Origin of the sequence: Nonomuraea sp. NPDC049625, assembly GCF_040675285.1 — a bacterium.
In the GTDB taxonomy this organism is placed as follows: Bacteria; Actinomycetota; Actinomycetes; order Streptosporangiales; family Streptosporangiaceae; genus Nonomuraea; species Nonomuraea angiospora_A.
In genome coordinates this window covers 588520-645015 of record NZ_JBFAOQ010000001.1, presented here as the reverse complement: position 1 = coordinate 645015, position 56496 = coordinate 588520, and the positions used below count along the sequence as shown (strand labels likewise).

Genomic DNA, 56496 nt, shown 5'->3' with positions numbered 1-56496 from the left:
CCGGAATGCCCAGGACGGCCGCCCGGGCGGCCGGCTCGGCCTGCGCCCAGAACCTCATCGCGCCGTTCGTCCCCTGCCACCGGGTGCTGCCCAGCGGCGGAGGCTACGGCGGCTACTACTACGGCGTGCCGGTCAAGGAGTGGCTGATCGCCCACGAATCCCGCGCCGTCTAGGTGGCGGGCACCAGGCGGCGGGCCTGGAGGCCCGCCGCCCCCGCCACGGCCAGCCCCGCCAGGCCCAGCAGGGCCGCGGTCCAGGCCGGGGCGGTGTAGCCGAAGCCGGCGTCGATGGTGAGGCCGGCCGCGAAGGAGCCGATCGCGTTGCCCAGGTTGAAGGCCCCGATGTTGGCCGCCGAGGCCAGCGTGGGAGCGCCGGCGGCGGCGTCCAGGACGCGGGTCTGCAGGGGCGGGACCGTGGCGAAGGCGGCCACGCCGAACAGCGTGATGGTGATCACGAAGGCCACCTGGCTGCCCGACACCAGGGCCACCGCCACGGCCAGCAGGGTGAGCAGGGCGACCGAGCCGTAGATGCTGGGCATGACCGCGCGGTCGGCGAGCTTGCCGCCGATCAGGTTGCCCGCCACGAGGCCGACCCCGAACAGGGCCATGACCACGGGCACGGCGCCGGGCGAGAAGCCGCCCACGCCGGTCATGATGGGCGCGATGAACGTGATGACGGCGAAGACCGGGGCGAAGCCGAAGACGGTCATCCCGAGGGCCAGCCAGACGCCGGCCTTGCGGAACGTCGCCAGCTCCCGCACGACGCTCCCGGTCGGGCGCGGCTGCCGGGGGACGAGGGCGACGACGCCGGCGAGACCGGCCACGCCGATCGCGACCACGACCCAGAACGTGGCCCGCCAGCCGAACGCCTGACCGATCCAGGTGCCCAGGGGCACGCCCAGGACGTTGGCGAGCGTGAGGCCGGTGAACATCATGGCGATGGCGCTGGCCCGCTTCTTCGGCGCCACCAGGTCGGCGGCCACCACGGAGCCGACCCCGAAGTACGCTCCGTGCGCGAAGGCCGACAGGAAACGGCCGACCATCAGCACTCCGTACGAGGGCGCCAGCGCCGACAGCAGGTTCCCGGCGATGAACAGCACCATCAGCGACAACAGCATGGTCTTGCGCGACAGGCGCCCGCCGAGCATGGTCAGCGGCGGCCCGCCGACCGCCACACCCAGCGCGTAGCCGGACACGAGCAGGCCGGCGGCCGGGATGGTCACGTGGAAATCGGCCGCCACCTCAGGCAGCAGCCCGTTGATGATGAACTCCGTGGTCCCGATGCCGAAGGCGCTGATCGCGAGGGCGAACAGGGCGAGAGGCATAGACTACTCCTCAGACGACGTTAGTGAGCGTGGACATTATTTGCACACGCCGACTAACTGAACATACAAGGATGTCGAGGAGGCTGTCACATGCCCCTAGCCGATGACGCCGTGGAGGCGCGCGCCCAGGGCTGGCGCACCCTCGCGGCGCTGCACGCGAAAATCGAGGACAGGCTGGAGAAATCACTCCAGAAGGAGCACTCGCTCAGTGTGAGCGAATACACAGTGCTGGACGTGCTGGCCCGCCAGGACGGCTGGCACATGCGGATGCAGCAGCTCGCCAGGGCCGTCGTGCTCAGCCAGAGCGCCACGACCAGGCTGGTGACGCGCCTGGAGAACCGCGGCCTGCTCAAGCGCTACCTGTGCGAGGACGACAGGCGCGGGATCTACTCGGAGGTCACGCAGGCCGGGTTCGAGCTGCTGGAGCGGGCCCGTCCCACGCACGACGGCGTACTGAAGGAAGTGCTCGACGAGGCGGCGGAGCTGCCCGAGCTGGCCCCGCTGGTGGCGGTGGTCCGGGCCTGAGCGGCCCCTGAGCGGCCCGGCCGCCGCTCACGGCTTGACGTTGCTCTGGATCTCGCCGACCGGCACGTCCCGGCTGGCTCCGACCTGTACGGGCGCGAACTGGAACGGCACCACGTTGTCGGCCACCTGGACCGGCCAGACGGTGGTGACGGTCAGCGTGTACTTCTCGCGCGGCTGGTCGATCGCCGAGCGCAGGTAACGCACGCCGCAGGTGAACTGGGCGCCCTTCGCGTACGGCTTCCCGGACGGCCCGCAGCCCTCCTCGTGCACCTCGGCCCGGTCCTTGGACGTGCCCGGGTCGATCTTGATGTCCTGCAGCGTCGCCACCAGGGTCACGCTCATGACGCCGGGGATCGACGCCGTGACCGTGCGGCGCGGCTGACCGACGTTCTCCAGCCAGACGTAGGTCGGGAGGTTGACGAAGCTCTTGGCGTCGGGGTTCAGCTTGACCGTCGGCTCCGGGACGGTCAGCGCGGCCCTGGCGATCTGCGCCAGCTGCTCGATCGTGATCCCGGACGGCGGCGTGGTGTTCGGGGGCATGAAGATGAACTGTTCGAGGCCGCCCCAGCAGGCGGCGCCGTTCGGATCGGCCTTGTTGTACGCGGGCACCCACCACCGGCCCGGCTTGCCGAGCTTGTCCTTGAACTGCTGGACGAAGGCCCGGAAGCTGTCCTCGTCGATGCCCGCCCGCCTGGCCGGGCCCGCGCCTTCGGTGTGCAGCCGGAACATCTCCTCGGCGTCCAGGCTGGGCTCGTACCAGCAGGGGCGCGGGATGCGGTAGCCGTCGCCCGAGCCGCCCTTGCCGTCACCGGTGATCTTGATGGTGCTGGCCTCCAGGCTCAGGGTCGTCGTCCGCCCGCGCTGATTGCCCTTGACGTCCACATCGCCGGGTCCCGGGGTCGGACCGAGCGTCAGCGGCACCGCGAGCAGTACCGCGAGCAAAGGTTTCATCGGGTGCATCTCTCTGTGGAGGTGATGTAGGACCTGATGCGCCACACCCCGTCATCACCGCGATGGGCGACCACGCTTTGGCCGTAGGGGGTGCGCAGCCAACCGGGTTGGGGCGCGACGGCCTTCCCGGTGCGCGAGGAGATCATCCGCACGCCTGACTCGTCCACGCATGCGTTGATCTGAGCGCCTTTGCCCATGCGGGCGCTGACCCGCAGGTTGTAGAGCCGGCCCGTCCCGCGCATCGACTGCTCCTCGTCGATGAACTCGTTCACCCACTCCGTCGCCTGCTCCTCGGCCTGGATCTCGAGATTGCGCCGGTAGCCGCGGGTCCCTTCGACGACGGCCTGGCGGGTGCCCACGTACTGGTCGACGATGACCTTCAGCAGCGGGTCGGGGTCGGCCGGCCACTCCACCCGCACGCGCAGGCCGTCGCCGATGGCGATGCTCTGGGGGCCGGCTGGCAGCATCTCCTCCGGCTGCGCGGCTTTGGCGGAAGGTTTCGCCGGGGTGGGCTCCGCCGCGGGCGTGTACGGGCGCGCGGCCTGCCCGCAGCCCGCCAGGACCATCATCAGCAGCACCATGACTCGTCTCATGCCGACGACTCCCTCACCACATGGATGCGCCACGTGGGCAGCAGTTCCTCGATCAGTGCCTCGGTCTCCGGGGCCATCCCGCCGCCGTACGGGTGCGAGGCCGCCCTGCGGGTCAGCCCCTCGACGACGGCGCGCAGCCGTACGGTGTCCTCGGTGGCGTGCGTGGCCCGCAGCAGGTCGCGCCAGAGGCCCTCGTCGTCCACCGCCAGCAGCAGGGCCGCGCGCACGGCGGCCACCGCGGCGTCCGGCTGCCCGTGCGCGAGCCGCAGCTCGCAGAGCTGGTGCGCCGCGTCGGCCACCTCGGCGGCCACGTCGTACTCCAGGTCCTCGGCCGCCAGCCAGGCGTACCTGCCCGGCTGGCGGCCGCTCAGCAGCGGGCCTCTGACCAGGCCGAGCGCCTTCTCCAGCAGGACGGCCCGGGCCGTCGGGTCGCCGTGCGAGCGGCGTACGAGCTCGCGGAACAGCGCCCAGTCCGTACGCACCTCGGGCCCCAGGCTGATCCGGCCGGCCTCGTCGGTGTGCAGGTGCTCCCGCCCGAGCCATTCGGCGACCCTGGCGATCGTGGCGTCCCTGACCATGTCCTGCACGCCGCGCGGCCAGAGCACCCCGCCCAGCACCGAGGGATGCACGCCGCCGGGATGCGTGGCCAGGTAGACCAGCAGCTCCGCGGCCAGCGCCAGCCGGCCCTCCTCCAGGGGCCGCAGGCCGATGACCTCGATGGGGCCGAGCATCCTGATCTCGACGGCGGGCGGGTGCAGCCCCGCCAGCGGCTCGGCCTCGGAGACGGCCTCGCCGTCGACCTGGGAGGCCGTGCGGAACAGGTCGATCAATGCCTGGTAGTGGCGGCGGGGCAGGAGCTGGGCCTGCACGTCGAAGCCCAGCTCGGCCATCCTGGCCCGGCCGTCGTCGCCGATCTCCAGCGTCCAGGTGGCGTGCGGGACCTCGCCCGCCAGCACGTAACCGGCGGTGTCCCGGCGGGCCAGCAGCGCCAGACGCCGGGCCTCCTCGTGCGTGGGCGCGACCGCGGACAGCAGGTAGTGGGCGTCGCGCGGGCTGCCGGTGATGCGCCCGGTCAGCACCTCCCTGCGCGGCGCGGCGATCGCCTCCAGCTCGGGCAGCACCTCGGCCAGGCCGCCGACGGCCCTGATGCGGTCGGGCGCGATGGCGGTCAGCTCCTCGCCGAAGCCGACGAGCGTGATGCGCATGCGGTCGGACCAGCGGTTGGTGGCCAGCTCGACGGCGAGGGCGGCCAGCGCGGCCGTGGTCTGCGGGCCGCGCACGTTGATCAGGCCCTGCGCGGCTTCCAGGTCGATGAGCACGCGCCCGCTGGCGTCCGTGCCGATGGAGACCAGCCCGGGGTACGGCGCGCCGCCCGCCTGTTCCTCCAGCAGGCGGCCTTCGTGCGCGGGCAGCCGCCATACCTGGCCGCCGTCCTGGGCCATCCACGGCGCGGGCGCGTCCCCGTCCGGCGGGTGGATCCACAGGTCGAGCGTGCGGGGCGACAGGTGCGCCCCGTACACGGTGGGCGGCGTGCGGTTCTGGGCGGCCAGCTCGGCGCCGAGCAGCCGCAGGCCGATGTCGAGGATGCGGGCGCCCGGCGCGTCGCCGCCCAGCCTCAGCGCGACCTCGGCCTGGGCGGCGTCGTCGCGCGGGCGGGCGATCCGGCGGCCGAACACCCTGCGCCAGAGTTGCTCGCGGCGCCGCCTGGCCAGCACGACCAGCAGGCCCGCGGCGGCCAGCGAGGCCGTGGCGAGGTAGTCGGTCAGGTCGGTCGTCTGGCTCTGCCGGATGGTGGCCTGCGGCCGGTCGGGCTGCTGCTGCTGTTGATCCGGCTGGCGGTGCTTGGCCTCGACCTTCTTCTCGGCCTGGCCGGTCTTCGAGTCGGCGTGCCGGTCCGCGTGCTGCCCCACCGACGCCCTGCCGGGGTGCTCGCGCAGGGTCTGCTCGCGGGGCTGGTCGACGGGGACGACGTGGGCGTGCCTGGCGTCGTCCGGCATGTCGAGCACCCAGCCGGGCCTGATCAGGTCGGCCATGCGCAGGCGGGAGCCGTCCGGCTGCTCCTTCGCCTGATTAAGCCGGTAAATTTCGGGATATCGGCGGCCGTCGCCGAGGCACTTCTCGGCGATCTCCCACAGGCTCTCGTGGTGCCGGCCGTGCGGCGGCTGCACCACGTACACCTTCTTGGTCTTGTGCGTGTCGAGGGTCGTCTTCTCGACGATCGGCGCGGAGTACGCGACCGCCGTCACGGGCGTGGCGGCCGGCGTGGGCGCCAGCTTGGCCAGCGGCACGACCATCGCACCCGCCGTGAACAGCAGCAGCACCGCGCCGACGAGCTTGTTGGCCAGCGCCTGCGTGCCTCCGGAGAGCGGCACGCGGGCCGGCATGCCGACCCTGCGCACGCCCGCGTACACCTCGACCAGCACGCACACGAACAGCTGGAACCAGGCCAGCCACACCAGCAGCACCAGCACGGCCACGACGGTGCTCGGGCCGACGCGGCTGGTGAGCAGGTCGAGGTCGAGCAGCTCGGGCGCGATCGGCGGCCCCACGAACGTGAGCAGCGCGTACGGCACCCCGCCCACGAGCGCGACCAGCACGATCAGCGATCCGATGCCGGCGAGCACGTCTCCGGCGCTGCGCCTGGCCTTGACGCGCACGGGCGTGTGACGTCCGTGTGGGCGCGCGGGCTCTCGCGTCGGCATCGTCTCTCCCTTCCGCCGTCCAGGGTCGTGCTCGTACGCTCACCGATCCATCGACCGGTGAGTTTCGGTCTATCTCGCTTCGGGTGCGGCGACGGCCCGGCCGGTCATCTCGGTGCCGGGAAAGCCGATCGCGCTCAGGAAGAACGCCTTCCAGGACACCGACACGGTGACCGTCACCTGTGCCTGCCCCTGGCCGACGGTGCACTCGCCGCGGGTCACACCCTCGCCGCCCTGCGCGGCGACGATCTCGTCGGCCCTGGCGCACACCTGGTCCTCGCCGAGCAGCCGGGTCTGGCCGGTGGAGCGCAGGTGGTCGACGTCGATCTCGTCGGCGCCGGCCCGCGCGGCCTGCTCGGCCACGTCGGCCGCGCGCAGCCGGGCGTTGATCGCCGCGCCGCCGTCCACGAGGAGTCCGGCCAGCAGGAACACGACGACGGAGAACAGCACGGTGAACACCGACATCGACCCCCGCTCCCTCATTCGACCCTCCTGAACTGCTCGATCGGCACCACCGCCGTGCCGGTCATCCGCTTGACGCCGCCGAACCCCAGGAAGCCGAGGTCCAGCTCGCAGCTCACCTCGGCCTGGACCTGGCCGCCCTGCTCCCACGCGGAGCCGTCCAGCGAGACGGACGGGGACCCGCAGGGCCCGGTCAGCGTGCTGTCGGCGATGGCCTTGGCCGCGGCCTCCGCGTCGTCGAGCGTGCGCTGCACCGACGCGGCGCGGGCCGCGTCCCTGGCCGCCCCGTTGACCCGCCCCTGCGACTCCACCAGCACCCCCGCTCCCGCCAGGAACATGAGGAACAGCAGGAAGAGCGGGGCCAGCATCACGGTCTCCACGGCCATGGAGCCACGCTCCGCCCGCCTCACGAGCAGTCCCCGCCGCCGTTGTCCGGGCGGAAGCACTCGACCGGCCCGCCCGCGGTGGCGGTGATCGTGAACGACAGCTCGGGCAGCAGCGGGATGACCTGTACGGCGCTGCCGGTCACGGTGACGAAGCGCTCGTCCGGTTCCTTCTCGGACGTCGTGGCCTTGGCGCTCTGGAGCAGCTTCGGGCCGACGGCCTGGATGATGTCGGTGGCCTTGGCGGTGGCCTGGCCCGGCCAGTCACCGGAGTCGAACGGCGCCGCCCTGGCCACGCGCGCGCCCTCCTGGGCGGCGGCCTCCGCGACCTGGCGGGCGTGAAACCAGAGCGCCACCTGCACGATGAGCAGCGCGACCGCCAGGATGATCGGCATGAGGATGGCCAGCTCGATCACCGTCGCGCCCCGCTCGCCCCTCCTACGGATTACCACCGGTGTCACCGCCACCGCCGAAGGTGCCTTGGAGATCGTTCTGCCTTCCTTCGACCAGCGACTTGATCAAGGTGGCCAACCCGAGCGCGACACCGGCGATGATGGCGGTGATGATCACCCACTCGACGGCGGAGGCCCCGCGGGTGGGGGCGGTGCGGGCGCGCTGGATGCGGACACCCAGGTACGCGGTGAGGTAAACGATCCAGGGATGGTTCATCAGGACCCCAACATCTTCATAGCGGCGGGAAAACTGAGAAAGATCACGAAACCGGCGCAGAGCAGCAGCTGGGCCACGAGCATCGACTGCGACCGCTCGCCGGCCCTGCCCTCGATCTCCGCCAGCTCGCGGCGGCGCAACGTCGCGGCCCTCGCCGTCAGCGACGCGCGTACTTTGGCGCCGTCGTCGGCCACCAGGCCGAGCGCGGCGGACAGGTCGCGCAGCTCGTCGATGTTGATCTCCTCGCCGAGCTGGCCGAGCGCCTGCCACGGGGTGATGCCGACGATCCTGGCGCCGCTGAGCGCGTCGCGGATGCGGCCCATCGCCCAGTTGGGCTGCTCGCCGCTGACCGAGACGGCCATCATGAGGGCCTCAGGGACGCCGCGGCCGCCGGCCAGGTTCATGGAGACGAGGTCGAGGAACGCGCCGACCACATGGCGGAAGTCACGCCGCCTGGCCGCCGCGTCCTTGCGTATCTGGAGGTCGGGCAGGAAGAAGAACAGCAGCGCGACGAGCACGGCGGCCCAGAACGGGATGGCGAGCGAGGTGCCCCACTCCATGAGCACCAGCCAGCCGAGCAGCAGCGGGAAGGCCAGCAGGCCGCTGGCCGCCAGCAGCACCTTGCCGGCCAGGAACGCCTCGAACGAGCGGCCGAGCAGCGCCAGGTCCGCCTTGATCGACCTGACCTCCCAGCCACGGGCCGCGTACAGGCGGGCCAGGCGGGCGCCCAGGCCGCGGCGGAACGCGCTGACCTCCTCCTCGGGCAGCAGGAGCTGGATGCTCGGAGCGCCCGCGTCCTCGCGCACGGCGTCGAGCGCGAGCAGCCGCGCCACCAGCCCCGGGCGGGCCGGGAAGAGCGCCCGCAGCAGCACGAACAGGCCGAGCCCTAATACGGCCCCGCCCAGCGCGCCCTCAACCATCGCCGCCGCCTCCTCCCATGAGCAGCCGGGTCGGCTTGTCGAACCTGGCCAGCCGCCTCATCCAGGCGAACCCCGCTCCGAACAGCCCCGCGACCACCACGAGCACGGCCTGGCCCAGCAGGCCCTCGTACTCGGCCACGTAGGAGGGGTTGAACAGGATGAGGAGCCCGGCGAAGACGAGCGCGGTGATCACCACGATCTGGACGCTGCGCCTGGTCGAGCGGCGTTCGGCCTCGACGCGGCGGCGCATGTCGAGCTCCTCGCGGGCCGAGACGGCCAGCGCGCCCAGCACGTCGCGCAGGCCGGGGCCGCGCAGCCGGGAGTTGAGGATGAGCGCGGCCACCACGAGGTCGGCCGACGGGTCGTCGAGCTCGTCGGCGAACAGCGCCAGCGCCTCCGGCAGCGCCATCCTCGTGTGCAGCCGGTCGATCATGGCGCGCAGGTGGGGCCTGAGCATGGGCGCGGCGGCCCTGATGGACGACGGGATGGCCTGTTCGAGCCCGGCCGCGCCGGCGATCGTGTCACGCAGGGACTCGGTCCAGGCGGCGAGCCCTTCGAGCCGGCGCATGGCGGCGCGCTCCTCGGCGGCCCCGCCCGACAGGCCGCGCCAGGCGAACACGAGCAGCACCGTACCCACCGCCATGACCGGCCAGCCGGTGATGATCAGGACGAGTCCGGCCGCGACCGCGGCTATCGCGGTGCGGGTGGTCAGCATCTTGAGCAGGTGGCGCTTGGGCTGGGGCGGGCGGGGGCGCATGCCGTAGAGGGAGACGAAGAACAGGAACAGGCCGCCGCCTATGATCGCTCCGGTCAGCAGCGCGAACGGGTCGAAGATCACCTCGTCACCACCCTCCCGGCAGGTAGCCGTGGGCGGCGAGCTCGTCCAGGCAGGAGACCGGCGCGTGCGGGACGGCGGTGCCGTCGGGGCCCGGCACGAACACCTCGCTCGACAGGACGCGGCCGTCGCAGCCGTTGACCTCGCGGATGCTGGAGACGTAGCGGCGCAGGGTGCCGCCGACGTGGTAGTCGTTGCGCTTCGTGATGAAGACGACGAAGTCGATGGCGCCCGCGATGAGCATGTGGGTCGCGTCGATGGGCAGGCGCTCGCTGGCCTGCAGGGCATAGGTGGAGATGCGGTTGAAGACCTCCATGCTGGAGTTGGCGTGGATGGTCGACAGGGAGCCGTCGTTGCCCTGGGTCATCGCGTTGAGCATGGTGACGATCTCGTCGCCGAGGACCTCGCCGACGATGACGCGGCTGGGGTTCATGCGGAGGGAGCGTCTGACCAGCTCGGCCATGGAGATCTCGCCCTGGCCCTCGGAGTTGGGCAGGCGCTGCTCGAAGGCGACGACGTTGGGGTGGAGCTCGGGGAACTGGTCGAGGCCCAGCTCCAGGGCTCGTTCGACGGTGATGAGGCGCTCGGTGGGCTGGATCTCGTTGGCCAGGGCCCGCAGCAGGGTGGTCTTGCCGGCGTTGGTGGATCCGGCGATCATGATGTTCTTGCGGGCGGCGACGGCGGCCGTCAAGAACCTCGATATGTCCCGACTTATCGTGCCGTTGCCTGCCAAGTCGGACAGGAAGACCTTGCCGAGGCGGGCGCGGCGGATCGAGACCGCCGGCCTGACGGTGACGTCCATGACGGCGCTCAGCCTGGAGCCGTCGGGGAGGCGCAGGTCGAGCTGTGGGTTGGCGGTGTCGAAGGGCCTGCTCGACAGGCCCGAGTACGCCGCCAGGATCTGGATGAGCTCGATCAGCTCGTCGTCGGACTCGGCGACGGGGTCGTGCATGAGCTCCTGGCCGTCGGCGTAGCTGACGAACACCCTGTCGCAGCCGTTGATGTCGATGTTCTCGACCTGGGGGTCGTCGAGCAGCGGCTGCAGCCTGCCCACGCCGAACAGCGCGGCGTGGATGCCGGCCGCGAGCGCCTCTTCCTCCTCGACCGTGGGGGGCGTGCGGCCGAGGCCGATCTCGTTGCGGGCGTGCTCCTCCAGGACCTGGGAGATCAGCGCCCGGGCGAACTGGCGCTCGTCCTCCCCCGTCATCGGGGGCAGGCTGTTGGCCTGGTCGAGCCGGCGCTGGTGGGCCAGGCGGTCGCCGACCTCCTGGCGGAAGCGCTTGACCAGCGAGTGATCGATCATCGGTGGCTCACCAGCCTTCCCGCCAGGTCTCTCGCGGTGCGGATGAGCAGGGACCGGTCGAGCCGTCCGCCCCACTGGCCGCGCAGCAGCTCGGCGCCCTTGGGGTCGTGCGCGAGGCCGTACACGTACTGGACGGCCGGGCCGACGATCCTGCGTACGTCGTCGATGGAGGCGCGGTAGTTACGCGGGTCGGCGATCACGGCGACGCCGTGCGCCTTGGTGATCTGGAGGCGTTCGCGCAGGTGGGCGACGTGGTCGAGAGTGGCCCTGGTGAGCAGCACGACCTGCTCGGCCTCGGCGAGCAGGTCGCCGAGCTGCGCGTGCGCGCCGAGGCGGCCGCAGTCGGCGATCACGTCGGCGTTCGGGATGCCGGCGAGCGCTCTGCCCAGCGGGCCCCACAGCCAGGTGAGCCCGGCGGCCTGCTCGCCGTGCGTGAGCCCGACCAGCACGTCGAGACCACCGACGATCTTCTGCGTGTGCTGGTGGATCTGGGCGGGTTCGAGCCCGCGCCGCGCCGTGGCGCCGAGGGTGAGCAGGCCCTTGCCGGGGTTCAGGACGCCGCCGTCTGCGGCCGGGAGCCGGTAGGCGAGGTCACCGCCCGCCGGGTCGCATTCGGCCAGCAGCACGGGGCGCGGCCACACCGCCGCCAGGGCGGTCGCCGCGGTCGTCACACCCGGCGCGCCCTTGTCGGCGGCCAGTACGATCAGCGCCACGTCAGCGTGCCCCCGGTAGCTCGGCCACCGCGATCTCACCGCTGGAGGCGAACGCCACTATTTCCGGCGACGCTGATGAATCCACTATTACCGTGATCTGGCCGGAATTCGCCGTCCTCGACTTGTCGCCCACCGAGAACACGAGAGCGCTTTCCGCCAGTACCCGCGTTTGTCCCTGGGCCGAACGGCTGGGCACATATATCACCTGGACCCGGTCACCCGCTTCCACTCCGGCGGGCATTTGCCCTGGCTTGAGGGCCAATCCGACGGTCGCCTTTCCGGGGCCCAGCTCGCTGCTCTGCTTGACTCCCATCCGGCTCGTGAACAGCGTGCCGGGCAGGACCGTGACGGTCGCGAAGCTGTTTTCCACCTTGCCCCGCTCCGACCAGCTCACGTAGTCGATGCCGCTGTCGGCCGCGATCTGGACCTCTTCCAGCATCTGCTCGGTGAACTTCTGGCCCGCGCCGACCTGCTGCGTCACCCGGATCGCGGAGACGCGGTCGCCGCTGCGCAGCACGAGCAGGGTCGTGGCCAGCGCGCCGCCCAGGATCAGCAGAACGGCAAGGGCGGCGAGGGCCGGCTTGCGTTCGCGAGGGGGCACGGGGAGCTTGCGCGAGGCCGGGCCGGACAACCCCGCCGCCGCGTTGACGGCAGGCTTTTCACTGGTCCTCATGGGTGGGGGGCTCCCAATTGAATCGTGGAATTGCCGCCATTATGTGGGGCGGGGAGGGGGCGTGGGGGCGGAATGCGAGGACCCATGCTTGTTTCGCAGGTGACGGGACGCCAATGCCGAATAATCGATGCCGGTTCTTTCTACCGAGTTGACGAACAACCATTTCTCCGGCTAGCCGCCACCCCAATAACACCCACCACACCATTCACTCCCATTACCCCCCACCCCACCGCAACACCCAACCCAAGCCCCGACCCCACCCGCCCCCGGACGACCCGACGACCCGACCCGACCCGACGACCCCGACGACCCCGACGACCCCGACCCCGACGACCCCGACGACCACCAATCGCCCAACCACGCGCACAGCCGGACGCAACGCCCCGCGACCTAACCAAACGGACACCAATCCCATGCACCGCGCCCCCAACACCCACCACCCCGACCAAGCCACCCACCCCCGCCAAAGAGCGGAGACCGGTTATCCACAGCCATCAGGAGCCCCAACCCACGCTCATCCCCAGCACCAGCCGGCCATGCCATTGCCGTCAACCAACCCGCCTACCCTCGCTTCGGGCGCTACCTTTGGGCGCCCGAGGTCCGAGCGAGGGGACGGCATCATGCGGATCATGCTCACCGTGCTCGGCGGGCAGGGCGACCGTGACGTCGTGATCGACGGCGACGACGGCGCCACAGTGGCGAGGGTGAGCGAGGCGCTCAACGATCACGGGCCGCTGGCGAAGGTCGTCCGCCTGCCCAAAGCACGAGCCCCCTACGGCATGTCGCCCCCCGAGGACACCGGCGCCCACGTGCCACACCCCCGCCGGCCGGAGCGCACCGCGACACAGGCGGTCACGGCGCAGCCGAGCTCCGCAGGGGCGGGAGCGGCGCCGGCCCTGTGGCGTGACGGCCGCCCGCTCGATCCCCGCGCCCGGGCCGCCGCCGTGCTGCGCGACGGCGACAAGATCACGCTGGACCCCGCGCTCGCCCGCGAAACCCTCATCGAGGAGCCGGGCGGGGTGGCCGAGGTGCGCGTGGTGGGCGGCCCCGCGGCCGGCGCCGTACACCGGCTGGGCCTGGGCGTGCACGTCATCGGCTCCGACCCGATGTGCGCCATGACCACCGCCGACCCCGTCCTCGCCCCGGAAGCGGTGACCGTACGCGTGACGCCGGACGCGATCACCATCGAGCGCGCCGGGCGGCCGCCCGGCGAGGCGCCCAGGCTGAAGCTCAAGGGCAGGTGGGCCGAGGAGGTCGCCGAGCTCACGGCCCGGGTCGCGGAGCGGGAGGCGGCCGAGCTGGCCGCCGACTACGGCGAGGTGCCCGAGCTCGACGGCCGTCCGCTCACGGAGCGGACCGAATGGCCCGACCAGGCCGTGCTCACGTGTGGTTCGTCAGTGTTCGTGCTGACGTCGATCGAGCCCAAAGACGCGCATCTGGCGCCCAGGAGCGAGGGCGGCGTGTCCTACAACCGCCCGCCCAGGCTCCGGCGCTCCGAGCCCGAGCGCAAGTTCGTCAAACCCAAGGAGCCCTCCAGGAACGAAGGCCTGCGCCTGCAGTTGCTCGCCGCCCTCCTGCCCGCCGTGCTCGGCGTGACGCTCGCGTTCGCCCTGAAGCAGCCCTACTACCTGCTCGTCGCCCTCATGACTCCGGTCATCATGATCGGCCAGTGGTGGAGCGACCGCCGCCATGGCAAGAAACAGCACAAAAAGGCGCTCAAGGAGTACAACGAGCAGCTCCAGGCGTACGACGAGGCCGTCGAGCGGGCGAGGGTGGCGGACGAGGCCGCCCGCAGGTCGGACGCGCCCGACCCGGCGCAGGTGCTGCTCACCGCCACGGGGCCGCGCAGGAGGCTGTGGGAGCGCCGGATCCACGACGCCGACTCTCTCAGGCTCAGGGTCGGGCTCGCCGACCTGCCCGCCAACCTGGAGCTGTCGGAGGAGCAGGGCGGGCCCATCGATCCGCCGATGTGCCACTCCGTTCCGGTGGCGCTGCCCATGCGCAGGCTGGGCGTGGCGGGCGTCACGGGCCCGCGCGCCGCGGCGACCAGCCTCGCGAGCTGGCTGATCGCCCAGGCCGCGACCCTGCACAGCCCCCGTGACCTGGCCATCGTGATCGTGTCCGCGCACGCCGACGGCGAGCACCGCTGGGGCTGGATGCGCTGGCTCCCGCACTGCACGCCGCGCGCGGGCGAGGAGTGCGTGGCGCTGATCGGCACCGACCCCGAGTCGGCCGCCCGCCGCGTCTCCGAGCTCGCCGCCCTCATCGACGAACGCCAGAACACCGCGATCCCCGAGCTGGGCAAGATCCCCACCGGCTGGGACGACCTCGGGGGCCCGGAGAAGCCCACCTTCTCCTCGTACGACGTGCGCCCGTACGACGTCCTGGTGATCCTCGACGGCGCCCAGGTGCTGCGCGGCCTGCCCAACATGCCGCAGGTGCTGCGCCAGGGCCCGCGTTCAGGGGTGTTCACGCTCGCCATCGACGACGACCAGCGGCTGCTGCCCGAGGAGTGCCAGACCGTGGCCGCGTGCGGCACGGACGGTCTCGTACGCCTGCGCGGCGGCGGCCTCGACGTCATCGGCCCGATCCTGGGCGACCTCGTCTCCCCCACCTGGTCCGACCGGCTGGCCAGGGCCCTGTCCCCGATCCGCGACGTGAGCAGGGACGACCCGTCGGGCAACCTCCCCGGCGCCGTCCGCCTGCTCGACCTGATGAGCATGCCCAGCCCGTCCGGACAGGAGCTGGCCAGGCGATGGCGGGCCCAGGGCTCCACGAGCGCGCTGATCGGCATCGGCCCCGAGGGCCCGTTCTCGGTCGACCTCAGGCTCGACGGCCCCCACGGCCTGATCGCCGGCACCACGGGCGCGGGCAAGTCGGAGCTGCTGCAGACGCTGATCTGCTCGCTGGCGGTGGCCAACCGGCCCGACCAGCTCACGTTCGTGCTGATCGACTACAAGGGCGGCGCCGCCTTCAAGGAGTGTGTACGCCTGCCGCACACGGTCGGCATGGTCAGCGACCTCGACGGCCACCTGACCCAGCGGGCCCTCGACTCGCTGGCGGCCGAGATCCGCCGGAGAGAGCGCCTGCTGGCGGCTGCCGGGGCCAAGGACATCGAGGACTACACGGGCACGGGCATGCCGCGCCTGGTGTTGATCATCGACGAGTTCGCCGCCCTGGTGGCCGAGCTGCCCGATTTCGTCACGGGCCTGGTCGACATCGCCCGCCGTGGGCGCTCGCTGGGCATCCACCTCATCCTGGCCACGCAGCGCCCCGCGGGCGTGGTCACGGCCGACATCCAGGCGAACACGTCGTTGCGCATCGCCCTGCGCGTGACCGAGCCCGCGGAGTCCTCCGACGTCATCGACCTGCCGGACGCCGCCCACATCTCCAAGTCGACGCCCGGCCGTTGCTACGTCCGTTCCGGCGTGGGGGCCGCGACCGCCGTACAGACGGCCAGGGTGGGAGGCCGCAGCCCCGCGCCAGGTTCGACCGGCCCGCTCGCCGGGCCGGGCCCCGCCATCAGGGTGCTCGACGTGAGCTGGCGCTCGCTGGGCAAACCCCTGCCGCCCCCTCCGGAGCCGGAGGAGGACTCGACGGTCACCGACCTGACCCTGGTCGCCGACGCCCTGATCGAGGCCACCCACCTGACCGCGGTCCCCGTCCAGCCCAGTCCCTGGCTCGATCCCCTCCCCACCCACTTCGTCCTGGACCTCCCGGCCCTCACCACGCCACCCTCGGCGACCGCGCCCACCGCCTCCTCACCTTCCGGCGACGCCGGCTCCCCCGCACCACAGACGACGCCTCCCAACCCGACAAAGGGCGCTTCCAGGCACATTCCAGGGATCGCCGCCCATGACCACGTCCAGGTCTCCGTGAAGGGCTCGGCCCAACCTTCCCTCGGCCTCCCCGGGCACCCACCCATAGGTCGCCCCGCGCCCCTTCACCCAGCGGGCCCAGGCCATCTCCATCCATCGACCCCCCGCCCCTCCGGAGGCGCCAAAGGCCCTCTACCGGCCGGTGCGCAACCTGACCACTTCCCCTCCCACCCGGAGCCTCACGGCGCGGGATCCCCATCGGGTGCGTTCGTCGAGGTCCCACCGCTGCCTTACGGCCTGACCGACCGTCCGTGGGCGCAGGACCGAAGCCCTCTCGCGCTGGACCTGGCCCACGGAGGCCACCTGCTCATCGCGGGGGCCGCCCGCTCCGGCAGATCGACGGCGCTACGCACGATCGCGGGCTCCATCGCGGCCCACTCCTCCCCGGAAGACGTCCACGTCCACGCGGTCGACTGCGGCTCCGGAGCGCTCCTGCCCCTGGTCACGATGCCCCACTGCGGCGCCGTCGTGACCCGCGACCAGATCGACCGGGTCGAACGCCTGCTCACCCGCCTGCGTGCCGAGGTCGGCCGCCGCCAGCAGCTCCTGGCCGAGGCCGGGCACGCCTCCCTGGCCGAATACCGCCAAGCCGGCCACCGCCTGCCCTGGCTGGTGTTCATGCTCGATCGCTGGGAGGGCTTCGTCGCCGCCTTCGAGAGCTACGACTACGGCCGCCTGATCGAGTCGCTGCTCCAGCTCATGCGCGAAGGCCCGGCGGTCGGGTTCAGGGCCGTGGTCACCAGCGACCGGTCGGGCCTGCTCGGCCAGGTCTCGACGGTGTTCGACGACCGGCTGCTCCTGCGCCTCTCGGACTCCTCCGACTACGGCCTGGCGGGCTTCCCCCTCAAGGGCCTGCCCTCGTCGATGCCGGCTGGCCGCGCGCTCTCGATGGGCGAGCACGGCATCGTGGAGCACCACATCGCGCTGCTCTCCTCCGACCCGTCGGGCCCGGCCCAGGTCGCCGCGTTCCAATCCCTGGCCCGCACGTCGACGGCGGATTCGGCGAGCCCTCGACGGAGTCCCGGCCCCGCTCACGGACGATCCGCCGGTGCCGGGCAAGGCGGCTGGCAGTGGGACGGCGAGCCCCCCTTGCGGGTGGACGCCCTCCCCATGCGCGTCACGGCATCCCAAGCACTCGCCCTGGACGCCACGTTCACGCCCCCGTCCCCGCTGTGGGCACTGATCGGCGCCGGCGGCGACGCCCTGGCGCCGCTCGGGCTCGACCTGCTGGCCCACGGGCCCGGCGCCGTCATCGCCGGCCCGTCCCGCTCCGGCCGCTCGTCCGTCCTGCTGACCGCCGCCCACTCACTCATCGCCCGGGGCACGCCCGTCATCGCCGTCGCTCCCAGACGCAGCCCGTTAAGGGAGCTCAACGGCGCACTGGCCGTGCTGGACGGCAACGCCGCCAACCTGACGGAGCTGGTCGCGGAGCTGCAGCAGTACGTGGTGCTGGTGGACGACGCCGAGTTGATCAACGCGGACGGCCCCTTGGGGATGGCGCTGGAGGAGGTGCACCGGTCGGGCCGGGACGGCGATCACGGACTGCTGATCGCCGGCACGACCGGAGATCTGGCCGTCGCCTATCGCGGGTTCGTCGCCGAGACGCGCAAGGCCCGTACCGGGGTGCTGCTGGCCGTCCAGAGCCAGGCCGACGGCGACATCTTCTCGATCCGCCTACCCCGCGGAACGGTCGGCGGCCCCCCTGGCCGAGGCTTCCTGGTGAGAACGGGCAACATCACCCCCATCCAAGCGGCACTCCCCGACGACGCCTGACGTACGAGACCGAGCGGCCAGCCCCACCACCCTCGGGACCACCGGCTACGAGACCGACCCCCGCGCCCGGCGGGACCTGCCGTCACAGCTCTCCGCCCCGGAAGCACCCAGTCGTAGTGCCCGGCGTGATGGTGGTGCTCCGCCAGAGGGCTCCTTGCGATGGGGTGTGCTCGGATCCTCGACGGGCGGCACTGCGGGGGACCCGGACCCTCGCCAGGTGGGGCCGTGGGGTGGGGGCTGTGTGGGCCGGTGGGACTGTGTGGGCGGGTGAGCCCGGATGAGGCCATGTGGGCGTGGGGGTCAGGGCTCGTCGGCGGGGAGGGTGAAGAAGCGGACGTAGACGGGGCGGGCGTCCGGAGGGGCGTCCTCCGACCGGTGGCTGTACTTGAGGAGCAGCGCGATGTACGCGTTGTAGAACTCGTTCAGCTCCTCCTTCGTCATGCGGGCCAGGCCCCTTGAGCCCCTTGCCCAGTCGGGGGCGGCGCGGTAGGCGGCCGGGAAGCGTTCCATGAGGGCGCGGTCCTCCTCGAACCCGACCCTCAGGAACTCGCCCAGGACCGCGCGGTCCTCCGGGGCCAGTTGGTCGGGGTTGGGGAAGCGCATGTCCCTGGGGATCTCGGCGCGGCGCCACCAGCGTTCGCGGCCGGACGAGCGTTCGGGGATCTCCTCGATGAAGCCGTACTTCTCCAGCTGGCGCAAGTGGTAGCTCGTGGTGCCGGTCTTGGCGCCGAGCAGCTCGCCCAACGTGGTGGAGGTGGCGGGGCCGTGGATGTTGAGGTGGGTCAGCATGCGGCGGCGCATGGGATGGGCCAGGGCCTTGAGCTTGTCCGGGTCGTCGAGGATGAACGGCTCGTGGTCGTTCTTCGTCTCGTCCTCCTTCATGAGGAGGAGGGTAGTCCTCCCGAACGATATCTGCAGACTTCTCTTTGCCGAGACTTCTCTGCAGAGTATGTTCGGCGATATGCAAAAGATTCTTGCGGTCGTCGCCGCCGCGCTTCTGGCGGCCGGACCCTCTGGTGGTTCTTCACTGCTCGGCACTTCCGTGGGACCCGCTGCGTCCAGCACTCCTTCGGAACACTTAGCGGTCGGACTCTCGGCCGAACACGTCGCCGGACAGGCCGTCCGGGAGCGGGGCCTCGGGGCCGGGCAGCTCGGAGGTGGAGTCGGGGCGCGCTCCGATGCCGGGCCCGATGGAGGGCTGGACGTGCCCGACGACCTGACGGCCGCCGAGGTGAGCTTCCGAGGAAGTGGTGGGCTGGTGCTGCACGGCAGCGTGATCAGTCCGGTGCGGGCACAGAGCGGGCGGGCCGGGGTTGTGCTGGTGCACGGGGCGGGGACCGGGACGAAACGGAACAAGCTGCTGGGCGAGGCCGTGGCGTTCGCCCGCCAAGGACTGTCGGTGCTGATCTACGACAAGCGTTCCGAGGGGTATTCGCTGTTCGAGAGGTCGTACTCGCAACTGGCCGACGACGCCCTGGGGGCCGTAGAGACGCTGCGGCGGCAACCGGGGGTCGATCCGGCGAAGGTCGGGATCTGGGGCCTCAGCGAGGGTGGATGGGTGGCGCCGCTGGCGGCGTCGCGGTCCAAGGACATCTCGTTCGTGATCGTGGTGGGCGCCAACGCGCTGCAGCCGCTACGGCAGCAGACCTGGGCGGTGGCGGCAGGGTTGCGGAAGGCGGGGGTGCACGGGTCGTTCGTCGATCGGGCCGAGCCCACGATGTACCGGGTGATCACGGACGCCGGGATGTTTCCCGAGCCCTACTACGATCCGGAACCGGTCATCGCGAGCCTGCGGCAGCCCGTGCTCGGGATCTGGGGCGTGCACGACCTGCTGACGCCACCCCGGGAGACGCCGCCCATCTTCGCCAAGGCCTTGGAGAAGGGAGGAAACCGGCAGTACACGTTCCGGTTCTTCGCGGATGCCGATCATGCCGCTCATCGGACGCCTGATGGTGGGGTCACACGGCTGCCCGAGCTCGCTCCTGGTTATGCGGAACTGGTCGGCAGTTGGGTGGGAGAGGCGACCTCGGGGCGGGCACCCGTGGCGCAGGTGACGGGGCCCGCGCCGGTCCAGGCGGACGACACTGTGGCGGTGCCGCCTGCCGAGTGGTGGGAGTCGGCGGGCGTTCAGGGCGCGGCGCTGGTGTTGTTCCTGGTCGCGTTCGGGGGGTATCCGGTGGTGGCCCTGGTACGCCGGATCCGGCGGCGTGGCAGGGGGTCGTCTGTCGACAGGGCGGGGCAGGGTGAGGCGGTGCCAGTCAAGGGGGCGTGGCTGGTGAGTGCCGGTGGGCTCGCGGTGGTCGTGGGCGCGTTCCTCTACCTGTTCTACTCGATCATGACTGGCGGGAAGCTGGCCTCGCCGGGGCCTCTGGTGGCGGAGCGGCCTCTCATCTGGCTCGCGCTCCAGGCTCTCGCGATCGCGACCGTCGTGGGCACCGTCTTGACCTTCGTACGGTGGCCCCGGTCCGCTCCGGTCGGCGAGAGGGTGCGGGTTGGGCTCCTGATGGCGGGCGGCGTCGTGTTCGTTCCGTGGGCGCTGTACTGGGGGTTGCTCCTCCCGTAAACGGCAGGGCGACGAGGTGAGGAAGCCGCGCGGTGGGCGGCGGTCGCAGGGCGCTGGGGCCGGCAGCGGGCGGGCTGAAGGCGGCCCGAAGCCCCGGGCGGGTGGTGATCGAAAGGGCTGGGGTGGATTGGCGGGGATGGTCGCAGGGCGGGCGGTGGTCGCACGGCGCTGGGGTCGGCAGCGTGCCGGATGAAGGTGGGCGGAAGCCCCGGGCGGGCGGTGGTCGGGAGCGCTCGGATGGATTGGCGAGGGTGGAAGCTGCGAGGGGGCGTGAGCTGGAGGCAGCGGGCCGAGCGGTGGTTCGCGGAGACCGGTCTGGGGTGACGCTGAAGGCGGGCTGAGCGAGCTGGGCGGTGGCGGCGCTGGGCGGGGTGGCGGCGCTGGGCGGGGTGGCGGCGCTGGGCGGGGTGGCGGCGCTGGACACCGCGAGGTGGGCGGTGGTCGCAGGGCGCTGGGGCTGGCAGCGGGCGGGCTGAGGGCGGCCCGAAGCCCCAGGCGGGCGGTGGCCGCGCGTGCCGGGATGGATTGCGAGAGTGCCGGGATGGATTGGCGGAGGTGGAACCCGCGAGGTGGGCGGCCGTGGTAAGGCGCTGGGGGCGGCAGTGGGCCGGATGAGGGTGGGGCGGGTAGTCGGGAGGGGTGGGATGGGGTGGTGGGGTGGAAGTTGGGGGTGGGGTGGGTGAAGGGGTGAGAGGGGGTGGGAATTGGGGGGATTGGGGCGGGTGGGGTTTGAGGCGTTTATGCTGATGCGCGGATTCTGACGCGGGGAGGCGCTGTGCAGACCAAGAAGGACCTCTATCAGGCACACCGCTTGATGCAGCAGAGGCTTGGCATGGCGCTCCTGCAGGCCGAGCCCGATGTCCCCGAGTCCCCCATGCGCCGGCAGAACGTCGCCACGTTCGGCGGGATCCTGATCGGGGTCCTGGTGATGGCGGTGTTCGGGATCTGGGGGCTGGTGCGGCCCGGGAACGCGACCAAGCTGACCGACCCGGGGCAGTTGCTGGTCGAGGAGGAGAGCGGGGCGAAGTTCATCTACAGCCAGCAGCAGCGGCGGCTGCTGCCGGTGGCGAACTACGTGTCGGCCAGGCTCGTGCTGGATGCCGGGGAGATCACGACCCGGAGCGTGAGCGCCGCCTCGCTGGCCGGGTACGCCCGGGGGCCGCTCATCGGGATCTCCGGGGCGCCCGACTCGCTGCCCGAGCGGAAGAAGCTGGTCAAGGCGCCGTGGTCGGTGTGCGTGGCGGAGGGGCCCGACAGCACGGGCGGGCGCAAGCCGTACACGACCCTTGTCGGGGGGACGGACCTCGGCGGGAGGCCCGTGGGCGGGGACGCGATGGTGGTCTCCGACGGGCAGCAGAACTGGGTGATCTGGGGCAATCGCCGCATGCGCGTCAACGAGCACGGCGTGCGGGCGCTCAACGCGCAGCCCAGGAAGGTGCCGGCGGCATGGCTGAACGCGCTGCCCGTCGGCCACGACTTCAGGGGCCCGAACGTGGCGAACCTCGGCAGGAAGGTACGGGCCAACGGGAAGGTCACGGCGGCGGTGGGGCAGGTGTTCGTGGTCCCGGCCATGCCGGGTACGGCCGCGCGGTGGTACGTGCTGCTCAACGACGGCCTGGCGCCCATCTCCCCCGTCCAGGCCAGGCTGCTGCTGGAGGACCCGAACATCAAGAAGGCGTACGGCAACCGGGTGGCGCGGGAGATCCAGATCGACGCGGCCTCGGCCAACGCCTCGCCCTCGCGCCAGAACGTCATGGACCCCACCCTGCCGACGACCATGCCCAAGGCGATCAACGTGTCCGGGACGACGCCGCTCTGCTCGGTTTATCCGAACACGGCGGCCGGCTCGGTCGTGGCCAAGGTGACGGTCGGCAGCAGAGTCACGATTCCGACGCCGTCGAGCTCAGGCGTACAGGACCGCTTCGACCAGGTGCTGCTTCCGCCGGGCAGCGCCGTGGTGGCCGGGGTGCTGCCCGGCGAGGGCCAGCTCGGCGCGGTGGCGGGGACGCTGGCGCTGATCAGTGACCAGGGGGTGCGCTATCCGGTCCCGTCGGCTGACGTGCTGGCGAAGCTCGGGTACGACGCCGCGGACATCGCGCCTGTGCCGACGAACATCATGCACGCCATTCCGCAGGGGCCGGCGCTGGATCCCGCCGCGGCCATGGTGCCCCTGACCGTCGGCAGCCGGTAGGCCCATCGGGGGTGGGTTCGGTCCCGGGGATGGGTTCGGGAGTGTTTGGCTCCGGGGATGGATTCGGATCCGGGTTCAGGAGTGTTCGGGTCCGGTTCGGGAGCGAGTTCGAGTCTGCGTCTGCGTCTGGGCTCGCGTGCGTGCGCCTCTCCGAGGAGCGGGCCGGGCCGGCACGGTGGGCGTCCGGCTGCCGGCCTCGGTCAGCCACACGAGCGCCGTAGCCGGTTTCCCGGCGGCACGGTGATGCGCAGCCGGGCTCCCGGCAGCTCGGCAGGGGCGGGGTCGGGGCCGGGTTAGAAGCCGAACTCCGGAATCATCGAGTCGTCCACGTTGGGCATCTGCGGTGTCGGGTTCTTGACGATGTCCGCCTTGCTGGGGTCCCAGATGGCGCTGGCGTTCACCAGGTTGGGCGCGCCGGTGGACGGCATGGCCTTCAGGAACGGAAGGTCCTTGGTGAACTGGTTGAACGCCGTCCCCGCGAGTCCCAGGTAGAGGGTGACCTTCATGACGAGCTTCCAGTGGTTCTTGAAGACCGTCTGCAGGCACTTGTAGATGCTCATCACCCCGCGGATGATCGCCGCCTCCCACGCCTGCCCCCCTGGGATGAAACGTACGGCGAGCACGATCCCCGCCATCACCGTCAGGATGCCGGCGATGACGTCGCACAGCACCGCCACGACGTGGAACGCGGTGGCCGAGCACTTGAGCGTCTCCCCGCAGGCGACGCGGTTGTTGTCGAGCTTGTCCAGCTGCGCGTCGAGCTCGTTGACCTTCTGCACGAACGACGCGTAACCCCGGCCGGCCCAGTCGCTGTTGTCGCCGATCTCCTTGGCCATCCGCTTCAGCTCGCCGCGCAGGTAGGCGAGGTCGCTGGCGCCCCCCGAGTTCCCGGCCGGGGCCAGGAGCGGGGACTGCTGCGCGGGCTTCGCACCCGCCGCCATCGGCGGGTGCCAGTCCTTGTTGTCGGCCTGCCCGATGTTGACCGGCGTCTTGTCGTTCCACTGGTCCGCCGCCCGGCTCTGCTCGGCCGGGTCCGCGATCACCAGGCTCATGAGCCCGAGGATGGGCGCCGCGTACGGCATGACGATCGTCGCCGCCGCAGTGGCCGCCCAGGCACTGCGGAACATCCAGACATCCGCTTCGTAAGCCACCTGCTCGCCTATTCCTCCCTGCCGAGCACAGCCGGCGTGATGTCCTCGTCCGTCTCCCAGACCGACTCGTCCTCGCCGAGGTGGGGACCGCGCTCGCGGTCCTTCTCCTCCTGGCCGGCTCCGCCGCCCATCCCGGGCGTCATGGGATAGAGCGGCGTCCCGCTGTTCAGTGCGCGGGCGATGCTCCCCGGCGCGCCCGGGCTCGTACCTGGCGAGCCGCCGCCGGCGGTGTAGCCCACCCCGCTGTCCGGCACGCCGACCGACGTGCGCGGCACGGAGGCGCGCGGGTCGTAGCCGGGGGTGCTGGGGACCTGCGGCGTGGTCGAGGTCGGCAGGCTGGGGTTGATGCCTTCCAGGTTGGTCTTGGGCGTCTGGTTGAGGGCGCTCAGGTCGGGCTGCTTGACGTCCGGCTGCTTGATGTCGGGCTGGTCGATGTTCGGCTGGTCGATCTTGGGCTGATCGATCTTCGGCTGGTCGATGTTGGAGCCCGGGATGTCCGGCTTCGGGATGTCGGACCCGGGGATGTCCGGCTTCGGGATGTCGGACCCGGGGATGTCCGGCTTCGGGATGTCAGACCCAGGGATGTCCGGCTTCGGGATGTCCGTCGAGGGCTTGTCGATCTTCAGGTCGTCGGGGTTGACGCCCTTGGGCAGGCCGCCCAGCCCGCTCTTGGGCAGGCCACCGGTCCCCGGCCCGCCGGGGCCGCCGGGGCCTTTGCCGGCCTTGCTGGCCTCCTCGGCGTCCTTGCCGTTGGCGGCCGCGTCGGCGATCGCCTGCTTCCACGAGTCCAGCACTTCCTTGGCCTGTTTCAGCGCCTCGACGGCGTTGTCGCGGACCGAACGATGCGCCACGTTGAGCCCGCCGCCGATCACGCCGAAGGTGAACTGGTGCATGTCGATGGCGCCGGTCTTCTGACTCATCGACGTCAGGTCGTCGCCGTAACTGCCCACGTTCTTCCCCAGCGTGTTGACGCTGGAGTACTTCATCGAGAAGTCGGGATCCTTGGTACGCGGGTCGACGGCGCCGCCGCCGAGCCCGCCGAGCCCGTTCAGGGCGCTCGAGTAGGGATTGCTGTCCTCGGCCACGTGCCCCCCTTGTCACGAACGGCCCATACGTTACGCCAGCCCCACATGTGCCGTACAGACAGATACGGCCTGTTACCACTCACCAGGAGCAAGGGCCCAAATGCCTACATTCTGTCAATACACCCACCATCCGCCTCGAAGATATGGAAAATTAACGTGATCACATGCGACGCTAGTGATGGATGTTCACTAATGTGACCAAACGGGCCGACTCCAGTAGTCGGCTGGGAGTCAGCCGACCAGCAAGGGAGGGACTGTGGGGGCACAACCGCAGGCTCAAGTAAGTGAATCCGATCTCATCGCCGCTGTCACCCGCATCGAGGACGCCGCCGAGCGCCTGCGCGGCATCCAGCAGCAGCTCGACCAGGCCGGCATCAGCCTCAAGGCTCACTGGCTGGGCCAGTCGGAGGCCGCGTTCGACGCCGTCCACAAGAAGTGGCACGAGCGGATGGACGTCATCCTGGGCAGCCTGCGCCGCCTGGCGGAGAACATCGGCACGAGCAACAAGAACTACCAGGCGTTCAACCAGGAGCGGACCGAGGCGATGAACCAGATCGCCAACATGATCAACGTCCAGTTCGACTCGCGTCTCAGCTAGCAGCAAGGGGAGGCCGCAATGCCCGCGGAAGACATCTTCGACGTTACAAAGGTCAACTACTCCGGCCTCAGCCAGGGTGAGACCGACTTCGCCAAGGCGTTCAACGACATGGTCACCGAGCTGGACAACCTGGAGCGGGACCTGCTGGCCAAGAGCGCGATCTGGCAGGGCGAGGCCAAGACCGTCTTCGACGAGGTCAGGCAGCTCTGGGAGCGCGAGGCCAACGACATGTCGCAGTTCATCGACCTGATGAAGAAGAACATCAACGTCACGAACATGAACATGCAGCAGGTCGACAGGATCAACTCCCAGATCTTCGACGGCAAGTAAGGCGTAGCGCGGGGGCCGACTCCAGAGGGGGAACATGGGCAGCGACAACGGCGGGGTTGAGCTCAGCCGGAGAGCGATCAAGGCGGCCAAGGCGGACCTGGAAGAGGCCCTCGCCATGCTGGACCCCGGCCATGAAGCCGGCAAGACGGGCGGCAGCGGCGCCGTGCAGGCCATCTTCACGGGCTCCGGTCCCGTCGAGCAGTTGAGCGGCGACTACGACGCCCTGGGCGGGTTCTGGCCGGCGGCCATGGGCTTCCGTCAGAGCACCACCAACGCCATCACCACCGTCACCAGCACCTACTCGAACATCACCGGCCAGGTGGCGAACGTCATCGGCCTGCTCGACCAGGCGTTGCAGAACTACGACGGCGCCGAGGTGGACAGCGAGGGCCGGTCGAAGGCGATGCAGGTCTGATGGCGGAGTACCAGGCGGCTATCAGGGGCCAGATCGGCAGCATCGAGTTCGAGGGTGCGACGCTGGATCTGCTCCGCGACACGCTGGCCAAGAACAAGCCCCAGCTCATCGGCCAGGCCGCGGCCGAGTTCCTCGAAGCCAAGGCACGGCTCGACCATCTCGTCGACGTGATCGACAAGCATCTGCGGGAGCTGGACAAGTCCTGGACCGCGGGCGAGGACGCCAAGACCGTCAAGAAGCAGCTGCGCAGGCTGCGGGAGGCGGCGGCGGACATCTCGACCACGATCAGCGACCAGCCCGTCGATGCGAAGAACCCCCCGAAGAACCCGCACGGTGTCGCCCCCGCGCTCATCGTCCACGCCCGGACGTTGTCGGCGGCCAAGGGAGACGTGCCCGACAACCCCGGCAGTGACATCGACTTCGGTGAGGCCGCCGTCACGGGCGGCGTGGCCGGGGCCGCCATCGGCTCCTTCTTCGGCGGGGTGGGAGCCGTGCCGGGTGTGGTGATCGGCGCGGGCGTGGGCGTGCTCGTCGGCGGTATCACCCGCTTCATCAGCGACCTTCCCTTCGCCAACCTCTGGGGCGACTCCAAGGAGGAGAAGGACAGGAAGAAGGCCGCCGAGGCCATCAAGCTGCTGAGCCAGGACACCAAGCTCAACAACGACGTGTTCCCCGCCGAGCTCAAGACCGACATCCCGCAGTTCATGGCGCTGTCGCCGAACGTTCCGACCGGCCCGTTCGGCGGGAAGACCGGGATCGGCGGCAACATCCCGGCCGGCCTCAACCAGACGTTCGACCCTACGGCCGGCCTGAACCAGGACGGCATGCAGGATCCCAACCGGCACCAGATCCCGGGCATCGACACCACGAACAACCCGACGAGCACGTTCCCCAACGGCACGGACGGGACCGTGGGCTCGGGAATCGGGAACGGCCAGAACGGGATCGGCGGCAACGGCCAGAACGGCGCCGGCAACATCCCCGGCCTGACCGACCCCTCCAACGCCCTGAACGCGAACGCGAATGCGAATGCGAACGTGAACCCGAACCTGAACAGCTCCCAGGACCCCAATGCCGGGCGCCCGACGACGACCCTGGCCGGAATGCCCGATCCGTCGCTGTCCGGCCCGTCCACCAGCCTGCCCACCACGGGCATCGGCAGCCCGTACGGCGGCCCCAGCACGGGAGGAAGCGGCTTCGGCGGTGGTGGGGGCGCGAGCGCGGGCAACGGTGTGAGCGCGGCTGGCCTGCGCGGTCTGAGCGGCGGCTCCTCCATGGTCCCGGCGGTCGCGGCGCCCGGCGGCCGGGGCGGCGGCCAGGAGCAGCAGGAGATCGTACGGACCACGTACCTCCTGGAGGACGAGGACCTCTTCAGGAGCGACGTGACGACGACCAACCACACCATCAAGGGTGACTCGAAAGGCAAGGCGTGAGCGTTCCGAAGGACAACGACTCGCCGCCCCCGGGACTGGAGCTCGCCAAGGACTTCCCAGGGCTCAGCGGGAACGGCGGCGGGCAGTACGCGGACCACGAGGGGATCAGGGACGTCGTCTCGCGGCTGCGCAAGAACCTGGGCTCCGTGCACGGCAACCCGCAGCCGTCGATGAGCGCCACGTGGAGCGGCCCCGGCACGATCGGCGAGGTGCAGGGTCTGGGCAACGTCGGACCGGAGGCCACCGGCAAGTGGGAGGTGGCCAGCAACTTCGGCGCCAACTTCGAGTCGGCGTACAAGGTGTTCGGCGAGAGCTACAGCCAGCTCATCGACTATGTCGAGAAGTGGGCCGAGGCGGTCGAACGGGCCGTCTCCAACTACGAAAAAGGGCAGCGGGACAGCAGTGCGTGAGATATCGGCAAGGATGGCGTAGATGGGCGATGAGTGGAAGCCGATCAGGCTCTATGACTACCTCGGCAACAGCAAGCCGGGCATCTTCGTCACCAGGGCTCAGATCGTCTCCTATCTGAAGGCCACGGACCCGGACCGCATCGAGAGCGCCGGCAACAGCTACGTCAAGGCGGCCGGTCTGGTCCACGGCAAGAGCGGGCTCGAGGGCACGCTCTTGAAGGCCGCTGAGGAGCTCGCGGAGGTCTGGCGCGGCGAAGGGGCCACGACGGCGCTGGAGGCGCTGCGGCTGCTGCACGCGAGCGCCGCGGCGCTCGGCGACGCCATGGAGAAGACCGGCAAGCCGATGGTCGAGTACGCCCAGCAGCTCAGGACGTCCAAGACGACCATGCCCGGGCCCACCGCCCTCAGCACCACGACCAACGTCGACAACGAGCCGACGACGAACTTCAACCCGCAGTTGGGGACCGCCGGGTATCTGGTGGACTCGGCGGCCCGGGCGCATCTGGAGCAGCTGAACAACAAGATCAACGACCTGAACGCGCAGATGGCCGACGGCCTGGCGTTCAAGCTGCCCGAGATCCAGCCCATGGTGGTGGAGACCCAGAAGCAGCAGCCCCTCGACCCCGGCAGCGGCACGAAGACGCCGTCGGGCGAGACGAGGTACTGGACGGGCGACGGCACGGGCGACGGCTCGAAGGGCTCGTCCGGCTCCGACGGCAGCAGCACCGGCGGCGGCCGTGACGGCTCCGACGGCACCGACGGCAAGGGCGACCAGAACCCCGGCAAGGACCAGGATCCGGGGCGCGACGATCCGGGCCAGGACCCGGGCAAGGGTCAGGACGACCCGTCCACGGGAACCCAGGACCCCAACAACCCCCAGCAGCCGGGCAACGGCCCGGGCACCGGCGGCTCGCCGCAGAAGCCCGGGGACCAGGACCAGAGCGTGCCTCCGGTGATCGGCGCAGACCAGCCGAAGACCCAGCTCGCCGACGCCGGAAACCCGAACTTCCCCACCACCACGACGACGCCGCCGACCACGGGTTACCCGCATCAGTCCACGCCCACCGTGCTCACCAACCCCACCACGCAGGTGCCGACGAGCACCCCGTTCTCCCCGGTTCCGGGGCAGAGCGGCGGCGGCCCGAGCACCTGGTACGGCGCGGGCGGCTCGGCGTCGGGGGCCGCTCCGTCGGTGCTCCGCGGCGGGCCGGGGGCCTCGGGGACGGGGCTCATGGCGTACCCGCCGGGCGGCATGGGCGCGGGCGGCGACCAGAGCAGCGAGCGCAACCGGGAGATCTACGACCCCGAAGGGGACATCTGGTCCTCCGCGCACCAGGCCGGCCCCGACCGCATCGGCTGACAGAGAACAAGAAAGCCCGGCTCACGCCACGTGAGCCGGGCTTTTTCAGCCCTCCATGCGCTGCCGGATCCTGTCCAGCTCTCCCATGAGGTCCTCGTACGTGCGGTTGTAGGCCGCCTCGGCCTGCCGTACCAGCTCCAGGCCGCCCTCGGGGTTCTGGGCGAAGCGCATGGGGTTGTTCTCCTCGCCGAAGACGTTGCCCATCTCCTCCGAGATCCGCCGCTGCAGGTCGGCGTTGGCCTCCGCGATGACGACCTTGATGCGCTCGGCCAGGTCGGCCGAGTTGAGGCGCATGGCCTTGGGGTGCAGGACGAGCTCCTTGAGCCCCGTGCTGCCGCACTCGGCCATGACGAACCCGTCCTCGTCCTGGGCGTGGCCCGTCAGGTCCTGCAGGACCTGCTGGAACTCGCCGGCCCGCGCCATCTGCTGGTCGGCGTTCCGGAGGATCCGGTCGATGTCCAGCGCGCCGAATTCCCGCTCGATCATCCCTCATACCCCACAAGACGCAGAAGCCGCTTTTCTCACCACCCTATCCATCAGGGCTTGGAGATCTCCCGTTTCGGCTCGATCCAGTCGAAGTCCTGGTAGCGCGGGGGCAGTCCGTTCTTCTTGGCGGGCTCCGAGAAGGAGGGGTACTTCTTGGCGTCGATCTCGATCGACTTGAAGTTGACCGCGGCCTCGCCGGCCGGCGTGATGTAGTTCCACTGGTGGTTCCGCTTCACCATGGTCGACAGCACCTCGCCGCCCTCCTTCAGGGTGCTGGCCAGCGAGGTGGCCAGGAAGAGCGTGGCGATGTTGACCTCGGCCGTGATGTATTTCTCCATCAGCACCCCCCACACCGAGCTCTGCGGCACCCGCTGCAGCGCCTTGGCGGCGATGAGCAGGCCGAGCGCGGCGGCCGACGTGCGCAGGACCCAGGTCCAGAAACTCCGGTAGGCCGCCGCGACCTCGTCGAGCGAGCTGCCTCCCGTGTTCAGAACGTTGCGCAGCACCTCGGACTCGCGCTGGAAGGTCCACAGCACCCGGTCGAACTCGTCGCGGTCCATCGCGATCCAGCCGTCCTTGGCCGTGTCGCGCAGCTGCGGGAGCAGGTTCTTCATGCCGCCGTCGAGCCGCTGGGCCATGCCACTCTGCCAGACGCTGACCGCCTGGGCCATGCCCGGCTCGTTGGCGAGCATGCCGCCGCAGATGGCGATGGCGGGAGCCAGGCCCAGGGCGAGCTTGCCCGCCCTTTTCAGCATGTTGAGCGCCTTTTCCCCCAGCGACGGCAAGGACGAGCGGGCCGCGTTCATCTCCGGAGCCGGACCGAACCTGCCTGCGCCCAGGTTCGCACGCTGGGCGCCGTTGGCGGCGTAGTTCTGGGGGGTGTGGGTGACGGGCTGGGCGTAGGGGTTGCCGGGAACGGGCCTGGGCTGCGGCTGGTACGGGCGCGGGCTGGTGGGCGTCGTGGAGTAGGGATTCGGGGTGGCGTACGGGTTGGAGTAGGGATTGGCGGGCACCGGCTGGCCCGGCGCCGGGGGCCGGGTGTGCGCCCAGGGATCCGGGGCGGCCGGCTGCGGCGGCGTGGCCGCCCGCGCCATGGGGTCCGGGGCGCCCGGCTGGGCCGGCGTGCCGTAGGGATTGCCAGGAGGCGCCTGGGTGGCCGGCGGGGTCTGGGTGTGCGCCCAGGGGTCCGGAGCGCCGCCCCAGGGATCTGGCGTGCCCATCAGCCGCGGTACCTCACGATGCTGGCCTCCTCGGCCGCGCGCCAGTTGCGCCTGGCCCGTTCGAGGGCGTCCGACCAGCTCTCCACGGCGTCTTCCATTTCGGTGAACGTGGTGTCCGCCCAGCGGCGGAACTCCTCGTACGCGCCGCCGATCATCACGCCGCCGATCGCCCCGAAACCGAGGCCGCCCACGGCCGTGTACGACATGAGCCCGTGGATGAACTCCACGTTCGGATGCAGCTCCTCGTCGACGCGCTTTCGCGTGTGCGCGATGGTGGAGGACGTGACGTAGATCTCTTGCCCCGTTTTACCCTGTTGTTGCCCCACAAATCGGCATTCTTGTCCACATATCGCTACTAAGTGGCACACTTGCCTCGATCTTCATGATCGATTCAGCGGCCCGCCAGCCTGTGATCGCCTCCAGTTAACCCGGCGCCGATGGCGTGGCGTGTCATGGACTACACCGACGACGACGTGGACAAACTCCTGCGGGACAACGAGCGCGAGCTCACGCGCCTGGCCGCGGCCGCCGCCGAGCTGCAGCTGATCACCGGCAAGGGGGAGAGCCGCAGCGGCCTGACCACCGCGGTCGTGGACGCCGACGGCCGGCTCCAGAACGTGGTCTTCTCGCCGCGCGTCCTGCGGCTGGACGTCAGGACCCTGGCTGAGGAGGTCGTCCAGGCGGTGCGCCAGGCGCAGGAGGACCAGGGGCGCCAGGCCCAGGAGCTGCTGGCCGTGCCGCAGTCGCAGATCATCGGGCTGGAGGAGATCCAGCGGCAGTTCGCCGAGTTCCAGGACATGTTCGGCGCGGAGACCGCCGAGCGGAACGACCGGCTCCGGCGGCTCGGCGAGCAGGACCCCCGCGACATCTGACCTGCCGAGGCGGCCCGCCGGGCCGCCTCGGCGGGTCGTCGAAAGCGGGTCGTCGAAAGCGGGGCGAGGCGGTCAGCCCGCCAGGCCGCGGATCCACGTGTAGACGTCGAGGACGCCCAGCGCCAGCGGGAAGAGCGCGATCAGCAGGATGACGTCCACGATCTCGCCCGCGCGCCCCCAGAACGGCGAGAGCCGCCCGGACGGCAGCCACAGGCCGAGCCCGACGACCAGCATCGCCAGCCAGAGCACGCCCATCACGACGGCCGCGGCGGCCACCGTGCCCGCGCCCGCGCTCAGCTCGATCCCCACCGCGATCAGCCCGGCCAGGCCGGTGCCCAGCAGCCAGAGCCGCTGGCCGAGGCCGTGGAAGACGCGGGCGCGCAGCAGCAGCACCAGCGAGAGCACGACGGTCATCGAGACCGCCATCCAGGTCGGCGTGGTGACCAGGAAGGCCATCGCGCCGATGGCGGTGAGCACGATGCCGACGACCATGCCGGTCGCGTACCGGCGGGCCTGCGCGGTGCGGGCCAGGACGCCCTCGCTGTCCAGCCGCTGGTTGTCGGCCCGCAACTCCTCGGCGTTGGTGGGCAGGGCCGGCAGCGGCACCCTGGCGATCCTGAACGACAGCGTGGGGATCAGCGGGCTGAACGCGATCAGGATCGTCACCGTCATCGCCGCCACGCCCGCCGCGGGCAGGGCGAACACCATGACCGCGGCGGACGCGAGTGCTCCCGCCACGGTCGCGATGGCCGTACCGAGGAAACCCGCGACTCCGTCGGCCACCACGGTGCCGCCGATGGTGGCCACCAGCGCGGTACAGGTCAGCGCGGCCAGCAGGTGCGGGGCGCCGAGCCCGGCCAGGGTGGAGCCGCTGACCAGGCCGTACAGTCCGGCCAGGAACGCGTACGGCAGCGCCGCGTAGCCGATCAGCGCGCCCGCGGAGGAGTCGCCGACGGCCCTGGACAGGGCCGCGCTGACGCCGATCAGCAGGAGCGCGAGCATGCCCGCGACCACCGTCACGCCCAGCGGCGCGCTGCCGGACAGCACCAGCGCGGGGGCGCCGAGCGCGAGCATGATGGCGGCGGCGCCCGCGCCCATGGCCCGGGTGTGGCGGGCCTCCCATTTGCCCGAGCTGTCCTTGACGCCCGTGGCGACCACGTCGGCCACGTCGTCGAAGAGCGCGGGCGGCAGCGTGAGCTCGCGCGGCCGCAGGTAGAGCAGTTCGCCGTCCAGCACGCCCAGGGACGCGAGCGTCTGCCCGAGGTCGAACGGCGCGCCTCCGAGCCGCTGGAGCACCCAGCCGGGCGGTCCGGCCGCGTCGCCGCCGGCCTCGCCGACCGCGCGCAGCAGGCCGGGCAGCACGTGCGGGAGCGGGATGTCGGCAGGCAGCGCCAGATCGACGCGGCGGCGCGGGGCCACGATCGTGACGTGGCACAAGGGCGCCACCGGCGCGCGCATCTGCGGCTGAGCGCCTGGATGCGTCGGCGGCAGCCCGGGCGGCCCGGGCGGCATCGGCCGCATGGGCTGCATCGGCTGGTGGGCGAGCGAGGTCACGGCCACTCCAGGTCTGGCTGACGAAATCCGACATGCCGAACATATAGGGATGGCACGTCTGGTAAGAAAGTGTTCCAGGTGACAGGAGGGTTGTCCCGTCAGTGAGCATTGTTGTTGTTCGGCGTCCTGAACGCCGTCCCAGCCCCCAGCCACCGCGTGGGGAAATCCTGCTGGAGTCTCCGCCGGAGATCCCCGAGGTGCAGCCCGCCGGTATGACCGGCGTCCTCATGTACGTCCCCATGCTGGCAGGCGGGGCGGCCATGGGGCTGATGTTCACCGCGGGCGGTAACGCCAACCCCATCATGTACGTGGCCAGCGGCCTGTTCGCGGTCTCGATGCTGGGCATGACGGTCGGCCAGTTCGGCCGCAACGCGGGCGAGCGCAAGAACCGCCTCAACGGCCTGCGCCGCGACTACTTCCGCTACCTCTCCCAGATCCGCAAGAGGGTCCGCAAGGCCGCCGTCCAGCAGCGCGAGGCACTGGAGTGGAGCGGCCCCGCCCCCGAAGCGCTCTGGTGGGTGGCCATGGGGCCGCGCCTGTGGGAGCGCAGGCCCCGCGACGACGACTTCGGCACGGTACGCCTCGGCACCGGCGTGCAGAAGCTGGCCGTGCAGCTCATCCCGCCCGACTCCAAGCCGGTCGAGGACCTCGACGCGCTGACGGCCGGCGCGCTGCGCAGGTTCGTACGGGCCCACTCCACGGTGTCCGAGCTGCCCGTGGCGGTGGCGCTCAACTCTTTCGCCCGGATCCACCTCAGCGGGGATCCGCGGGCCGTACGCGGCCTCGTACGGGCGATCATCGCCCAGCTCGTCACCTTCCACTCCCCCGACGACATGCGGGTCCTGGTGTGCGCCGGCAAGGAGTCGATGCCCCACTGGGACTGGGTCAAGTGGCTGCCGCACGCGCTGCACCCCGAGGAGATGGACGCGGCCGGTCACGTGCGGCTGATGGGTGAGAACCTGTCCCAGCTCGACCAGCTCGTGGGCGACGAGCTGAAGGAGCGGGCCAGGTTCCGTCCGGGAACGGCGTCGGACGCGCTGCCGTACCACGTGGTGATCGTGGACGGCGGGCACGTGCCGCACGACTCCCAGCTCGGCAGCGACGCCATCCAGGGCGTCACGGTGATCGACCTGTCGGAGACGACGGGGCCGGTCGAGGAGGCCAGCACGCTGCGGCTGGAGATCCAGCCCGACGGGTTCCACATGGTGAAGATCGACCACGCGGGCAAGCGGTCCACGACCCGGCTGGGCGACCCCGACAAGCTGGACTACGCGCGCGCGGAGGGCCTGGCCAGGCAGCTCGCGCCGCTGCGGGCCTCGGCGGGCTCCGGCGGCGAGTCGCAGGACCTGCTCGGCACCAACACCACGCTGACCGAGCTGCTCGGCGTGGGCGACCCGGGCCGGCTCTCGCCCGCGGTCACCTGGCAGCCCAGGGCGGGCCGCAACCGGCTGCGCGTGCCCATCGGCATGGGTGGCGACGGCCGGGTGGTCGAGCTGGACATCAAGGAGTCCGCGCAGGGCGGGATGGGCCCGCACGGCCTGGTCATCGGCGCGACCGGCTCCGGCAAGTCGGAGCTGCTGCGCACGCTCGTACTGGGCCTGGCGATCACCCACTCCTCCGAGATCCTCAACTTCGTCCTGGTCGACTTCAAGGGTGGCGCGACGTTCCTCGGCCTGGAGGGGCTCTCGCACGTCTCCGCCGTCATCACCAACCTGGAGGACGAGCTCCCCCTGGTCGACCGCATGCACGACGCGCTGCACGGCGAGATGGTGCGCCGGCAGGAGCTGCTGCGCGCGGCGGGCAACTACGCCTCGCTGCGCGACTACGAGCGGGCCCGCGAGCAGGGCGCCGACCTGCGGCCGATGCCGACGCTGTTCATCGTGCTGGACGAGTTCAGCGAGCTGCTGTCGGCCAAGCCCGAGTTCATCGACCTGTTCGTGATGATCGGGCGGCTCGGCCGGTCGCTCGGCGTGCACCTGCTGCTGGCCTCCCAGCGGCTGGAGGAGGGGCGGCTGCGCGGCCTGGACACCCACCTGTCCTACCGGATCGGCCTGCGGACGTTCTCCGCCATGGAGAGCCGGGTCGTGCTCGGCGTGGCGGACGCGTACGAGCTGCCGTCGGCGCCGGGCAACGGCTACCTGAAGTTCGACACGACCGGTATGACCAGGTTCAAGGCCGCCTACGTCTCCGGCGCCCACCACGACGACCCGGCGCAGACGGTCGCCCCCGACGGCACCGCGGCGATCCGCGAGGTCGTCGAGTACGGCCCCACCTACATGCCGCTGCCCGAGATCACCAAGCCCGTCCAGCTGGCGACGCAGCCGGAGCAGGAAGAGCCCGCGGGCGGCAACCAGCGCAGCCTGCTCGACGTCGTGGTCGGCCGGCTGGCCGGGCACGGCCCGGGAGCGCACCGCATCTGGCTGCCGCCGCTGGCCGAGCCGCCTACCCTGGCGCACCTGCTGCCCCCGCTCTCCGTCACCCCCGAGTTCGGGCTGACGACCGCGGGCTGGCAGGGCCGGGGCCAGCTGCACGCCGTCATCGGCATCATCGACAAGCCGTTCGAGCAGCGCCGTGACCCGTTCTGGCTGGACGTCTCCGGCGCCGCCGGACACGTCGGGGTGGCGGGCGGCACCCAGAGCGGCAAGAGCACCGTCGTACGTACGCTCGTGGCCAGCATGGCGCTCATGCACACGCCGCGCGAGGTCCAGTTCTACTGCCTCGACTTCGGCGGTGGCGCGCTCGCCTCGCTCGAAGGGCTCCCGCACGTCGGCGGCGTGGCCACCCGCCTCGACGGCGACCGGGTACGCCGTACGGTGGCCGAGATCGGCGCCATCCTGGAGCAGCGCGAGCGCGACTTCGGCGAGCACGGCATCGAGTCGATGGCCTCCTACCGGCAGCTGTGCGCGGAGGGCGCGATCGAGGGCGACGGCTGGGGCGACGTGTTCCTGGTCGTGGACGGCTGGCTGACGCTCAGGCAGGAGTTCGACTCGCTGGAGCCGACCATCACCGACATCGCGGCGCGCGGGCTCGGCTACGGCATCCACCTCGTCGCCGCGACCAACAAGTGGTCGGAGTTCCGGCCGAGCATCCGTGACCTGCTCGGCACCAAGATCGAGCTCAAGCTCGGCGACGCCTACGAGTCGGAGGTCAGCAGGAAGAAGGCGCTGGCCGTGCCGGAGGCGGCGCCGGGCCGGGGGCTGACGAAGGACGGGTTCCACTTCCTGACCGCGCTACCCAGGATCGACGGGGTGCAGAACTCCACGGACATCGCGGCCGGGGCTCGCTCGCTGGTGCAGGCCGTACGGGACTCCTGGCAGGGCACGCCCGCGCCGCGGGTCAGGCTGCTGCCCGCCGTCCTGCCCGTCTCCGCGCTGCCGGACGACCGGGAGCGGATCCCGATCGGCATCGACGAGGCGGCGCTGGCGCCCGTCTCCCTCGACTTCGACGCCGACCCGCACTTCGTGGTCTTCGGCGAGAACGAGAGCGGCAAGTCGAACCTGCTGCGGCTCATCTCCGAGGGGCTGGTGGCGCGCAAGCAGCCGAGCGAAGCCATGATGATCGTGATCGACTACCGCAGAGCGCTGCTCGACTCGGCGGTGACCCCGCACCGCATCGGCTACGCCGCCTCCAGCGCGGCCGCCGCCGACCTGATCAACGACGCCAAGGGCGCCCTGCTGAGCCGCCTGCCCCCGGCCAACCTGACGCCCGAGCAGCTGCGCGACCGCAGCTGGTGGCAGGGCTCCGACCTGTACATCATCGTCGACGACTACGACCTGGTCGCGACCTCGTCCAACCCGCTGCACCCGCTGGTGGACCTGCTGCCGCAGGCCCGCGACATCGGCCTGCACGTCGTGCTGGCCCGCCAGATGGGCGGCGCGGGCCGTGCCATGTTCGACCCGGTCATCCAGCGCATGAAGGACATGGCCACACCGGCGCTGCTCATGTCCGGCAACAAGGACGAGGGCTACCTGTTCGGCAACGTACGGCCTCAGACACTGCCGCCGGGCCGCGGCTTCCTGGTCGACCGGCGATACGGCGCGCGCCTGACGCAGACGGCATACCTGGACGCGGAAAAGACACGGGGAGAATGATGGCCGATCTGGAGATCTACCTCTCGGCGCTGGACAAGTGCCGCACAGCCATCCACAAGGCCGCCGGCCAGTACGAGGAGACGCTGAACGAACGCAACCCCGGCAAGCTCACCTACGACGACCGCGGCGAGCCGCACAACAACCGCACCGCCGTCGCCGCCACCACCTTCGGCCACCTGGACGACTCCGGCACGCTGGCCACGGCCGCGAACGGCGTCTGGACCGCCGTGATCGGCGAGATGGACCAGGCCCGCAGGAAGCTCGGCGGGGTCGAGCGGGGTCTGAGCAACGTGGAGGAGAACATCCGCAAGGCGCACAGGGCGACCTCATGAGCGTCGCCCACCTGCCCGGAGGCGACGCGCTCGACACCATGCTGAACAAGGTGACCGGCGACCCCGGCGCCATCGACAAGATCGCCACCGCCTGGCGCAGCGTGTCGGGCGACGTCAACGAGTTCGACGGCGCGCTGGGGGCCGCGGTCCAGGCGGTGGACGACGCCTGGAAGGGCCGCTCCTCCGACCAGTTCGCCACTTATATGCGCAAGTACGGCACCGCGGCCGAGGACCTGAAGCTGGCGCTGTCCAACTCCGCGTCCTCGCTCGAGGCCGCCGCCTCGGCGCTGCGTACCTCGCACACCGAGATCAGCTCCATCTGCCGGGACCTGACCACCAGCGCCGCCACCTACAGGACCACCTACTACCGCGAGCACCCCGACGCCAAGGAGGCGGACGTGGAGCCCGGGTTGAGGAAGCTGGTCGACCAGGCCAAGACCGAGGCCCAGCCGTGGGTGGACTCGGCGAACAAGGCGGTCAGCAAGGCCAAGAAGGACATCAACGGGTTCCTGGACGATCGCACGCTCACTTTCCACGCGATCCCGGATGTCTCCACGCAGGAGTTCACACCGGCGCCCGGGCGGAAGATCGAATGGGAGCCGGATCCCGAGTACCAGCCGCGCACCACCCTGCAAGGGACCGGCGGGAACGGGCCCGGCGGCGGCGGCCCGTCCGGTTTCGGGGGCTACGGCCCCAGCGGCCCCCCGCCCGCCGGAGGCGGGCCCGCGCCGACGGGCCAGGTCAAGCAGTGGATCGAGCAGGCCATCGCGGTCCTGGAGAAGAACGGCGTGCCGGCCTCGAAGATGAACGCCAGCGACATCTGGATGATCATCCAGCACGAGTCCGGCGGGAATCCCAACGCGATCAACAACTGGGACTCCAACGCGGCCAAGGGCACGCCGTCCAAGGGCCTCATGCAGACCATCGACCCGACGTTCAGCTCGTACTCGCTGGCCGGGCACAAGAACATCTACGACCCGGTGGACAACATCATCGCGGGCGTGCGGTACGCGATCTCGCGCTACGGCTCGGTGTCGAACGTGCCCGGCGTGGTCAACTCCAAGCGCGGCCTGGACTACGTCGGCTACTGAAACGACAGATGGGCCCGGATCTCAGCGATCCGGGCCCATCCGTCTTTCGAAAGGGCGCTCAGGCTCCGCAGCTGCCCCAGGCCGCGCTGGTGCTCGTGCCACCGGCGCTGCCGGAGAAGCGCACGCACTTGCCCCTGGCGGGCAGCTTGACCGGGCCGGCGTAGTACTCGAAGCTGCCGGAGTCCGTCTGGCTGCCGCCGCCCTGGACCTCCAGGGTCGCGCTGACCGGCGTCTTCTTGCCGATGTCAGTGGTCTTGATGGTGACCACGCAGTTCTGGCCGGTGCCGTTGTTCCAGAGCTGGTACGTCACCCCGCCCCCGAACGGGCTGGACCGCTGGACCGAGAAGCCGGAGCCGCACACCTGGGTGGGCGAGTACGGGTTCGTGGTCGGCGGCTTGGGCGTCGTCTTCGTGGGGGTCGGCGTGGGCTTGGCCGTGGTCTTGGTCGGCGTCGGCTTGGGCGTCGTCTTCGTGGGGGTCGGAGTCGGCTTGGCCGTCGTCTTCGTCGGAGTCGGGGTGGGCTCCGGCTCCCTCGTCGGCTCCCTGGTCGGAGTCGGGGTGGGCTCCGGCTCCTTCGTGGGCTCCTCGGTCGGCGTGGGCGTCGGCGTGGGCGTCCTGTCCACCGTCTTCGTGACGGTCGCCGTCGGCTTCGCGTGCCGCGTCTTGCTGGGCGTCGGCGTCGACTCGGCCGGGTTGTTCGCGGCCGGCTGCGTGGCCGTGGGGACCGGCTGCGTCGGGACCGGCTGGGTCGGGATCGCGGCCGGGGTCGTGGGCACGGTGGTCAGCTCGGGCACCTGGGGCGCGGCCGAGGTCGAGGACCACTCGGTGGGCAGCGTCAGCGGTCCGACGCCCGAGTCGTCCGGGGCGGCCGTGGCGCCCCAGGGCACGGTGGCCTCGGGCTGCGTCTGCTGCGGATCGGCGCCGCCGCCGAGGGGGTCCGTGCCCTGCGGGCCGGTGGTCGCCGGGGCGCTGGCGGGCACCGGGATCTCGTCCGCGTTGGCCTGCGCCATGGAGGCCGGGTTGACCTGCTGCAGCTTCACGTACCTGTTCGCGCCCCACAGGCCCAGGACCGAGATGAGCGCGACCACGGCGACCCCGGCGACCAGCCCCAGCGGGAAGCCACGGCGCGGCCGGGCGGCGGCCCCGGAGGGCACGGCCTCGAGCCTGATGTGCTGCGGCGGCTGGTCCGGCTCCGGCGGGCCCCACATCGGCGTCTCGGACTGGTGCTGATGCGGCACCGGCAGGCCCTGCATGGGCGGACCCTGCATCGGGGGACCCTGCATGGGCGGGCCCGGCACGAACGGCGGACCCTGGACGGGCGGCGGGCCGTCCTGCAGCATCGGCGGCCCGGCGACCAGCGTGTCCTGCGGCGGCACGGGACCGCCCTGGCCGGGCACGCCGGGGATCGGGATGCCCTGGATCGGCACGCCCTCGATGGCGGTCTGCTGGGCCGCGGGCGGCTTGGCGTTGCCGCCGAGCAGCTGCATGAGCGCGCTGTACGTGGTCGGCCGCTTGCCGACCTCCTTGGACAGCGCTGCCAGCACCACCCTGCGCACCGGCTCGGCCTCGATGTCCACCTCGGGCTCGCCGGTCAGCACCGCGTCACGGTCGGCGAACGGCGCCTTGCCCGTGGCCGCGAACGCGATGGTCGCCGCCCAGGCGAACACGTCGGCGTAGGGGCCGTACTGCAGGCCGAGCAGCTGTTCGGGGGCCTGGTAGGCGATCTCGCCCACCGGCTCACCGATCCCGGCGTCGGTGACCCGCGGGCCCTCGGGGCCGAGGATCACGTTGTGGGGTGTGAGCGACTTGTGCGAACGGCCGGCGAGGTGGACGGCCGACAGGGCGGTCAGCACCCCGACCGCGACCCGCTCGAGCGCGTCCCCGGTCAGTGGCCCGTCGTCGGCCACCGCCTGGGCCAGGCTCTTGCCTTCGACGTGCTCTCTGACGACGTACGGGCGGTCCTCGTGCATTCCGGCGTCCAGGACCCTGGCCACGTACGAGCTGGAGACCTGTTTGGCTGCCAGGTGCTTGACCGGCGCGTCGGCGTCGGCGTCCGGCTCCGCCGGGAGCAGCTTCACCGCGACGATGGGGGCGTCCTCGGACTCGCGGCCAAGGAACACCTCGCCCCGCGGCCCCTCTCCCAGCCGGCCAACAATGCTGAGATCGCCGATCCGCTCGGGATCACCAGGGCGCAAAGCGTGCATGACTAAACCTTTCACGGCAAAGCATGATCTGGACACATTGAACCAGATCTTTCACTTCAGCATCAGAAGTTTCGGGCCGTACCCGACAATTCACCGTTTTGTTTCCTTGCAGCCCGAGTCACTCCGGGCGGCCGGGCCGCCAGCCCCTGCGGCGGCCCATCGGGATCATGACGCGGGCGATCGCCACCAGCAGCGCCAGCCCGAGCGCGGACCCGGCGACGATCAGGGCCAGGTCGATCGCGTCGTGGTCCACGGGCGGGACCTTGGCCACCGCCTCCGCGGCGAGCGGGCTGGGCGGAGGGGGCGCGACCACGGGGGCGCCGGCGGGCTCGTACGGGAGGATCGCGCTGAGCGCGAGCATCGGGTTGACCATGCCCGCGCCCTTGCCGCCGCCCGTGGCTCCGTCGGCGGTGGCGATGATGCGCTGGCGTACCTGGGCCTGGTCCAGCTTGGGGAAGCGGGCCCGGACGAGCGCGGCCACCCCGGCGACGTAGGGGGCGGCGTAGCTGGTGCCGTTGAGGTCCTTGAAGTAGGAGCGGCCGGGCCAGGTGGACGTGATGCCCTGGCCGGGGCCGAGCACGGCGACGGGGGTCTTGACGTTGGAGAAGTTGGACAGGATGCCGTTCGGGCCCGCCGCGCCGACCGCGAGCACCCCTTCATAGGCGGCCGGATAGGCCGGTACGGGGGTCCCGTCCTCCTTCGTGACGTTGCCGGCCGCGGCCACGATCACCGCGTCCTTGGCGAGCGCGTACTGCACCACCTCGCGCAGCGCGGGCAGGTCGCTCGTCGAGACCGACACGTTGATGACCTTGGCTCCCTCGTCCGCCGCCGCCTTGATGGCCTTGACCAGCAGCTCGGGGTCGCCGTTCCGCTCGGAGGCGGTCTGCTTGTACGACAGCAGCCGCGCGCCCGGCGCCATGCCGTAGAAGAGCACACCCTGCATGTACTGGGCGCCGATGATGCCCGCCACCGCGGTCCCGTGGCCCACGCAGTCGCGGTAGCCGGTGCCGGTGAGGTCGGCCCGGCCCGCCAGGCGGATCTGCGGATGCTGCAGATCGACGCCGCTGTCGACGATGGCCACCTTCACGCCCGCGCCGGTGGACAGCGACCAGACGCGTTTGGGGTCGAGCCGTTTCTGCGCCCAGGATTCGCCCACCTGCATGGTGCCCCTGGGCGGCCGGCACTCGTCCCTCACGGCCGCGGGCGCCAGCGGGACCTGCAGGGCGAGCACGCTCGCCACCAAGGCGCGACCAATCATGGGGGAAAAGCGTAGCTTGCCGGATTCGGGCGGCGGCGGGGCCTGCCCGAATCAGCACCGAATCAGGCCCGAATCAGCGCCGGTCCGGCTTCGGTCCGGCATCGGCATCGGTCTGGCTTCGGCTTCGGTTCGGCTTCGGTTCGGCTTCGGCTTTGGAGGAAGGAAGCCCCGGCTCCCTTGCCAGGGCCCCGATCCGTTGCTCATTTCGTTGCGGACTCGATGTTCTGGCGGTAGGTGCCGATGACGCGCGAAGCCTCCTGCAACTCCTCGGTCATGCGCTGGAAGGCCGTGCGGTAGTTCTGCCACGCCTGTTGGAAACGCTGGGCGCCCGGCCCCGTCCACGCCGTGCCGACCTTGGCGGCCTCGCGGTCGAGCGCGGTCATGGTGGTGCGGACCGCCTCCGACTGCTGCGTGAACTGACTGGCCATCTGCTGCATTTCCGCGGGGTCGCCGCCGAGCATGCTCTGGCTCATGCATACCTCCTGGAACATGGGGAAAGCGCCCTCAACTTAAGGGGTGACCACCTACCGTCGCCTGAGTTATACCGAGCGGCTATGGTCTACCCGAGGACTGTTCGGATTCGTCTCGGGGAGCGCTCGGGTCATGCGCGAGGTTGTGGTGACCGGCGGAGGCACCGGCATCGGATACGCCGTCGCGGCCGCGTTCGTCTCGCTCGGCGACCGCGTGACCATCACCGGCCGCCGCGAGCACGTGCTGAAGGAGGCCGCGGCGCGGCTCGGGGCGGCGCACGCGGCGTTCGACGCCTCCAGCCCCGTCGCCGTGAAAGAGGCGCTCGGCAGCCTGCCGCGGCACGTGGACGTGCTGGTCAACAACGCCGGCGGCAACACCAACCTCGACCGCAGGCAGCCCGGCGAGCTGACGGACGTGGCCGAGGCCTGGTGGGCCAACCTCAACGCCAACCTCATGTCCGCCGTCCTCGTCACGACCGCGCTGACGCCGCGCCTGAGGGAGGGCGGCCGGATCGTCTCGATCGGCTCCATCGCCGCGCGCGGCACGGGCTCCGGCTCGTACGGCGCCGCCAAGGCCGCCCTGGAGTCCTGGACCGCCGACCTGGCCGCCGAGCTCGGCCCCCGGCGCGTCACCGCGAACGTGGTCGCCCCAGGCCTCGTCCTGGACACCGAGTTCTTCCGCGGCCGGCTGACCGAGGACGGCATCAGGGCACGCGTGGAGAACACGCGGAACGGGCGCCCCGGCACCCCCTCCGACGTCGCCGATACCGTTCTGTTCCTGGCCTCCGCGGGAGCCAGGCATGTGACCGGGCAGGTGCTCCATGTGAACGGCGGCGCGTACCTGGGCCGCTGAACCTCTCAGGAAGGACTTAGGTCGGTGCGGAAGGTTCTGATCGCCAATCGCGGCGAGATCGCGGTACGGGTGGCCCGCGCGTGCCAGGACGCCGGGATCGGAAGTGTGGCCGTCTACGCCGACCAGGACCTCGACGCCCTGCACGCCAAGGTCGCCGACGAGGCGTACGCACTGGGTGGTCAATCCCCCGCGGAGACCTACCTCGACATCGCCAAGCTGCTCGACGTCGCGCGGCGCTCCGGCGCCGACGCCGTGCATCCCGGCTACGGCTTCCTGGCCGAGAACGCCGCCTTCGCGCAGGCCGTCATCGAAGCGGGCCTGATCTGGATCGGCCCGCCGCCGGAGGCCATCGCCGCGCTCGGCGACAAGGTGCGGGCCAGGCACATCGCGCAGAAGGTCGGCGCGCCGCTGGTCGCGGGCACCAAGGACCCCGTCTCCGGGGCGGCCGAGGTCGTGGCGTTCGCGGAGGAGCACGGGCTGCCGATCGCGATCAAGGCGGCGTACGGCGGCGGCGGGCGCGGCATCAAGGTGGCGCGCAACCTGGACGAGGTCGCCGAGCTGTACGAGTCGGCCGTGCGCGAGGCCGTCGCGGCGTTCGGACGGGGCGAGTGCTTCGTGGAGCGCTACCTCGACCGGCCGCGCCACGTCGAGACGCAGTGCCTGGCCGACGCGCACGGCAACGTGGTCGTGGTCAGCACGCGCGACTGCTCGCTCCAGCGCCGCCACCAGAAGCTGGTGGAGGAGGCGCCGGCGCCGTTCCTGTCGCGGGAGCAGCTCGAGATCCTCTACTCCGGTTCCAAGGCCATCCTGAAGGAGGCGGGCTACGTCGGGGCCGGCACGTGCGAGTTCCTCGTGGGGCAGGACGGGACCATCTCGTTCCTCGAGGTGAACACCCGGCTGCAGGTCGAGCACCCGGTCACCGAGGAGGTGTCGGGGATCGACCTGGTGCGGGAGATGTTCAGGATCGCCGACGGGGAGGCGCTGGAGTACGGCGACCCGGAGCTGCGCGGGCACTCGATCGAGTTCCGGATCAACGCGGAGGACGCCGGGCGCAACTTCCTGCCCGCTCCCGGGACGCTGACCGTCATGCGCCCGCCCGCCGGGCCCGGGGTGCGCCTCGACGCCGGCTACGAGGCCGGGATGACGGTGCCGCAGACGTTCGACTCGCTGGTGGCGAAGCTGATCGTCACGGGCCGGACGCGGCAGGAGGCGCTGGAGCGGTCGCGGCGGGCGCTGGCCGAGTTCGAGATCTCGGGGATGCCCACCGTGCTGCCCTTCCATCGGGCCGTCGTGTCCGATCCGGCGTTCGTCTCCTCGCCGTTCTCGGTGCACACGCGGTGGATCGAGACGGAATGGGAGAACACGGTCGCGCCGTACGAGGAGGAGATCGCCTCGGGCCCGGACGCCGGCGTCGCCGCTCGCGAGACGGTGACGGTGGAGGTCGGGGGCAAACGCCTCGAAGTGGTGCTGCCCGCCGGGTTCGGCGCGTCCGCGCCGGCGCCCGCGAAGGCGCCGCGACGCGGTGCCGCCCGCGCCGGAAAGGCGTCGGCGGCGGGCGGAGACGCGCTGGTCAGCCCCATGCAGGGGACGATCGTCAAGGTCGTGGCCACGGACGGGGACGTGGTGAACGAGGGCGACACGGTCGTGGTGCTGGAGGCGATGAAGATGGAGCAGCCGCTGGCCGCCCACAAGTCGGGCACGATCACGGGGCTCACGGCCGCGGTCGGGCAGACGGTCACGTCGGGCGCCGCGATCTGTGAGATCAAGGACACCTGACGGAGATTCCGGCATCTTCGCCACGGTGTGCGCCCACGCGCTCGCGGACAGGTAACGTGCGACAGTGAGGAACTTTGCCGACCGCTCGTTCGTCCTCATGGGCGAAGGAGGCTTGCTGCCAATGACCCACTCGCTGCGCCGAGCAGGGGCCGCGCTTGCGGCTCTGATCGCCGGTCTAATCGTCGTGCTTGCGCTGTCCCCTGCCGCCAACGCGGCGGCACCCCCTGATGCTCAGTCGGTGGTGTCCTACTGGAAGGACAAGAAGGACCCGCTTTTCGTGGAGTCCGGTTCACCGCTGTCGTCGGACCAGCAGGATGAGATCCGTGACGCGCTGAAGGGGGCCAAGAGCAAGATCTATACCGTGGCGCTCCCCGACGGCACGCTGGACAACTCCACGATTGCGTCGTACATGAGCTCGCTCAACTCCGAGCTCACGAAGGCCGGCCGCAACCGCGCCACGTTCGCCGTGCTCGACGGCGAGACGTTGTTCGCGGGCTCGAGCGCCATCCGCCAGCAGGGTGTCGCGGGCAGGCTGGCCAACCTCGCGGTGAGTGCCAACTCCGGCAACGTCGTGGACGGCATGAAGGACTTCGTCAACCGCGTCGACCTCGCCGTCGACGGCAAGCGCTCCGCGCTCGACAGCGGCAGCCAGGCCAACCCCGGCGCCGGCGGCACCGCCGCGCTGATCGCCCTGGGCGGCCTGGTCGTGGTCGGCGGTGGCGGCTACTTCCTCTACTCCAGCAACCGCAAGAAGAAGAAGGCCATCCAGGAGGCCAAGGACCTGGCGGCCGTCAAGCAGACCGTGGACGAGGACGTCACCAAGCTGGGCGAGGAGATCACCTCCCTCGACACCGACGTGACGCTCGCCGGCCAGGGCGGCAAGCACATCGAGGAGTGGCAGCAGGCGCTCGACTCCTACGAGAAGGCCAAGACCCAGCTGGCCAACGTCCAGCGCGCCGAGCAGGTCCGCGAGGTCACCCAGACCCTCGAGGACGGCCGCTACGCGCTGGCCGTGGTGAAGGCCAAGGTCCACAACGACCCGGTCCCCGAGCGGCGGGCCCCCTGCTTCTTCAACCCGCAGCACGGCCCGTCCGCCCGCGACGTCCGCTGGGCCCCGCCCGGTGGCGCCGTCCGTGACGTGCCCGCCTGCAAGATGGACGCCGAGGCCGTGGAGCGCGGCTTCGACCCGCAGATGCGCGAGGTCATGGTCGACGGCCAGCGCCGCCCCTACTACGACGCGGGGCCCGCGTACCAGCCGTACGCGTACGGCTACTACGGCGGCTTCGGCGACATCATGACCGGTATGTTCATCGGCACCATGATGGGCAGCCTGCTCAGCGGCGGCTTCGGCTACGGCGGCTACGGCGCCGGCTATGCCGAGGGCTACGCCGACGGCGGCGGAGGCGACTTCGGCGGTGGCGGCGACTTCGGCGGAGGCGGCGGAGACGGCGGCGGCTGGGGCGACTTCGGTGGCGGAGGCGACTTCGGCGGCGGCGACTGGTAACCCCGAGCTCCGACCGAAACCACGACGAGCGCTCCCCCTGGGCCTACAAGCCCGCGGGGAGCGCTCGCGCGTCAGGCCTCACCCGGCGACGTGGGCCAGCAGCATGTCCAGCGGTCGCGGCACGCGATCGAGATCGAGGGCCGCGACGAGCAGGCCGGCATAGCGGATTTTGCGGCCGCCGCCTGACCCCATGAACCGGCGCAACTGGTCGTGGGTGGCCCTCCCGCGCCACGCGGGTTGCTTCTGGAGCGAGCGGAACGAGCTGAGCTCGCCCTCGGCATCGACGACCTGCTCGACCATGGCGGTGCCGAGGGCGCGGATCAGCTCGTCTTCCAGGTCGGCGACGCACACGAAGAATCCGAGCGCCTCCAGATCGCCTCGGCTGAGGTCGGATCCGAGGCCGGCGCGCTCGAGGCTCCTCCGGAAGTCGCCCTCCTCCCCGACGTCACACAGACCGGCCAGCCGGAGATCGCGACCGTTAGGGCCGAACTTGCCGATATACGTCCCGATGTTCGTGGCACCGCCCATCGCCACCAGGGAGATGCCCTCGGCCGCCAGATTCCGGCCGTGGCGCTCGGCCAGCGCTTCGACGGCCGACTTGTCACTGACTCCCTCGACCAGGACCACGGTTTGCGTGTCGCTCACGAGCCCAGCCTCGCACCGAACCCTGGAGAGGTTCATCCCCTTTTATGCGCCGAGCATCGCGGTGGCTTCGATCTCGACCAGATGCTCGGGGATGTCCAGTGCCGCAACGCCCAGCAGTGTGGCCGGTGGGACCGGAGTGACCCCCAGCTTCGCACCTGCACGGGAGATGCCCTCCAGGAGCGCGGGCATCTTGTCGGGGGTCCAGTCGACGACGTAGACGGTCAGTTTCGCCACGTCGTCGAAGGAGCCGCCTACCCCGGCCAAGGCGGTGGCGACGTTGAGGTAGCACTGTTCGACCTGCGCGGCGAGGTCGCCTTCGCCGACCGTGACCCCCTGGGCGTCCCAGGAGACCTGTCCGGCGAGGAAGACGAGCTTCGTCCCTGATGCGATTGACACCTGCCGGTAGACATCGATTTTGGGCAATCCGTCGGGGTTGACGAGAGTGATGGCCATGTCGCCTGCCTCCTTGTCCGGGCGTCCGCCGAACCAGGACGCCCGTGATCTCTAGTAGTTACTCAGAAACCATAAGAGAGTGTGCCCTGACATGGAAGAACGCACTTTTTGGTGACTGGGGAACCTGATGGTGACTGCGGGTCAGTCTTCCTCCGGCCATTTCTCCTGGATGTGCAGGCAGATCAGCGCGGCGTGGGAGAGCGGGGTGGCGGGGTCGTCGATGTCGCCGTTGGTGGTGTAGTCGAGGAGGACGACGTCGCGGTCGGCGGCGAGCAGGCGCAGGCGCTCCACGAGATCGCCGGTCCTGTGCTCCAGGACCCAGCGGTAGGCCGGGAGGTAGATGCGGCGCCGCGCGGCCTGGTAGGTCAGCAGCCGGTCCCCGTGGAGGCCGTCGCGGTGGCCGCGCACCGGGCCGTACTTGCGTACGGTGCGTTTGAGGCCGGTCATGGTGGTGATCGCGAGCTTGGCCGGGTCGACGTCGGCGGTCTCGAAGACTTTGAGCGCCTGCCGGATCCCCTCGACGCTCTGGCTGGTGACGCCGGGGGTCTGCGGGACGGGGATGCCGCCGTGCGGGTAGAACGGGCTCAGCCGCACCCATGGCTCGTCCGCTTTGGAGGTCACGTCGATGACCTCGGCTCCGGGGAAGGCCTTGGCGAGTGAGGCAGCCGAACGACGGCGGCCGGCGACCTGGATCAACACGGACGGCACCCCTTCGCGAGAGCGGACGGGTTCAGCTTGGACTACGGGAGTGACAATTTCCGCGCTCGCCGGGTGGGCTTCCTAGCATGGGTGCATGCTCATCGTCATCGGCGGCCTCCCCGCGACAGGCAAGACGACGCTCGCCCGGCTCCTCGCCACCCGCATCGGCGCGGTGCACGTGCGGATCGACACCATCGAGCAGGCGATCGTCCGCTCCGGCCTGGCCCGCCACCCCATCGGCCCCGCCGGATACGTCGTCGGTTACGCGCTGGCCGAGGAGCACCTGAGGCAGGGGCTGACGGTGATCGCGGAGTCGGTGAACCCACTGGGCGTCACCCGCGACGCCTGGCGGGGGGTCGGGGTCAAGGCGGGCGTTCCGGTGGCCGAGGTGGAGGTGGTCTGCTCCGATCCCGCCGAGCATCGGCACCGCGTGGCCTCGCGCTCGATCGACATCCCCGACCTGCGGCCGCCTGACTGGCGGGAGGTCGTCGAGCGCGAGTACGAGCCGTGGGAGCGCGAACGTGTCCTCGTCGACACCGCCGGACAGGCCCCCGAGGAGTCGCTCGACGCCCTTCTCCGGAGTCTTGAGCACGCCAGGGGCTCGGGCTCGTAGGGTCGGGCGCATGGGTGTCCGCGTGTTGTGCCTGCGCCATGCCGAGTCGGAGAACGTCGTCGCCGGGGTGGCCGGGGCGCTGCCACCGGCGGAGCTGACCCCGAAGGGGCGGGCGCAGGCGGCGGAGGCGGCCGAGCGGCTGCGGGGAGAGGGCGTCATCCGGATCTACGCCAGTACGGCGGTGCGCGCCCGGCAGACCGCCGAGATCATCGCGCGGGCGCTGGGGCTGCGGGAGGAGGTGGTGGCGCTGCGAGGGCTCGTGGAGTTCGGGATCGGGCGGTTGGAGGGCACCGCCGACCCGGCGGTCCGGGCGCGTACCGCCGAGGTGTTGCGTTCCTGGGTCGTGGACGGGCGGTTGGGCGAGGCGGTGGCGGACGGCGAGACCGGGCACGCGGTCGTGGCCCGGGTGGTCGCCGCCTTCGCCTCCATCGCAGCCACCCACCCGAGCGAGCCGGCCACCCACCCGAGTGAGCCCGCCGCACACCCGAGCGAGCCCGCCGCACACCCCAGCGAGCCCGCCGCACACCCGAGCGAGACAGCCGCACACCCGAGCGAGACAGCCGCACACCCGGGTCAGCTGGCCGCCTGCGGCGGCGGGACGGTCGCTCTGGTCGGGCATGTGGGCAGCCTCACCGCCGGGCTCAGCGTGCTGTGCCCCGGGCTGGGCGAGCAGGTGTGGGGCGCGCCGCTCCCGCACGCGGTGCCGTTCCCGGTCGAGTGGGACGGCCGGTCCTGGCGGTGCGCGTCGTGGCCGGCCTTACGACAAGATCGATAAGTGACCTACCTCGCCCAGGGCGGCCGCGTCGGCATCCGCCGCATCGGCCACCGCGACCGTACGGAATTCCTGGCCCTGAACCGGGAGAGCGCCGACCTGCTCGCCCGCTGGATGCCCGGCGCCCCCATCACCACCGACGAGGCCTTCGACGGCTACATGGCACGCTTCGACGACCCGGCGAACGAGGGATTCGTCATCTGCCGGGTCGACACCGGCGCGATCGTCGGCCGGGCCAACCTGAACCACATCATCCGGGGCACCCGCCAGGACGGCACCCTGGGCTACTGCGCCTACTCGTCCACGACCGGCAGGGGCTACATGACCGAGGGGCTGCGGCTGCTCGTCCGGTACGCGTTCGGCGAGCTGGGGCTGCACCGGGTCGAAGCCAACATCCAGCCGTCCAACACCCCCTCCCTGAACCTGATCAGGCGGGCCGGCTTCCGGCGGGAGGGGTATTCGCCGGACTTCCAGTTCATCGACGGAGCGTGGCGGGATCATGAGCGATGGGCCGTCACGGCCGGTACGGGCCCGGGTGGCGCATAGCCCAGACGGTGCCGCGGGCGATGGTCTCCTTGAAGGCCGCGGAGGTCCGGCCGGTGAGGACGGCGTCGAGCGGGCTGTCGTCCGGACGGGTGAACTGGGTGACGCCGTCGTGCCGGCCCAGGCTGATGTTCTGCCAGACGTACCGGAATCTGGCCCGTCGCGGCGCCCGCCCGCTCAGCAGGTCGGCCACCGCGTCGCCCGCGCAGATCCCCATGGGGAGGCCGGTCTGGCAGGCCATCCGGGCGACCTGCCCGCTCCGGTCCACTGCGGCGGCGTCGCCGATGCCGAACACCTCCGGATGCGACACCGACCGCAGCGACCGGTCCACGAGCATGCGTCCGTGCCGGTCCGTGGCCAGACCGGCCTCCGCGGCCAGGCCGGGGACGCGGAAGCCGGCGGCCCAGACCACGGTCTCGGCGGGCAGCTCGTCCCCGTTCGCCAGCAGCAGGCCGTTCGGGCCGAGTTCGGCGACCGGCGTGCGCTCGCGGACGGCGATGCCCATGCGGCGGAAGGCCCGGTGGAGGTGGCGGCGGGCCCGCGCGGACAGGCTCTCCCCGATCAGGCCGCCCGACAGCAGCGAGACGCGCAGCCCGGGACGGGTGAAGGCGAACTCGGTCGCGGCCTCGATCCCGGTCAGCCCGCCGCCGATCACGGTCACCTCGCCGGTCCCGGCGAGGCGGGTGCCCAGCCGGACGGCCTCGTCGGCGGTGGCCAGCGTGTACGCGTGCTCGCGCACCCCGGGCACGGAGTCCAGCTCCGCCGCGCTCCCGAGGGCGTAGACGAGCACGTCGTAGGAGAGCTCGTACGGAGGCGCGTCCAGGCGTACCGTCCTCGAACCCGGGTCGATCCCCGTCACCCGGGCGACCACCAGCTCGATGCCGGTGCCGTCGAGCAGGCCGGCCAGCGGCAGGTCGGGCAGCCGCTGCCCGGCGGCGAGCTGGTGGAGCCGGATGCGCTCCACGAACCGGTCGGCCGCGTTGACCAGCGTCACCCGAGCTCCGGCGCCCCGCAGCCGTCGTGCGGCGCGCTTGGCCGCTCCCAGTCCGGCATATCCGGCTCCCAGCACCACGATGCGATCTGTCATGGTTCCTGAACTGGCGAGCCCGCCCATCCGTGACAGGACCGGCGTGTGATCGTGCTCACACCCGGATCAGGCGAGCTGTGCCCCGGCGAAGGCGAGTTTGGCCGGGTTGACGGTGGTCCGGACGACGGCGACGTGGTCGCCGTCCAGCTCCATGGTCATGATCGCCAGCAGGTCGCCGCCGGGGCCGCGGATCAGCGCCGCGGGCTCCCCGTTGACCTCCAGGAACTCGGCCACCACCCCGGCCGCCTCCGGCCGCGCGACCAGCCCTCCCAGGTAGCGCGTCACCTTCGCCGGCCCGTGTACCGGCCGCCGGGCCGCGGTCACGGAGCCGCCTCCGTCGGTCCAGGCGACCACGTCGTCGGCGAGCAGCCGTTCCAGGGCGGCGACGTCGCCGTGCACGGCGGCCTCCAGGAACCGCCGTACGATGCGCCGGTGCTGCTCCTGGTCGCTCGCGAAGCGCTTGCGCGGCTCCCCCACGTGCGCCCGCGCCCGCCGGTGGAGCTGACGGGAGTACGCCTCCTCGATGCCCACCACGTCGGCGATCTCCGCGTGACTGTGCCCGAACGCCTCCCGCAGCACGAACACCGCCCGCTCCACCGGCGTCAGCCGCTCCAGCAGGATGAGCACGCCCATCGACACGGACTCGCGCTGCTCGACGGTCTCCAGCGGCCCGAGCGCTCCGTCGGCGGTGAGCACCGGCTCGGGCAGCCACGGGCCCGCGTAGCTCTCCCGCTGCCGCCGCGCGGAGGTGAGCCGGCTGAGGCAGAGGTTGGTGATCACCCTGGTCAGCCAGGCGGCCGGGACCTCGACCGGCCCGGTGACCCGGCTCCATCGCAGGTACGTCTCCTGCACCATGTCCTCGGCCTCGGCGGCGGAGCCGAGCAGCCGGTACGCCAGCCCGAACAGCCGAGCCCGCTGCCCCTCGAACACCTCCGCGCCAGGGTCGTCCACGCACCCGATGCTAGGTCACCCTCCTGTAGGTGACCCATCCGCGTCGCAGCGCCGGTAGCGCCGCAGCCTCCGGTACGACAGCAGGCCGCCCTCCGCGTCGATCCGGGCCTCGTAGAGGGCGAGGATGTCGTCCGAGGAGGGGATGCGACGGTCTTCGACGACCTCGACGCCGATCTTCCAGCCGCCCTCGACCGGTTCGACCGCCGTGACCCCTTCGCCCTCCTTCGCGGTCACATCGATGATGTGGCGGAGCCCGACCCCACCGGCCGTCACGGCCGTCAGCCCCTCCGCGTCCGAGTCGGCGGCCCCCGGGGGCATGCGCGGCTCAGTCATGCGTTCTCTCCCCTCGCCTCGGCCAGCCTGCCCGCAGAAGGGGACGCGGAACTCCAGGAGGCGAAAAAGCGGACAGGCTTGACGCCGCTTTGGGTCAGGTGCTGGCGCGCACGGCCAGGAGCGGGGTGAGGAGGGTGGAGTCGGGCACCGCGCGGCCTTCGAGCTTGTCCATGACCAGGCGGACCGCCTCCCTGCCCACCTCTTCGGCCGGGATCAGCACGGAGGAGAGCGGCGGGCTGGCCCGCTCGGCCACGTCGTCGGGGCAGATCGCCACCACCGCCACGTCGTGCGGCACCCGGCGGTCGAGCTGCCGCAGCGCCGCCAGCACGTGGCCGACCGCGGCCTCGTTGTGCACGACCAGCCCGGACAGGCCGGGGCGGTCGAGGAGCAGGCCGCGTACGGTCTCGTACACCTCGTCGAACGTGTCCTCGCACGGCAGCGCGATGCCCTGCAGACCGTGGGCGGCCACCGCCTCCACGAACCCCTCGCGCGTCCGCCGGGCGAACCCCGTCCCCCGCTCGTACACCACGGAAGGCGCCCCGAGCAGCGCGATCTCCTCGTGGCCGCGTTCGGCGAGGTGGTCCACGCACCGCGCGCCCGCGGCGGCGAAGTCGAGGTCGACGCACGTCAGCCCGGCGGGCTCGGCGGGGAAGCCGATGAGGACGCTCGGCTCGGCCAGCTCGCGCAGCAGCGGCACCCTGCGGTCGTCCAGCTCGACGTCCATGAGCACCAGCGCGTCCACCAGCGCGCTAGCGGCCACCCGCCGGATGCCCTCGGTGCCCTCGTCGGCGGTCAGCAGCAGCACGTCGTGGTCGAACCGGCGCGCGGCCGTCACCACGGCGCTGGCGAAGCGCATCAGGACGGGCACGTGCATGCCCGCCCGCAGCGGCAGCACCAGCGCGATCACGTTGGAGCGCTTGCTGGCCAGGGCGCGGGCGCCGGCGTTGGGGTGGTAGCCGAGCGCGCTGATGCTGTCGAGCACCCGGCGCCTGGTGTCGGCCGAGATCGTCCGCTTGCCGCTGAGCACGTAGGAGACCGTGCTGACGGCCACGCCCGCGTGCTTGGCGACCTGGGAGATCGTGACCGTGCGCCCGCTCAAGCCCCGGCTCCGAAGTCGAGCCGGGCCAGCGTGACGCCGTCGTCCTCGAACACGGCATAAAGGTCGTGCACGCCGTCCGCGGCCGCGAGCGAGGCCGTGATGGCGTGGTAGGCGTAGCGGGCGGTCCTAGGGACGGGGAAGGTGGCGAGGGCCTCCCCGTAGAGGGGGTCGCCGCGGCGGATGGTGATCATGCCGCCTTCCGCGCTGCCCGCCGTCGCCACGCACGCCGTGGCCCCGCTGAGATCGACCTGCCGGAAGAGGATCCAGGCCCCCTCCGCGTCGGACCTGACGGCGTCGCCGTCCACCTTGGTCTCGTCCACGAACGTGATCGCGTCGTACTCGTCGTGCGCCGCCGCGCGCAGCAGCCCCGACTGGGGCGGCACGCTCTCGCCGTCCACCTCGAAGCGGGCGCTCAGGCGCAGGTCGGTGGCGCTGCGGCCGACCATGAGCTGATGCGGCGCGCTCTCCACGACGAACCTGCTCCTGGTCACGTCCCAGAACGCCAGCTCCGGCACCGGCAGGGTCAGGGTGACGGCGCGGCTCTCGCCGGGCGCCAGGCGGACCTTCTCGAAGCCGCGCAGGCGGCGCAGCGGCTGCTTGACGCGGGAGCGCTGCTGGTGGGTGTAGAACTGGACGACCTCCACGCCGGGCCGCGGGCCGGTGTTCGTCACGGTGACGCGGGCCCGCACCAGGTCTCCGTCCAGTTGTACGCGCAGGTCGGCGTACTCGAACGTCGTGTAGCTCAGGCCGTGGCCGAACGGGTGGAGCGGGACGCCGCGGAAGTACAGGTACGTGGCGTCGGAGGCGATGATGTCGTAGTCGAGCAGGTCGGGCAGCTCCTGCTCGGAGCGGTACCACGTCTGGGTGAGGCGGCCCTCGGGGTCGGCGTCGCCGAAGAGCACCTCGGCCAGGGCGTGGCCGTACTCCTGGCCGCCGTGGGCCGACCACAGCACGGCCGGGACCTCGTCGTCGGTCCAGGTGAGCGGGTAGCCGCTGGTGATGACCATGACGGTACGGGGGTTCGCCTTGCGGACGGCCCGCACCACGGCGTCCTGCCCGGCGGCCAGGGCCAGCGTCATGCGGTCCTCGGTCTCGCGGCCGTTCACGAGGGGGTGGTCGCCGACCACCACGACCGCCACGTCGGCCGCCGCGGCCAGGCGGGCGGCCTGGTCGGTGCCGCTCCTGACCACGTCCATGGCCAGCCAGACCGCCTGGTCGGCGTCGTCGACCAGGCGCAGCACGCCGTCGTCGCCGGCGCCGACGTAGCAGCCGGTCGAGATGTGGCGCAGGGCGAGCGTGCCGCGCGGCCGCTCCTCCATCCGGAACGTCTGGCGCACCTCCCACCCGTTGGGGCCCGGCTGGTCGTTCACCAGCGTGACGCCGTCCACGGACACGAACCGGCCGGTCGCCACGGCCCGCAGCGCGTAGGCCCCGCCGCCCCAGTCGAACAGGTCGAACGTGCCCGCCTCAGAGCCGGAGCCCGGGCCCACGCTGAGCGGCCCGCCCGCGGGATCGGCGGCCACCGGCCCGGCCTCGGCGGTCAGCGTCACCCGGTCCACGGCCTCGCAGAACACCGTCTCGCACCGCTCGCCCAGCCCCTGGCGGGCGGTGACCGCGTACGGGAGGGTGCCGCTGTACCAGTCCTCCAGGAGCGCGTCGCCGAGCTGCCCGATCACCGCGACCTTGGTCACGCCGTCGAGCGGCAGCAGCCCGTCGTTCTTCAGCAGCACGAACGAGCGCCGCGCCGCCTCCCTGGCCAGCGCCTGGTGTTCGGGGCAGTTGACCACGTTGTCGCTGATGTCGTCGTACGACGTCGCCGGGTCGAACTCCCCCAGCCGGAACCTGATCGACAACGCGTGCCGCACGGCCCGGTCCACGTCCTCCTCGGCCAGCAGGCCCTGGGAGAGCGCGTCGCGCAGGTGGCCGAGCGTGGCCTCGGAGCGGTCGTCGTCCTGGGTGAAGCTGTCGATCCCCGCCTTGATCGCGTGCGCGTACGCCTCGGGCAGCGTGTCGTGGTAGCCCTGGAGCGCGGTGAGGTTGCCCGGCGCGTACGCGTCGCTGACCACCAGCAGGTCGTCGGGCGCCCACGCCCGCAGCGCCTGGCCGATCAGCGGGCTGAGGTGCGCGGGGCGGCCGTTGACCAGGTTGTACGACGGCATGACCGCCACCGCCACGCCCTCCTCGATGGCGGGCCGGAAGGCGGGCAGCTCGTACTCGCGCAGCACCCGCGGCGGCAGGTTGCTGGAGGTCGTGCAGCGGTCGGTCTCGTTGTTGTAGGCGAGGAAGTGCTTGAGCGTGGGGGCGGTCTTGAGGACTTCGGGAGCGCTCCCACTAAGTCCACGCGCATAGGCCGT

General features: G+C 71.3%; 53 protein-coding genes (2 of these 53 cut by a window edge). 22 read left to right on the top strand and 31 right to left on the bottom strand.

The window, feature by feature from the left end; translation table 11 throughout:
- Window positions 1-173 carry the final stretch of a methylated-DNA--[protein]-cysteine S-methyltransferase gene (locus AB0J87_RS03215; protein WP_350728319.1) on the top strand. Its footprint begins 328 nt before the window's first position, so only the last 173 of its 501 coding nucleotides appear in the window; its start codon lies off the left edge, out of view; the stop codon is at window positions 171-173.
- Here AB0J87_RS03215 and AB0J87_RS03210 read toward each other — a convergent pair.
- The gene (locus AB0J87_RS03210) at window positions 170-1324 is read right to left on the bottom strand and encodes an MFS transporter (protein WP_363962412.1); all 1155 of its coding nucleotides are present in this window, start codon (window positions 1322-1324) and stop codon (window positions 170-172) included. The genes AB0J87_RS03215 and AB0J87_RS03210 overlap by 4 nt on opposite strands.
- Before the next feature lie 90 nt (window positions 1325-1414).
- On the opposite strand from AB0J87_RS03210, the gene AB0J87_RS03205 reads away from it, so the two are divergent.
- Window positions 1415-1849: a MarR family transcriptional regulator gene (locus AB0J87_RS03205; protein ID WP_350728317.1), complete on the top strand. Its 435-nt coding sequence runs from the start codon at window positions 1415-1417 to the stop codon at window positions 1847-1849.
- Window positions 1850-1876: 27 nt separating this feature from the next.
- Here the strand turns inward: AB0J87_RS03205 and AB0J87_RS03200 are convergent, their stop codons facing one another.
- The 12 genes from AB0J87_RS03200 to AB0J87_RS03145 all read right to left on the bottom strand — a co-directional run bounded on the left by AB0J87_RS03200 (window position 1877) and on the right by AB0J87_RS03145 (window position 12050).
- Window positions 1877-2800 carry a hypothetical protein gene (locus tag AB0J87_RS03200; RefSeq protein WP_363962411.1) on the bottom strand — a complete coding sequence of 308 codons (924 nt, stop codon included), beginning with the start codon at window positions 2798-2800 and terminating at the stop codon, window positions 1877-1879.
- Window positions 2797-3393, bottom strand: a complete 597-nt coding sequence (locus AB0J87_RS03195; protein WP_363962410.1) for a hypothetical protein — start codon at window positions 3391-3393, stop codon at window positions 2797-2799. Before AB0J87_RS03195 ends, AB0J87_RS03200 begins: the two co-directional genes overlap by 4 nt.
- On the bottom strand, window positions 3390-6095 hold the full coding sequence (locus tag AB0J87_RS03190; RefSeq protein ID WP_363962409.1) for a BTAD domain-containing putative transcriptional regulator: 2706 nt from the start codon (window positions 6093-6095) through the stop codon (window positions 3390-3392). The genes AB0J87_RS03195 and AB0J87_RS03190 overlap by 4 nt, the downstream gene beginning before the upstream one ends.
- 69 nt (window positions 6096-6164) lie before the next feature.
- Window positions 6165-6575 carry a flp pilus-assembly TadE/G-like family protein gene (locus AB0J87_RS03185; protein WP_363962408.1) on the bottom strand — a complete coding sequence of 137 codons (411 nt, stop codon included), beginning with the start codon at window positions 6573-6575 and terminating at the stop codon, window positions 6165-6167.
- The gene (locus AB0J87_RS03180) at window positions 6572-6940 is read right to left on the bottom strand and encodes a TadE/TadG family type IV pilus assembly protein (protein ID WP_363962407.1); all 369 of its coding nucleotides are present in this window, start codon (window positions 6938-6940) and stop codon (window positions 6572-6574) included. The genes AB0J87_RS03185 and AB0J87_RS03180 overlap by 4 nt, the downstream gene beginning before the upstream one ends.
- A 20-nt stretch (window positions 6941-6960) precedes the next feature.
- On the bottom strand, window positions 6961-7389 hold the full coding sequence (locus AB0J87_RS03175; RefSeq protein WP_363962406.1) for a TadE family protein: 429 nt from the start codon (window positions 7387-7389) through the stop codon (window positions 6961-6963).
- A complete protein-coding gene (locus AB0J87_RS03170) occupies window positions 7376-7606 on the bottom strand; it encodes a hypothetical protein (protein WP_350728310.1) in 231 nt (76 codons plus the stop codon). Before AB0J87_RS03170 ends, AB0J87_RS03175 begins: the two co-directional genes overlap by 14 nt.
- Complete coding sequence (locus AB0J87_RS03165) at window positions 7606-8478, bottom strand: type II secretion system protein (protein ID WP_355190643.1); 873 nt, start codon at window positions 8476-8478, stop codon at window positions 7606-7608. The genes AB0J87_RS03170 and AB0J87_RS03165 overlap by 1 nt, the downstream gene beginning before the upstream one ends.
- A gap of 40 nt (window positions 8479-8518) precedes the next feature.
- A complete protein-coding gene (locus tag AB0J87_RS03160; RefSeq protein ID WP_363962405.1) occupies window positions 8519-9364 on the bottom strand; it encodes a type II secretion system F family protein in 846 nt (281 codons plus the stop codon).
- A gap of 4 nt (window positions 9365-9368) precedes the next feature.
- Complete coding sequence (locus AB0J87_RS03155) at window positions 9369-10664, bottom strand: ATPase, T2SS/T4P/T4SS family (protein WP_363962404.1); 1296 nt, start codon at window positions 10662-10664, stop codon at window positions 9369-9371.
- Window positions 10661-11377 (bottom strand): hypothetical protein, encoded by a 717-nt coding sequence (locus tag AB0J87_RS03150; RefSeq protein ID WP_350728306.1) that lies wholly within the window; start codon window positions 11375-11377, stop codon window positions 10661-10663. The genes AB0J87_RS03155 and AB0J87_RS03150 overlap by 4 nt, the downstream gene beginning before the upstream one ends.
- A gap of 1 nt (window position 11378) precedes the next feature.
- Entirely contained in the window at window positions 11379-12050 is a 672-nt protein-coding gene (locus AB0J87_RS03145) for a hypothetical protein (RefSeq protein WP_350728305.1), read from the bottom strand.
- Window positions 12051-12670: 620 nt separating this feature from the next.
- On the opposite strand from AB0J87_RS03145, the gene AB0J87_RS03140 reads away from it, so the two are divergent.
- Window positions 12671-17701 carry an FtsK/SpoIIIE domain-containing protein gene (locus AB0J87_RS03140; RefSeq protein ID WP_363962403.1) on the top strand — a complete coding sequence of 1677 codons (5031 nt, stop codon included), beginning with the start codon at window positions 12671-12673 and terminating at the stop codon, window positions 17699-17701.
- Between the two features lie 300 nt (window positions 17702-18001).
- Here AB0J87_RS03140 and AB0J87_RS03135 read toward each other — a convergent pair whose 3' ends face one another.
- The gene (locus tag AB0J87_RS03135) at window positions 18002-18583 is read right to left on the bottom strand and encodes a helix-turn-helix domain-containing protein (protein ID WP_363962402.1); all 582 of its coding nucleotides are present in this window, start codon (window positions 18581-18583) and stop codon (window positions 18002-18004) included.
- A gap of 322 nt (window positions 18584-18905) precedes the next feature.
- Between AB0J87_RS03135 and AB0J87_RS03130 the strand changes: the two genes are divergently transcribed.
- The 3 genes from AB0J87_RS03130 to eccB all read left to right on the top strand — a co-directional run bounded on the left by AB0J87_RS03130 (window position 18906) and on the right by eccB (window position 22455).
- Window positions 18906-20264 (top strand): alpha/beta hydrolase, encoded by a 1359-nt coding sequence (locus AB0J87_RS03130; protein ID WP_363962401.1) that lies wholly within the window; start codon window positions 18906-18908, stop codon window positions 20262-20264.
- Window positions 20265-20617: 353 nt separating this feature from the next.
- Window positions 20618-20740, top strand: a complete 123-nt coding sequence (locus tag AB0J87_RS03125) for a hypothetical protein (protein WP_363962400.1) — start codon at window positions 20618-20620, stop codon at window positions 20738-20740.
- 299 nt (window positions 20741-21039) lie between these two features.
- Window positions 21040-22455, top strand: coding sequence for a type VII secretion protein EccB (eccB, locus tag AB0J87_RS03120; protein WP_363962399.1), 1416 nt, complete (start codon window positions 21040-21042; stop codon window positions 22453-22455).
- A gap of 293 nt (window positions 22456-22748) precedes the next feature.
- Here eccB and AB0J87_RS03115 read toward each other — a convergent pair whose 3' ends face one another.
- Together AB0J87_RS03115 and AB0J87_RS03110 are read right to left on the bottom strand one after the other, a co-directional pair.
- A complete protein-coding gene (locus AB0J87_RS03115) occupies window positions 22749-23582 on the bottom strand; it encodes a hypothetical protein (RefSeq protein WP_363962398.1) in 834 nt (277 codons plus the stop codon).
- Window positions 23583-23614: 32 nt separating this feature from the next.
- Window positions 23615-24691, bottom strand: a complete 1077-nt coding sequence (locus AB0J87_RS03110; protein WP_363962397.1) for a hypothetical protein — start codon at window positions 24689-24691, stop codon at window positions 23615-23617.
- Window positions 24692-24947: 256 nt separating this feature from the next.
- Here AB0J87_RS03110 and AB0J87_RS03105 point away from each other — a divergent pair, with 256 nt between their 5' ends.
- Genes AB0J87_RS03105 through AB0J87_RS03080 form a run of 6 tightly spaced genes read left to right on the top strand, consistent with a single transcriptional unit; the run spans window position 24948 to window position 29237 of the window.
- Complete coding sequence (locus AB0J87_RS03105) at window positions 24948-25289, top strand: WXG100 family type VII secretion target (RefSeq protein WP_185070891.1); 342 nt, start codon at window positions 24948-24950, stop codon at window positions 25287-25289.
- Window positions 25290-25307: 18 nt separating this feature from the next.
- Window positions 25308-25619, top strand: a complete 312-nt coding sequence (locus tag AB0J87_RS03100) for a WXG100 family type VII secretion target (RefSeq protein ID WP_350731440.1) — start codon at window positions 25308-25310, stop codon at window positions 25617-25619.
- A 34-nt stretch (window positions 25620-25653) separates the two neighbouring features.
- A complete protein-coding gene (locus AB0J87_RS03095) occupies window positions 25654-26034 on the top strand; it encodes a hypothetical protein (RefSeq protein ID WP_355190621.1) in 381 nt (126 codons plus the stop codon).
- Window positions 26034-27467, top strand: coding sequence for a hypothetical protein (locus AB0J87_RS03090; RefSeq protein WP_363962396.1), 1434 nt, complete (start codon window positions 26034-26036; stop codon window positions 27465-27467). The genes AB0J87_RS03095 and AB0J87_RS03090 overlap by 1 nt, the downstream gene beginning before the upstream one ends.
- Entirely contained in the window at window positions 27464-27877 is a 414-nt protein-coding gene (locus tag AB0J87_RS03085) for a hypothetical protein (protein ID WP_363962395.1), read from the top strand. Before AB0J87_RS03090 ends, AB0J87_RS03085 begins: the two co-directional genes overlap by 4 nt.
- A gap of 22 nt (window positions 27878-27899) precedes the next feature.
- Complete coding sequence (locus AB0J87_RS03080; RefSeq protein ID WP_363962394.1) at window positions 27900-29237, top strand: hypothetical protein; 1338 nt, start codon at window positions 27900-27902, stop codon at window positions 29235-29237.
- Window positions 29238-29282: 45 nt separating this feature from the next.
- Here AB0J87_RS03080 and AB0J87_RS03075 read toward each other — a convergent pair whose 3' ends face one another.
- The 3 genes from AB0J87_RS03075 to AB0J87_RS03065 are packed head-to-tail and all read right to left on the bottom strand — an operon-like array spanning window position 29283 to window position 31269.
- Window positions 29283-29723, bottom strand: coding sequence for a YbaB/EbfC family DNA-binding protein (locus AB0J87_RS03075; protein ID WP_355190613.1), 441 nt, complete (start codon window positions 29721-29723; stop codon window positions 29283-29285).
- A gap of 50 nt (window positions 29724-29773) precedes the next feature.
- Window positions 29774-30943, bottom strand: a complete 1170-nt coding sequence (locus tag AB0J87_RS03070; RefSeq protein WP_363962393.1) for a hypothetical protein — start codon at window positions 30941-30943, stop codon at window positions 29774-29776.
- Entirely contained in the window at window positions 30943-31269 is a 327-nt protein-coding gene (locus AB0J87_RS03065; protein ID WP_350731426.1) for a hypothetical protein, read from the bottom strand. The genes AB0J87_RS03070 and AB0J87_RS03065 overlap by 1 nt, the downstream gene beginning before the upstream one ends.
- Before the next feature lie 111 nt (window positions 31270-31380).
- Between AB0J87_RS03065 and AB0J87_RS03060 the strand changes: the two genes are divergently transcribed.
- A complete protein-coding gene (locus tag AB0J87_RS03060; protein WP_363962392.1) occupies window positions 31381-31815 on the top strand; it encodes a YbaB/EbfC family nucleoid-associated protein in 435 nt (144 codons plus the stop codon).
- 72 nt (window positions 31816-31887) lie between these two features.
- On the opposite strand, the gene eccD is transcribed toward AB0J87_RS03060, so the two are convergent.
- Window positions 31888-33369 (bottom strand): type VII secretion integral membrane protein EccD, encoded by a 1482-nt coding sequence (gene eccD, locus AB0J87_RS03055; protein WP_355190607.1) that lies wholly within the window; start codon window positions 33367-33369, stop codon window positions 31888-31890.
- 101 nt (window positions 33370-33470) lie between these two features.
- On the opposite strand from eccD, the gene eccCa reads away from it, so the two are divergent.
- Genes eccCa through AB0J87_RS03040 form a run of 3 tightly spaced genes read left to right on the top strand, consistent with a single transcriptional unit; the run spans window position 33471 to window position 38883 of the window.
- Entirely contained in the window at window positions 33471-37460 is a 3990-nt protein-coding gene (gene eccCa, locus AB0J87_RS03050; RefSeq protein ID WP_363962391.1) for a type VII secretion protein EccCa, read from the top strand.
- Window positions 37457-37792: a hypothetical protein gene (locus AB0J87_RS03045; protein ID WP_350731418.1), complete on the top strand. Its 336-nt coding sequence runs from the start codon at window positions 37457-37459 to the stop codon at window positions 37790-37792. Before eccCa ends, AB0J87_RS03045 begins: the two co-directional genes overlap by 4 nt.
- On the top strand, window positions 37789-38883 hold the full coding sequence (locus tag AB0J87_RS03040) for a transglycosylase SLT domain-containing protein (RefSeq protein ID WP_363962390.1): 1095 nt from the start codon (window positions 37789-37791) through the stop codon (window positions 38881-38883). Before AB0J87_RS03045 ends, AB0J87_RS03040 begins: the two co-directional genes overlap by 4 nt.
- Before the next feature lie 58 nt (window positions 38884-38941).
- Here the strand turns inward: AB0J87_RS03040 and AB0J87_RS03035 are convergent, their stop codons facing one another.
- The 3 genes from AB0J87_RS03035 to AB0J87_RS03025 all read right to left on the bottom strand — a co-directional run bounded on the left by AB0J87_RS03035 (window position 38942) and on the right by AB0J87_RS03025 (window position 42817).
- On the bottom strand, window positions 38942-41086 hold the full coding sequence (locus AB0J87_RS03035) for a protein kinase (protein WP_363962389.1): 2145 nt from the start codon (window positions 41084-41086) through the stop codon (window positions 38942-38944).
- Window positions 41087-41204: 118 nt separating this feature from the next.
- Complete coding sequence (locus AB0J87_RS03030) at window positions 41205-42344, bottom strand: S8 family serine peptidase (RefSeq protein WP_363962388.1); 1140 nt, start codon at window positions 42342-42344, stop codon at window positions 41205-41207.
- Between the two features lie 200 nt (window positions 42345-42544).
- Window positions 42545-42817 (bottom strand): WXG100 family type VII secretion target, encoded by a 273-nt coding sequence (locus AB0J87_RS03025; protein WP_026214895.1) that lies wholly within the window; start codon window positions 42815-42817, stop codon window positions 42545-42547.
- 130 nt (window positions 42818-42947) lie between these two features.
- On the opposite strand from AB0J87_RS03025, the gene AB0J87_RS03020 reads away from it, so the two are divergent.
- The 3 genes from AB0J87_RS03020 (at window position 42948) to AB0J87_RS03010 (ending at window position 46947) form a co-directional block, all read left to right on the top strand.
- Window positions 42948-43667 (top strand): SDR family oxidoreductase, encoded by a 720-nt coding sequence (locus AB0J87_RS03020; protein ID WP_363962387.1) that lies wholly within the window; start codon window positions 42948-42950, stop codon window positions 43665-43667.
- A 24-nt stretch (window positions 43668-43691) separates the two neighbouring features.
- Window positions 43692-45443, top strand: coding sequence for a biotin carboxylase N-terminal domain-containing protein (locus AB0J87_RS03015; RefSeq protein WP_363962386.1), 1752 nt, complete (start codon window positions 43692-43694; stop codon window positions 45441-45443).
- Window positions 45444-45681: 238 nt separating this feature from the next.
- On the top strand, window positions 45682-46947 hold the full coding sequence (locus tag AB0J87_RS03010; protein WP_363962385.1) for a hypothetical protein: 1266 nt from the start codon (window positions 45682-45684) through the stop codon (window positions 46945-46947).
- 78 nt (window positions 46948-47025) lie between these two features.
- On the opposite strand, the gene AB0J87_RS03005 is transcribed toward AB0J87_RS03010, so the two are convergent.
- The 3 genes from AB0J87_RS03005 to AB0J87_RS02995 form a co-directional block, all read right to left on the bottom strand.
- A complete protein-coding gene (locus AB0J87_RS03005) occupies window positions 47026-47574 on the bottom strand; it encodes a TOPRIM nucleotidyl transferase/hydrolase domain-containing protein (protein ID WP_363962384.1) in 549 nt (182 codons plus the stop codon).
- 60 nt (window positions 47575-47634) lie between these two features.
- The gene (locus AB0J87_RS03000) at window positions 47635-48045 is read right to left on the bottom strand and encodes a RidA family protein (RefSeq protein ID WP_363962383.1); all 411 of its coding nucleotides are present in this window, start codon (window positions 48043-48045) and stop codon (window positions 47635-47637) included.
- A 141-nt stretch (window positions 48046-48186) separates the two neighbouring features.
- On the bottom strand, window positions 48187-48744 hold the full coding sequence (locus tag AB0J87_RS02995) for a hypothetical protein (RefSeq protein ID WP_363962382.1): 558 nt from the start codon (window positions 48742-48744) through the stop codon (window positions 48187-48189).
- A 94-nt stretch (window positions 48745-48838) separates the two neighbouring features.
- Here AB0J87_RS02995 and AB0J87_RS02990 point away from each other — a divergent pair, with 94 nt between their 5' ends.
- The 3 genes from AB0J87_RS02990 to AB0J87_RS02980 are packed head-to-tail and all read left to right on the top strand — an operon-like array spanning window position 48839 to window position 50675.
- Entirely contained in the window at window positions 48839-49357 is a 519-nt protein-coding gene (locus tag AB0J87_RS02990; protein ID WP_363962381.1) for an AAA family ATPase, read from the top strand.
- 10 nt (window positions 49358-49367) lie between these two features.
- The gene (locus AB0J87_RS02985; RefSeq protein WP_363962380.1) at window positions 49368-50132 is read left to right on the top strand and encodes a histidine phosphatase family protein; all 765 of its coding nucleotides are present in this window, start codon (window positions 49368-49370) and stop codon (window positions 50130-50132) included.
- Window positions 50133-50675 carry a GNAT family N-acetyltransferase gene (locus AB0J87_RS02980; protein ID WP_363962379.1) on the top strand — a complete coding sequence of 181 codons (543 nt, stop codon included), beginning with the start codon at window positions 50133-50135 and terminating at the stop codon, window positions 50673-50675.
- Here AB0J87_RS02980 and AB0J87_RS02975 read toward each other — a convergent pair.
- The 5 genes from AB0J87_RS02975 to AB0J87_RS02955 form a co-directional block, all read right to left on the bottom strand.
- Window positions 50644-51759: an FAD-dependent oxidoreductase gene (locus AB0J87_RS02975; protein WP_363962378.1), complete on the bottom strand. Its 1116-nt coding sequence runs from the start codon at window positions 51757-51759 to the stop codon at window positions 50644-50646. The genes AB0J87_RS02980 and AB0J87_RS02975 overlap by 32 nt on opposite strands.
- 66 nt (window positions 51760-51825) lie before the next feature.
- A complete protein-coding gene (gene sigJ, locus AB0J87_RS02970) occupies window positions 51826-52710 on the bottom strand; it encodes an RNA polymerase sigma factor SigJ (protein ID WP_363962377.1) in 885 nt (294 codons plus the stop codon).
- A gap of 15 nt (window positions 52711-52725) precedes the next feature.
- On the bottom strand, window positions 52726-53043 hold the full coding sequence (gene gvpO / locus AB0J87_RS02965; RefSeq protein ID WP_363962376.1) for a gas vesicle protein GvpO: 318 nt from the start codon (window positions 53041-53043) through the stop codon (window positions 52726-52728).
- A gap of 94 nt (window positions 53044-53137) precedes the next feature.
- Complete coding sequence (locus tag AB0J87_RS02960) at window positions 53138-54142, bottom strand: LacI family DNA-binding transcriptional regulator (protein ID WP_363962375.1); 1005 nt, start codon at window positions 54140-54142, stop codon at window positions 53138-53140.
- Window positions 54139-56496: the 3' portion of a glycoside hydrolase family 3 C-terminal domain-containing protein gene (locus tag AB0J87_RS02955; protein ID WP_363962374.1), read on the bottom strand. It continues 420 nt past the right edge of the window; only the last 2358 of its 2778 coding nucleotides appear in the window; its start codon lies beyond the right edge, outside the window — the gene reads right to left on this strand; its stop codon occupies window positions 54139-54141. Before AB0J87_RS02955 ends, AB0J87_RS02960 begins: the two co-directional genes overlap by 4 nt.

Excerpts from the sequence above, each read along its gene's own strand:
- AB0J87_RS03210 (WP_363962412.1), bottom strand. The coding sequence starts at position 1,324 with ATGCCTCTCGCCCTGTTCGCCCTCGCGATCAGCGCCTTCGGCATCGGG.
- AB0J87_RS03205 (WP_350728317.1), top strand. The coding sequence starts at position 1,415 with ATGCCCCTAGCCGATGACGCCGTGGAGGCGCGCGCCCAGGGCTGGCGC.
- AB0J87_RS03200 (WP_363962411.1), bottom strand. The coding sequence starts at position 2,800 with ATGAAACCTTTGCTCGCGGTACTGCTCGCGGTGCCGCTGACGCTCGGT.
- AB0J87_RS03195 (WP_363962410.1), bottom strand. The coding sequence starts at position 3,393 with ATGAGACGAGTCATGGTGCTGCTGATGATGGTCCTGGCGGGCTGCGGG.
- AB0J87_RS03190 (WP_363962409.1), bottom strand. The coding sequence starts at position 6,095 with ATGCCGACGCGAGAGCCCGCGCGCCCACACGGACGTCACACGCCCGTG.
- AB0J87_RS03185 (WP_363962408.1), bottom strand. The coding sequence starts at position 6,575 with ATGAGGGAGCGGGGGTCGATGTCGGTGTTCACCGTGCTGTTCTCCGTC.
- AB0J87_RS03180 (WP_363962407.1), bottom strand. The coding sequence starts at position 6,940 with ATGGCCGTGGAGACCGTGATGCTGGCCCCGCTCTTCCTGCTGTTCCTC.
- AB0J87_RS03170 (WP_350728310.1), bottom strand. The coding sequence starts at position 7,606 with ATGAACCATCCCTGGATCGTTTACCTCACCGCGTACCTGGGTGTCCGC.
- AB0J87_RS03155 (WP_363962404.1), bottom strand. The coding sequence starts at position 10,664 with ATGATCGATCACTCGCTGGTCAAGCGCTTCCGCCAGGAGGTCGGCGAC.
- AB0J87_RS03145 (WP_350728305.1), bottom strand. The coding sequence starts at position 12,050 with ATGAGGACCAGTGAAAAGCCTGCCGTCAACGCGGCGGCGGGGTTGTCC.
- AB0J87_RS03140 (WP_363962403.1), top strand. The coding sequence starts at position 12,671 with ATGCGGATCATGCTCACCGTGCTCGGCGGGCAGGGCGACCGTGACGTC.
- AB0J87_RS03135 (WP_363962402.1), bottom strand. The coding sequence starts at position 18,583 with ATGAAGGAGGACGAGACGAAGAACGACCACGAGCCGTTCATCCTCGAC.
- AB0J87_RS03115 (WP_363962398.1), bottom strand. The coding sequence starts at position 23,582 with ATGTTCCGCAGTGCCTGGGCGGCCACTGCGGCGGCGACGATCGTCATG.
- AB0J87_RS03100 (WP_350731440.1), top strand. The coding sequence starts at position 25,308 with ATGCCCGCGGAAGACATCTTCGACGTTACAAAGGTCAACTACTCCGGC.
- AB0J87_RS03095 (WP_355190621.1), top strand. The coding sequence starts at position 25,654 with ATGGGCAGCGACAACGGCGGGGTTGAGCTCAGCCGGAGAGCGATCAAG.
- AB0J87_RS03090 (WP_363962396.1), top strand. The coding sequence starts at position 26,034 with ATGGCGGAGTACCAGGCGGCTATCAGGGGCCAGATCGGCAGCATCGAG.
- AB0J87_RS03080 (WP_363962394.1), top strand. The coding sequence starts at position 27,900 with ATGGGCGATGAGTGGAAGCCGATCAGGCTCTATGACTACCTCGGCAAC.
- AB0J87_RS03075 (WP_355190613.1), bottom strand. The coding sequence starts at position 29,723 with ATGATCGAGCGGGAATTCGGCGCGCTGGACATCGACCGGATCCTCCGG.
- AB0J87_RS03070 (WP_363962393.1), bottom strand. The coding sequence starts at position 30,943 with ATGGGCACGCCAGATCCCTGGGGCGGCGCTCCGGACCCCTGGGCGCAC.
- AB0J87_RS03060 (WP_363962392.1), top strand. The coding sequence starts at position 31,381 with ATGGCGTGGCGTGTCATGGACTACACCGACGACGACGTGGACAAACTC.
- AB0J87_RS03045 (WP_350731418.1), top strand. The coding sequence starts at position 37,457 with ATGATGGCCGATCTGGAGATCTACCTCTCGGCGCTGGACAAGTGCCGC.
- AB0J87_RS03040 (WP_363962390.1), top strand. The coding sequence starts at position 37,789 with ATGAGCGTCGCCCACCTGCCCGGAGGCGACGCGCTCGACACCATGCTG.
- AB0J87_RS03035 (WP_363962389.1), bottom strand. The coding sequence starts at position 41,086 with ATGCACGCTTTGCGCCCTGGTGATCCCGAGCGGATCGGCGATCTCAGC.
- AB0J87_RS03030 (WP_363962388.1), bottom strand. The coding sequence starts at position 42,344 with ATGATTGGTCGCGCCTTGGTGGCGAGCGTGCTCGCCCTGCAGGTCCCG.
- AB0J87_RS03025 (WP_026214895.1), bottom strand. The coding sequence starts at position 42,817 with ATGAGCCAGAGCATGCTCGGCGGCGACCCCGCGGAAATGCAGCAGATG.
- AB0J87_RS03020 (WP_363962387.1), top strand. The coding sequence starts at position 42,948 with ATGCGCGAGGTTGTGGTGACCGGCGGAGGCACCGGCATCGGATACGCC.
- AB0J87_RS03000 (WP_363962383.1), bottom strand. The coding sequence starts at position 48,045 with ATGGCCATCACTCTCGTCAACCCCGACGGATTGCCCAAAATCGATGTC.
- AB0J87_RS02990 (WP_363962381.1), top strand. The coding sequence starts at position 48,839 with ATGCTCATCGTCATCGGCGGCCTCCCCGCGACAGGCAAGACGACGCTC.
- AB0J87_RS02985 (WP_363962380.1), top strand. The coding sequence starts at position 49,368 with ATGGGTGTCCGCGTGTTGTGCCTGCGCCATGCCGAGTCGGAGAACGTC.
- AB0J87_RS02975 (WP_363962378.1), bottom strand. The coding sequence starts at position 51,759 with ATGACAGATCGCATCGTGGTGCTGGGAGCCGGATATGCCGGACTGGGA.
- gvpO (WP_363962376.1), bottom strand. The coding sequence starts at position 53,043 with ATGACTGAGCCGCGCATGCCCCCGGGGGCCGCCGACTCGGACGCGGAG.